55 protein-coding genes, 3 tRNA genes and 1 pseudogene (1 of these 59 only partly in view) are annotated in these 55,920 nt (G+C 64.9%); 25 read left to right on the top strand and 34 right to left on the bottom strand.

Translation table 11 applies throughout. The annotated features are described in order from the left end of the window. Positions 1-1,029 carry the end of an FAD-binding and (Fe-S)-binding domain-containing protein gene (locus tag ACZI8W_RS19395; protein WP_463370136.1) on the top strand. The gene continues 1,749 nt to the left of window position 1, outside the view, so only the last 1,029 of its 2,778 coding nucleotides appear in the window; its start codon lies off the left edge, out of view; it ends in the stop codon at positions 1,027-1,029. 20 nt (positions 1,030-1,049) lie between these two features. Here ACZI8W_RS19395 and ACZI8W_RS19390 read toward each other — a convergent pair whose 3' ends face one another. The 4 genes from ACZI8W_RS19390 to ACZI8W_RS19375 form a co-directional block, all read right to left on the bottom strand. Continuing rightward, positions 1,050-1,556 (bottom strand): UbiA prenyltransferase family protein, encoded by a 507-nt coding sequence (locus ACZI8W_RS19390; RefSeq protein WP_463370135.1) that lies wholly within the window; start codon positions 1,554-1,556, stop codon positions 1,050-1,052. A 161-nt stretch (positions 1,557-1,717) separates the two neighbouring features. Beyond that, positions 1,718-2,878: a hypothetical protein gene (locus ACZI8W_RS19385; RefSeq protein ID WP_463370134.1), complete on the bottom strand. Its 1,161-nt coding sequence runs from the start codon at positions 2,876-2,878 to the stop codon at positions 1,718-1,720. Then, positions 2,875-3,150, bottom strand: a complete 276-nt coding sequence (locus ACZI8W_RS19380) for a hypothetical protein (RefSeq protein ID WP_463370133.1) — start codon at positions 3,148-3,150, stop codon at positions 2,875-2,877. The genes ACZI8W_RS19385 and ACZI8W_RS19380 overlap by 4 nt, the downstream gene beginning before the upstream one ends. Beyond that, on the bottom strand, positions 3,147-3,467 hold the full coding sequence (locus ACZI8W_RS19375; RefSeq protein ID WP_463370132.1) for an SAV_915 family protein: 321 nt from the start codon (positions 3,465-3,467) through the stop codon (positions 3,147-3,149). The genes ACZI8W_RS19380 and ACZI8W_RS19375 overlap by 4 nt, the downstream gene beginning before the upstream one ends. 125 nt (positions 3,468-3,592) lie before the next feature. On the opposite strand from ACZI8W_RS19375, the gene ACZI8W_RS19370 reads away from it, so the two are divergent. Then, a complete protein-coding gene (locus ACZI8W_RS19370; RefSeq protein ID WP_463370131.1) occupies positions 3,593-4,015 on the top strand; it encodes a DoxX family protein in 423 nt (140 codons plus the stop codon). Here ACZI8W_RS19370 and ACZI8W_RS19365 read toward each other — a convergent pair. Genes ACZI8W_RS19365 through ACZI8W_RS19355 form a run of 3 tightly spaced genes read right to left on the bottom strand, consistent with a single transcriptional unit; the run spans position 3,993 to position 8,180 of the window. Beyond that, the gene (locus ACZI8W_RS19365; protein ID WP_463370130.1) at positions 3,993-5,945 is read right to left on the bottom strand and encodes a galactan 5-O-arabinofuranosyltransferase; all 1,953 of its coding nucleotides are present in this window, start codon (positions 5,943-5,945) and stop codon (positions 3,993-3,995) included. The genes ACZI8W_RS19370 and ACZI8W_RS19365 overlap by 23 nt on opposite strands. 49 nt (positions 5,946-5,994) lie before the next feature. Beyond that, positions 5,995-6,756, bottom strand: a complete 762-nt coding sequence (locus ACZI8W_RS19360) for a decaprenylphospho-beta-D-erythro-pentofuranosid-2-ulose 2-reductase (protein WP_463370129.1) — start codon at positions 6,754-6,756, stop codon at positions 5,995-5,997. Beyond that, entirely contained in the window at positions 6,756-8,180 is a 1,425-nt protein-coding gene (locus ACZI8W_RS19355) for a decaprenylphosphoryl-beta-D-ribose oxidase (RefSeq protein ID WP_463370128.1), read from the bottom strand. The genes ACZI8W_RS19360 and ACZI8W_RS19355 overlap by 1 nt, the downstream gene beginning before the upstream one ends. 128 nt (positions 8,181-8,308) lie before the next feature. Between ACZI8W_RS19355 and ACZI8W_RS19350 the strand changes: the two genes are divergently transcribed. After that, positions 8,309-8,788 (top strand): GtrA family protein, encoded by a 480-nt coding sequence (locus ACZI8W_RS19350; RefSeq protein ID WP_463370127.1) that lies wholly within the window; start codon positions 8,309-8,311, stop codon positions 8,786-8,788. A 120-nt stretch (positions 8,789-8,908) separates the two neighbouring features. Then, positions 8,909-9,751, top strand: a complete 843-nt coding sequence (locus ACZI8W_RS19345) for a DUF559 domain-containing protein (protein ID WP_463370126.1) — start codon at positions 8,909-8,911, stop codon at positions 9,749-9,751. Between the two features lie 52 nt (positions 9,752-9,803). Here the strand turns inward: ACZI8W_RS19345 and rfbC are convergent, their stop codons facing one another. Both rfbC and rfbA read right to left on the bottom strand, forming a co-directional pair. Then, positions 9,804-10,382, bottom strand: coding sequence for a dTDP-4-dehydrorhamnose 3,5-epimerase (rfbC, locus tag ACZI8W_RS19340; RefSeq protein WP_463370125.1), 579 nt, complete (start codon positions 10,380-10,382; stop codon positions 9,804-9,806). Between the two features lie 4 nt (positions 10,383-10,386). Beyond that, entirely contained in the window at positions 10,387-11,262 is an 876-nt protein-coding gene (gene rfbA, locus ACZI8W_RS19335) for a glucose-1-phosphate thymidylyltransferase RfbA (protein WP_463370124.1), read from the bottom strand. A gap of 33 nt (positions 11,263-11,295) precedes the next feature. On the opposite strand from rfbA, the gene rfbB reads away from it, so the two are divergent. The 3 genes from rfbB to ACZI8W_RS19320 all read left to right on the top strand — a co-directional run bounded on the left by rfbB (position 11,296) and on the right by ACZI8W_RS19320 (position 15,862). After that, positions 11,296-12,303, top strand: coding sequence for a dTDP-glucose 4,6-dehydratase (rfbB, locus tag ACZI8W_RS19330; protein ID WP_463370123.1), 1,008 nt, complete (start codon positions 11,296-11,298; stop codon positions 12,301-12,303). A gap of 145 nt (positions 12,304-12,448) precedes the next feature. Then, a complete protein-coding gene (locus ACZI8W_RS19325) occupies positions 12,449-14,353 on the top strand; it encodes a glycosyltransferase (protein WP_463370122.1) in 1,905 nt (634 codons plus the stop codon). 3 nt (positions 14,354-14,356) lie between these two features. Then, positions 14,357-15,862: a glycosyltransferase family 39 protein gene (locus tag ACZI8W_RS19320; RefSeq protein ID WP_463370121.1), complete on the top strand. Its 1,506-nt coding sequence runs from the start codon at positions 14,357-14,359 to the stop codon at positions 15,860-15,862. 5 nt (positions 15,863-15,867) lie between these two features. Here ACZI8W_RS19320 and wzm read toward each other — a convergent pair whose 3' ends face one another. From wzm to ACZI8W_RS19305, 3 genes are read right to left on the bottom strand one after another with little or no spacing between them, the layout of a single operon-like run. After that, the gene (gene wzm, locus ACZI8W_RS19315) at positions 15,868-16,716 is read right to left on the bottom strand and encodes a galactan export ABC transporter permease subunit Wzm/RfbD (protein WP_463370120.1); all 849 of its coding nucleotides are present in this window, start codon (positions 16,714-16,716) and stop codon (positions 15,868-15,870) included. A 59-nt stretch (positions 16,717-16,775) separates the two neighbouring features. Next, a complete protein-coding gene (locus ACZI8W_RS19310; protein WP_463370119.1) occupies positions 16,776-17,183 on the bottom strand; it encodes a DUF2628 domain-containing protein in 408 nt (135 codons plus the stop codon). Positions 17,184-17,230: 47 nt separating this feature from the next. After that, the gene (locus ACZI8W_RS19305; protein WP_463370118.1) at positions 17,231-18,337 is read right to left on the bottom strand and encodes an aminotransferase-like domain-containing protein; all 1,107 of its coding nucleotides are present in this window, start codon (positions 18,335-18,337) and stop codon (positions 17,231-17,233) included. 45 nt (positions 18,338-18,382) lie between these two features. On the opposite strand from ACZI8W_RS19305, the gene ACZI8W_RS19300 reads away from it, so the two are divergent. Further along, positions 18,383-18,850 carry a MarR family winged helix-turn-helix transcriptional regulator gene (locus tag ACZI8W_RS19300; RefSeq protein WP_463370117.1) on the top strand — a complete coding sequence of 156 codons (468 nt, stop codon included), beginning with the start codon at positions 18,383-18,385 and terminating at the stop codon, positions 18,848-18,850. A 135-nt stretch (positions 18,851-18,985) separates the two neighbouring features. Here ACZI8W_RS19300 and ACZI8W_RS19295 read toward each other — a convergent pair whose 3' ends face one another. The 4 genes from ACZI8W_RS19295 to ACZI8W_RS19280 all read right to left on the bottom strand — a co-directional run bounded on the left by ACZI8W_RS19295 (position 18,986) and on the right by ACZI8W_RS19280 (position 24,301). Next, positions 18,986-19,684: a universal stress protein gene (locus ACZI8W_RS19295; RefSeq protein WP_463370116.1), complete on the bottom strand. Its 699-nt coding sequence runs from the start codon at positions 19,682-19,684 to the stop codon at positions 18,986-18,988. A gap of 40 nt (positions 19,685-19,724) precedes the next feature. After that, positions 19,725-21,023: a Na+/H+ antiporter NhaA gene (gene nhaA / locus ACZI8W_RS19290; protein ID WP_463370115.1), complete on the bottom strand. Its 1,299-nt coding sequence runs from the start codon at positions 21,021-21,023 to the stop codon at positions 19,725-19,727. 189 nt (positions 21,024-21,212) lie between these two features. Beyond that, the gene (locus ACZI8W_RS19285) at positions 21,213-22,997 is read right to left on the bottom strand and encodes an AMP-dependent synthetase/ligase (RefSeq protein WP_463370114.1); all 1,785 of its coding nucleotides are present in this window, start codon (positions 22,995-22,997) and stop codon (positions 21,213-21,215) included. Between the two features lie 146 nt (positions 22,998-23,143). Then, positions 23,144-24,301 (bottom strand): hypothetical protein, encoded by a 1,158-nt coding sequence (locus tag ACZI8W_RS19280; RefSeq protein ID WP_463370113.1) that lies wholly within the window; start codon positions 24,299-24,301, stop codon positions 23,144-23,146. A gap of 79 nt (positions 24,302-24,380) precedes the next feature. On the opposite strand from ACZI8W_RS19280, the gene ACZI8W_RS19275 reads away from it, so the two are divergent. After that, a complete protein-coding gene (locus tag ACZI8W_RS19275; RefSeq protein WP_463370112.1) occupies positions 24,381-25,847 on the top strand; it encodes a hypothetical protein in 1,467 nt (488 codons plus the stop codon). Between the two features lie 180 nt (positions 25,848-26,027). Further along, a complete protein-coding gene (locus ACZI8W_RS19270) occupies positions 26,028-26,423 on the top strand; it encodes a hypothetical protein (protein WP_463370111.1) in 396 nt (131 codons plus the stop codon). A 16-nt stretch (positions 26,424-26,439) separates the two neighbouring features. Here the strand turns inward: ACZI8W_RS19270 and glfT1 are convergent, their stop codons facing one another. From glfT1 to ACZI8W_RS19255, 3 genes are read right to left on the bottom strand one after another with little or no spacing between them, the layout of a single operon-like run. After that, positions 26,440-27,330, bottom strand: coding sequence for a galactofuranosyltransferase GlfT1 (gene glfT1 / locus ACZI8W_RS19265; protein ID WP_463370110.1), 891 nt, complete (start codon positions 27,328-27,330; stop codon positions 26,440-26,442). 10 nt (positions 27,331-27,340) lie between these two features. Further along, positions 27,341-28,174 carry a galactan export ABC transporter ATP-binding subunit Wzt/RfbE gene (wzt, locus tag ACZI8W_RS19260; protein WP_463370234.1) on the bottom strand — a complete coding sequence of 278 codons (834 nt, stop codon included), beginning with the start codon at positions 28,172-28,174 and terminating at the stop codon, positions 27,341-27,343. A gap of 59 nt (positions 28,175-28,233) precedes the next feature. Then, positions 28,234-28,842 carry a bacterial proteasome activator family protein gene (locus ACZI8W_RS19255; protein WP_463370109.1) on the bottom strand — a complete coding sequence of 203 codons (609 nt, stop codon included), beginning with the start codon at positions 28,840-28,842 and terminating at the stop codon, positions 28,234-28,236. Positions 28,843-28,994: 152 nt separating this feature from the next. Here ACZI8W_RS19255 and ACZI8W_RS19250 point away from each other — a divergent pair, with 152 nt between their 5' ends. Further along, positions 28,995-30,194, top strand: a complete 1,200-nt coding sequence (locus ACZI8W_RS19250) for a cysteine desulfurase-like protein (protein ID WP_463370108.1) — start codon at positions 28,995-28,997, stop codon at positions 30,192-30,194. Positions 30,195-30,207: 13 nt separating this feature from the next. Here the strand turns inward: ACZI8W_RS19250 and ACZI8W_RS19245 are convergent, their stop codons facing one another. Then, complete coding sequence (locus ACZI8W_RS19245; RefSeq protein WP_463370107.1) at positions 30,208-31,194, bottom strand: NAD(P)H-quinone oxidoreductase; 987 nt, start codon at positions 31,192-31,194, stop codon at positions 30,208-30,210. A 124-nt stretch (positions 31,195-31,318) separates the two neighbouring features. Here ACZI8W_RS19245 and ACZI8W_RS19240 point away from each other — a divergent pair, with 124 nt between their 5' ends. Together ACZI8W_RS19240 and ACZI8W_RS19235 are read left to right on the top strand one after the other, a co-directional pair. Next, on the top strand, positions 31,319-31,789 hold the full coding sequence (locus ACZI8W_RS19240) for a MarR family winged helix-turn-helix transcriptional regulator (RefSeq protein ID WP_463370106.1): 471 nt from the start codon (positions 31,319-31,321) through the stop codon (positions 31,787-31,789). A 27-nt stretch (positions 31,790-31,816) separates the two neighbouring features. Continuing rightward, positions 31,817-31,904 (top strand) — tRNA-Ser (locus ACZI8W_RS19235). A gap of 120 nt (positions 31,905-32,024) precedes the next feature. Here ACZI8W_RS19235 and ACZI8W_RS19230 read toward each other — a convergent pair. Further along, positions 32,025-32,183, bottom strand: a pseudogene (locus ACZI8W_RS19230) (tyrosine-type recombinase/integrase); the annotation flags it as partial. Positions 32,184-32,278: 95 nt separating this feature from the next. On the opposite strand from ACZI8W_RS19230, the gene ACZI8W_RS19225 reads away from it, so the two are divergent. Continuing rightward, positions 32,279-32,437 (top strand): hypothetical protein, encoded by a 159-nt coding sequence (locus tag ACZI8W_RS19225; protein ID WP_463370105.1) that lies wholly within the window; start codon positions 32,279-32,281, stop codon positions 32,435-32,437. On the opposite strand, the gene ACZI8W_RS19220 is transcribed toward ACZI8W_RS19225, so the two are convergent. From ACZI8W_RS19220 to ACZI8W_RS19210, 3 genes are read right to left on the bottom strand one after another with little or no spacing between them, the layout of a single operon-like run. Next, positions 32,438-33,076 (bottom strand): hypothetical protein, encoded by a 639-nt coding sequence (locus ACZI8W_RS19220; RefSeq protein ID WP_463370104.1) that lies wholly within the window; start codon positions 33,074-33,076, stop codon positions 32,438-32,440. Beyond that, positions 33,063-34,610, bottom strand: coding sequence for a hypothetical protein (locus ACZI8W_RS19215; protein ID WP_463370103.1), 1,548 nt, complete (start codon positions 34,608-34,610; stop codon positions 33,063-33,065). The genes ACZI8W_RS19220 and ACZI8W_RS19215 overlap by 14 nt, the downstream gene beginning before the upstream one ends. Next, the gene (locus ACZI8W_RS19210; protein ID WP_463370102.1) at positions 34,607-35,494 is read right to left on the bottom strand and encodes an ABC transporter ATP-binding protein; all 888 of its coding nucleotides are present in this window, start codon (positions 35,492-35,494) and stop codon (positions 34,607-34,609) included. The genes ACZI8W_RS19215 and ACZI8W_RS19210 overlap by 4 nt, the downstream gene beginning before the upstream one ends. A gap of 133 nt (positions 35,495-35,627) precedes the next feature. Between ACZI8W_RS19210 and ACZI8W_RS19205 the strand changes: the two genes are divergently transcribed. The 3 genes from ACZI8W_RS19205 (at position 35,628) to ACZI8W_RS19195 (ending at position 38,733) form a co-directional block, all read left to right on the top strand. After that, entirely contained in the window at positions 35,628-36,962 is a 1,335-nt protein-coding gene (locus ACZI8W_RS19205) for a sensor histidine kinase (RefSeq protein ID WP_463370101.1), read from the top strand. Then, positions 36,947-37,618, top strand: a complete 672-nt coding sequence (locus ACZI8W_RS19200; protein WP_463370100.1) for a response regulator — start codon at positions 36,947-36,949, stop codon at positions 37,616-37,618. The genes ACZI8W_RS19205 and ACZI8W_RS19200 overlap by 16 nt, the downstream gene beginning before the upstream one ends. Positions 37,619-37,761: 143 nt before the next feature. Next, the gene (locus ACZI8W_RS19195) at positions 37,762-38,733 is read left to right on the top strand and encodes an alpha/beta hydrolase (protein ID WP_463370099.1); all 972 of its coding nucleotides are present in this window, start codon (positions 37,762-37,764) and stop codon (positions 38,731-38,733) included. Positions 38,734-38,765: 32 nt separating this feature from the next. Here ACZI8W_RS19195 and ACZI8W_RS19190 read toward each other — a convergent pair whose 3' ends face one another. Further along, entirely contained in the window at positions 38,766-40,454 is a 1,689-nt protein-coding gene (locus tag ACZI8W_RS19190; protein WP_463370098.1) for a bifunctional metallophosphatase/5'-nucleotidase, read from the bottom strand. A gap of 99 nt (positions 40,455-40,553) precedes the next feature. After that, positions 40,554-41,633: a histidinol-phosphate transaminase gene (gene hisC / locus ACZI8W_RS19185; protein ID WP_463370097.1), complete on the bottom strand. Its 1,080-nt coding sequence runs from the start codon at positions 41,631-41,633 to the stop codon at positions 40,554-40,556. A 62-nt stretch (positions 41,634-41,695) separates the two neighbouring features. On the opposite strand from hisC, the gene ACZI8W_RS19180 reads away from it, so the two are divergent. The 3 genes from ACZI8W_RS19180 (at position 41,696) to ACZI8W_RS19170 (ending at position 42,689) form a co-directional block, all read left to right on the top strand. Continuing rightward, the gene (locus ACZI8W_RS19180) at positions 41,696-42,406 is read left to right on the top strand and encodes a dienelactone hydrolase family protein (protein WP_463370096.1); all 711 of its coding nucleotides are present in this window, start codon (positions 41,696-41,698) and stop codon (positions 42,404-42,406) included. A gap of 76 nt (positions 42,407-42,482) precedes the next feature. Beyond that, positions 42,483-42,574: transfer RNA gene (locus tag ACZI8W_RS19175), tRNA-Ser, on the top strand. Positions 42,575-42,616: 42 nt separating this feature from the next. Then, a tRNA-Arg gene (locus tag ACZI8W_RS19170) sits at positions 42,617-42,689 on the top strand. Between the two features lie 163 nt (positions 42,690-42,852). On the opposite strand, the gene ACZI8W_RS19165 is transcribed toward ACZI8W_RS19170, so the two are convergent. The 5 genes from ACZI8W_RS19165 to ACZI8W_RS19145 all read right to left on the bottom strand — a co-directional run bounded on the left by ACZI8W_RS19165 (position 42,853) and on the right by ACZI8W_RS19145 (position 47,148). Continuing rightward, positions 42,853-43,134: a hypothetical protein gene (locus ACZI8W_RS19165; RefSeq protein WP_463370095.1), complete on the bottom strand. Its 282-nt coding sequence runs from the start codon at positions 43,132-43,134 to the stop codon at positions 42,853-42,855. A gap of 246 nt (positions 43,135-43,380) precedes the next feature. Then, on the bottom strand, positions 43,381-43,710 hold the full coding sequence (locus ACZI8W_RS19160; RefSeq protein ID WP_463370094.1) for a hypothetical protein: 330 nt from the start codon (positions 43,708-43,710) through the stop codon (positions 43,381-43,383). Positions 43,711-43,802: 92 nt separating this feature from the next. After that, positions 43,803-44,708, bottom strand: a complete 906-nt coding sequence (gene bphC / locus ACZI8W_RS19155) for a biphenyl-2,3-diol 1,2-dioxygenase (RefSeq protein WP_463370093.1) — start codon at positions 44,706-44,708, stop codon at positions 43,803-43,805. A gap of 44 nt (positions 44,709-44,752) precedes the next feature. After that, positions 44,753-45,934: an acyl-CoA dehydrogenase family protein gene (locus ACZI8W_RS19150; protein WP_463370092.1), complete on the bottom strand. Its 1,182-nt coding sequence runs from the start codon at positions 45,932-45,934 to the stop codon at positions 44,753-44,755. Positions 45,935-45,969: 35 nt separating this feature from the next. Beyond that, a complete protein-coding gene (locus tag ACZI8W_RS19145; RefSeq protein ID WP_463370091.1) occupies positions 45,970-47,148 on the bottom strand; it encodes a 3-ketosteroid-9-alpha-monooxygenase, oxygenase component in 1,179 nt (392 codons plus the stop codon). Between the two features lie 145 nt (positions 47,149-47,293). Here ACZI8W_RS19145 and ACZI8W_RS19140 point away from each other — a divergent pair, with 145 nt between their 5' ends. From ACZI8W_RS19140 to ACZI8W_RS19130, 3 genes are all read left to right on the top strand, one after another. Further along, positions 47,294-48,112, top strand: a complete 819-nt coding sequence (locus ACZI8W_RS19140; RefSeq protein ID WP_463370090.1) for a class I SAM-dependent methyltransferase — start codon at positions 47,294-47,296, stop codon at positions 48,110-48,112. Positions 48,113-48,351: 239 nt separating this feature from the next. Further along, positions 48,352-49,584, top strand: coding sequence for an acyl-CoA dehydrogenase family protein (locus tag ACZI8W_RS19135; protein ID WP_463370089.1), 1,233 nt, complete (start codon positions 48,352-48,354; stop codon positions 49,582-49,584). Then, complete coding sequence (locus tag ACZI8W_RS19130; RefSeq protein ID WP_463370088.1) at positions 49,584-50,732, top strand: acyl-CoA dehydrogenase family protein; 1,149 nt, start codon at positions 49,584-49,586, stop codon at positions 50,730-50,732. The genes ACZI8W_RS19135 and ACZI8W_RS19130 overlap by 1 nt, the downstream gene beginning before the upstream one ends. A 9-nt stretch (positions 50,733-50,741) precedes the next feature. Here ACZI8W_RS19130 and ACZI8W_RS19125 read toward each other — a convergent pair whose 3' ends face one another. After that, positions 50,742-51,536, bottom strand: a complete 795-nt coding sequence (locus tag ACZI8W_RS19125) for a TetR/AcrR family transcriptional regulator (protein ID WP_463370087.1) — start codon at positions 51,534-51,536, stop codon at positions 50,742-50,744. A gap of 94 nt (positions 51,537-51,630) precedes the next feature. On the opposite strand from ACZI8W_RS19125, the gene ACZI8W_RS19120 reads away from it, so the two are divergent. Together ACZI8W_RS19120 and ACZI8W_RS19115 are read left to right on the top strand one after the other, a co-directional pair. Next, complete coding sequence (locus ACZI8W_RS19120; protein ID WP_463370086.1) at positions 51,631-52,629, top strand: ATP-binding cassette domain-containing protein; 999 nt, start codon at positions 51,631-51,633, stop codon at positions 52,627-52,629. Next, entirely contained in the window at positions 52,626-53,468 is an 843-nt protein-coding gene (locus ACZI8W_RS19115; RefSeq protein WP_463370085.1) for an ABC transporter permease, read from the top strand. Before ACZI8W_RS19120 ends, ACZI8W_RS19115 begins: the two co-directional genes overlap by 4 nt. Before the next feature lie 159 nt (positions 53,469-53,627). Here the strand turns inward: ACZI8W_RS19115 and ACZI8W_RS19110 are convergent, their stop codons facing one another. Next, positions 53,628-54,041 (bottom strand): very short patch repair endonuclease, encoded by a 414-nt coding sequence (locus tag ACZI8W_RS19110; protein ID WP_463370084.1) that lies wholly within the window; start codon positions 54,039-54,041, stop codon positions 53,628-53,630. A gap of 23 nt (positions 54,042-54,064) precedes the next feature. Beyond that, positions 54,065-55,210 carry a DNA cytosine methyltransferase gene (locus tag ACZI8W_RS19105; protein ID WP_463370233.1) on the bottom strand — a complete coding sequence of 382 codons (1,146 nt, stop codon included), beginning with the start codon at positions 55,208-55,210 and terminating at the stop codon, positions 54,065-54,067. Between the last annotated feature and the right edge of the window lie 710 nt (positions 55,211-55,920).

Genomic DNA, 55,920 nt, shown 5'->3' with positions numbered 1-55,920 from the left:
CCGGAGGTGCACGAGACCCTCGATCTGTGCTTGTCGTGCAAGGGCTGCGCCTCGGATTGCCCTACCGGTGTCGACATGGCGACGTGGAAGTCGGAGGTACTGCACCAGACCTACCGTGGCAAGCGCCGTCCGATCAGTCACTACACCCTTGGTCGGCTCCCTCGATGGGCGGCGCTCGCATCACGAATGCCGAAGGCCGTCAATGCGATCACCAAGGTCCCGGGTGTCGCGTCGGCAGGTTTGCGGTTGGGGGGAATGGACAAGCGCAGGCACGTACCCGACTTCGCGCCGCGCACCTTCCGTCGATGGCTCGCCGACACCGCCGCGCAACGGGCCCGCACAGGCGATCCTGTGCTGCTGTTCGTCGACACCTTCACCGACTACTTCACGCCCGAGGTGGGGGTCGCGGCGGTGGAAGTGCTCGAGGCAGCAGGATATCGCGTCCACGTCACCGAAAAACAGCAGTGCTGCGGCCTCACCTGGATCACCACGGGTCAGCTCGACGAAGCGCGAAAGATACTGGGCCGCACAGTCACCGAACTCTTCCGTGCCGGGACGCCGATCGTCGGAATCGAGCCGTCGTGTACCGGGGTGTTGCGGTCCGACGCCGTCGAACTTCTCGGGTCCGAGCCGGCGCGTGTCGTCGCGGAATCCACCCGCACGCTCGCCGAACTGCTCGGCGACTGGGAGCCGCCGTCACTGTCGGGCACTACCGTCGTCGCCCAGCCGCACTGTCACCACCACGCGATCATGGGGTGGGATGCCGATGCGGCGCTCCTGAAACGTTCCGGCGCGGAAGTTACCCGGCTGGGCGGTTGTTGCGGTCTCGCGGGCAACTTCGGGGTCGAGCGCGGCCACTACGACGTGTCGGTCGCGGTCGCGAACAACCAGCTCGTCCCGGCAGTCGAATCCGCTGACGCCGGCACCGTGGTACTCGCCGACGGGTACTCGTGCCGCACCCAGCTCAGCGACCTCACCGATCGTCGCGGCACTCACCTGGCGGAGCTGCTCGCGTCGCGGTTGTCGTAGGCCTGGCAGGTCGACGGTGTTCACCATCCGCGACGTCGTCCCTTGGTGCGTTTGTCGTTGATCGGGCGTGGTCCGAGTTCGTAGGGGATTCTCAGGATGCGGCGAGTTTTGGCGTCGATGTCGCAGTTGCCTGATGCGACGGAGTGGAGGATTCCGTTGTAGACAAGGTCCCACAGAGCGGGGTTGCCTTGGATTTCGTGAATCTTGAACGAGTGGATGTTGTTGCCGTGGGTGTCTTGCAGTCGGAGGACGCGGGCGTAGCCGTCGGCGGAGAAGCGGATGCGGGTCAGGTGGTAGGTGTCGACCCAGGTGCTGCGCCACTGCACCCATGTGGCACCAGCAGCAGTCCAAGCGTTTCCGGTGGCCCGAAACATCATCCACGCGAAAGTCACCATGATTGCCCAGAGCCACCACCAGTGGACCCATTCGAAACCGGCCTGTACCGAAATAAGGGCGATGAGAGATCCGACCATGATCGCTGCGGCGAACCATTGGTCGCGGAGCGTCGGTTGGATCCATTCGAGCATCGGTCCGTAGTTGTCAGGTGGTGGTGCGGGGCGCTTCCGGGGGCGACGGTCCGTCGAGGTGTGCTTGGTTCCTCGGTGAATCCGGGGCGCGCGGGGTGGTCGGGGCTCACCGGTAGTCGGGTCGGGCATGGGTGGCAATACGGCCTCTTGCATCGTCGTCCTCAGAAAAGATTGCCGACCCAGCGGGCCGCTGATCCGGCAGCACCGGAGATGTCGTCCCAGTGCTCGATCACTTCACCGACACCGAACGCGACGCCAACGCCGGCGCCGACCGCGAGAAGGGTGACGGGGCCGCCAGCCGCACTCGCCAGTATCAGCTCGGTCGCGATGGTTCCCGCTACGAATCCACCGACGTCTTTTGCGACGGCTTTCACCGCGTCGCCGGTGGTCTCGGCGTTGTACACGTCGTATCCGGTTTGTGTGAGGGTCAGACCTAGACCGAACACTGGGACCTTGGATCCGAGCGACTTCAGCGCCGATCCGTCCGGAACAAAGTCACCGACGTTCTTCCCGAGCAACTGGACGAACTCGTTGTCACCGAGCCCCGCGAGCAGTCGCGCATTCTCCGCAGCGAATCGTGCCGCGTCGTCGGCTCCACCTTGGAAGACCCGAACAGCTCTGGCTGCCGTTGCTTCCGGGTACGGGTCGCCCAGCCGGGCCGCTTCCGCGGCGAGTTCGTGTAGCCGGGCCAGATTGGCGCTTCGGCTATCGGCGAGCGGTCCCCATTTTGCCAGTTCGGAAAATGCCGTCCCCACATATCCGGTGACTGCGAACGCCGCCAGCCAGCCCCACTGGGCCTCCGCATCCTTCAGGATTGTCGTCGGCCCGCGCAGCGCTTCCACGAGCGCGCTGTGCGCTGCGGCCTCGATCCCGCGACCCTCCGCGACGAGCCCCGCCGCAGTTTCGTAAGCCGCGACCTGCTTTGCTCGAAGGATCTGGGGCGCAACGTCGTACGAGTCCGGATCGATCTCGATCGGCTCGCCGATCCCGGTACCGAACTCCACGGGAATGCCGGCTTCCGACGCTGTCGCCTCGGCTTGCGACATTCGTGCTCGGGCGGTGACGAGCTCATCGGCGAATACACGCAGGGCGGCGGCAATCACGTCGATCTGGTCTGCGGCTTCGGTGGTTCCGGCGATGATGCGGTCGAGCGTCGACCGGAACTCGTCGCCTGCCGTGCTCCTGAACTCGTACTCGGACTCTGCGCGGCCATCGCGTGCCGACTTCAGCTGATCGTTCACACCGGTTGCGAGGGCGGCGAGCGTATCCGCGCACACGTAGCACGAGGCGGGGTCGCCGAAGACGCGGGTGTCGAGGCTCATGGTTCACTGACCTTCGCGATTTCCTGCGCGTTGTGGTCATCGGTGTCCTGGTAAGCGCGCAGGCCATCCTGGGTGAGGTCCGCTGCGTTGGCCAGCGACCGGACCGCCACGTCCAAGGCAGCTGCGATCGACCCGAGGGTGTCTACAAGCAGCACGGTGGAGGCACCGGCGTCAGGTATTTCGGCGGCTTCGGATCCGAGGTCGTTGATTCCGATCGCCCCGGTTGCGAGTCGGCGCGCGACCGAGTTGAGGTCGCCGATTTCGATGCTCACCGGGTTCGCGTCCGTCCGAGGGGATCCTGCAGCCAGCTTCCAGGAGGACGGCATTCGTCCTCGGCCGTAGCTGGTGGCGGCGGTGGTTGTCTGGCGTCGAGCAAGACCACGTCGTATTCGGTGATGCGGTGGATTTCCTGTAGTCCGGTGCTGTCGACACCCATCCACGCTTGCCGCGGACCGCAGCAGCGGACGAGTTCCTGCAGTGACGTGAAGGCAGGTAGTGCCAGCCGGCCGTCAGGAAGAGTGCGCATCTCCAGCCGAACCTGCCCCGACTTGTCGCGGCGCCTGGTCGGTACGTACAGAATCTCACTCATCGAATCCCCCCGATTCCGTCGTACCCCCGCACGACTCGCCGTGACCTTACCGCAACGGCGATGAGTTCCCGGGCGCCGCCCGGTCGGTATTCGCGACACCACCGTCGCGACCTCGGGAGACCACCATGATCACCACCTCTGCCACCCGCACCGACACCGCCACACCGTCGAAGGGCACTCGCATCGCCGGGCTGATCGTCAGCGGACTCGTAATCCTGTTCCTGCTGTTCGACTCCGTCATCCACCTCATGAACACCTCGCAGGTGCAGGAAGCGATGGCCGACCTCGGCTTCGACCCGAGCCTGAACAGGGTGTTCGGGGTCGTGCTGCTCATCTGCCTGGTGCTCTACGTCGTGCCGACGACGGCGATCCTCGGCGCCGTGCTGCTCACCGGCTACCTCGGCGGAGCGGTCGCAACCAACCTGCTCACCGAGCAGCCGATCATCAGCACCACGCTATTCCCGATCTACACCGGAATCTTCGTGTGGGGCGGATTGTGGCTGCGCGACAACGGAGTTCGAAACATCATGCCCCTTCGGCGCGCGTGACCACGGCGAACGGCCCTACCTTTGTGACCGTGAAACGCGGGTCGTCGAACAGGGTCTCGGGGAAGGTGACCGTGTATCGACGAACGTTCGGGTCGTTCGGGTAGACATCCTCTGCCAAGCGAAGCGTGTAGCCCTCGGCGCCCTGTCGGAAGACGACGGCATCGGGGGCTCGCCACTGCAGCGAATCCCACGCGGCGAGCAGGTCGTCGGTGGATTCGAACTCCAACCACTCCTCGATCGCTGCGGCGCGACCCGTGAAGTCTGCGAGCGGATTCGCGTAGTGCGATGTCAATGCCTGGAACCCGAAGTAGGGGTAGTACGCGAGGAACGTCGTGTCGGCGGTGAGGACCACGTGGTCGTCGCGCTCACCACCGAGTTGCGAACGCAGTGTCTCGTCGATTTCCGCGTAGTACGACGCGGCGCCCGGCGGCCGTTGGTCGGCGCGCTCACCGTTTCCGTCGGTGTCGGTATAGGCGACCGTGATCTCGCCCGCGAGCACCTGCGGAATATTCTGGGTGAACGAGAGCGCACCGATGGCACCCACCGCGACGAGCACGCGTCGCACATTCGGATTGTCGCTGGCGGCGAGGCTGATCCACCGCGAGAAGTCGACGAACGCGAACGCACCCGCCGTGCCCAGCAGCACCAGCAGGATCACCTCGAGGCGGAACGCGAGAAGCGTGCCGCCCAAGGCGGTGAACGCCATCGACCCCAGGAACCACAGATACACCGCGATGACGCCGAGTCCGAGTGCCTGCGCCCGCCGCGACGATGTCGCCCGCCCGATCAGCCACACGCTGCCGAGCAGACACAGCAACCCGATCCACGAGAAGTGAAGCATCGGCAACGGCAGGCTCGCACCTGCCTCGGGCAGATAGTGCGTCGCGGAACCTGATCCGGAGATCGAGCCGCCCCGGAGCACGTCGAGCAGGAACGGTGCCCAGACGATCAGGGCGACCAACCCCGCGATGGCCGCGATGGAGACGAACCGGACGAGCACCGGCACCGCACTGCGCCACGATCCGTCTGCCCGCTTCGCGAGCAGCATCGTGATCAACGCCATCACCGTCACCGCGAACGCAGCCAAGCCCAGGTACAGCGTGTAGAACGTTGCCGCGATCCCCAGGAACAGACCGGTGCCCACCACGGCGCCCCACCCCTGCCGTGCGTGTTTCTGGTAGTCACTGCCACCAGAAGCGCGCACGGGGTTGAGGGCACCCCAGGCCAGTACCAGAGCCGGTGCGATCAGCAGAGCGATCACCGCGCCGTACGGCTCCGGCGACCCATAGGCGAGCACGATCACCGTCGATGCTGTCGCCACCAGCACTGCGAGATCCGAGCGGACGAGTTCCGACCACAGCACCAGTGCCACGACCGCCGCGACTGCCAGTGAGGCGATGGCGTACGGTTTGAAGGCTTCCCAGCCGTCCATCCCCAGCAGGTTTGCGACGCGCCCGCCGACCCAGAACCAGCCGGCCGGATAGAACGGCGGCATGTCGGCGTAGTTCATGTCGCGCAGCGCTGCGCTGTCGGTCAGTCGCGTGAGGAACTGGGTGCGGAACTCCTGGTCGACGGAAATTCCGTGCAGATACAGCTTCGTCGCGGCGAGCGGCATGCCGAGTGTCGCCGTGACCAAGCCCGACAGTGCCGCCCACGACAGCACCCGCGCACCCGCCACCCACGTGCCGCGGCGCAGCAGGTAGATCGAGCAGCCGAGTGCGGCCAGCGCGACGAACTGCATGACCGTCGTCACGGCTCGCGTGACGTTCGACGAATTGAACGCCGGCCATTGCACCTGCGCGAACGCGAACAGACCCACCGCGGAAACAGCGACCGCGACGACCACGGCCACAACCAAGCGACCGGCGGTCGTCGCGACCTTCCGAAATGGAGCTACGGGAATGACGGTGGAACTCGCGGCGACTGTCACGGGACCCGAGCCTAGTGAAGCTCGGGCCGGGGACGGTGATCCGGTGTCGTCAGATCGGCAGCTTACGGAAGATGGCGCGCGGAATGTGCCGCAGCACGATCATCACGAACCTGAACGGGCCCGGCGCCCAGACGATTTCCTTGCCCTTGTCGGACGCGGCCACCGCGAGTGCGGCGACGTCCTCCTTGTTCACGGTCAGCGGCGCTTCGTCGACGTGCGCGCTGAACTTGGTGCGAACCTGGCCGGGTCGGACCACGGTCACGCGAGGCCCGAACGGTCGAAGCGCCTCGCCGAGACCCAGGTAGAAGCCGTCGAGGCCGGCCTTCGATGATCCGTACATGAAGTTGGCGCGTTTGACGCGCTCACCGGCGACAGAGGACATCGCGATGATCCGGCCGAAGCCCTGCGCCTTCATCTTCTCGCCGATGAGCACGCCGACAGACACCGACGCCGTGTAGTTCACGTTTGCCACCCGAACGGCCTTGGCCTGGTTCTGCCACAGTTCCTCGGAGTCGCCGTCGAGGCCGAACGCCACGATGGCGACGTCCACGTCGCTGCCCTGCCAGGCTTCGTCGATGACCTTCGGGTGGCTCGCGGTGTCGAGTGCGTCGAAGTCGATGACATCGACTTTCGTCGCTCCCGCGGCCGTCATCTGCGCGACCGACGCGTCGCGCAGCGGGTCGCCGGGCAGTGCCGCGAGGATCACGCGGGCGGGCGCTTTGCGCAGGTACTCCTCGACGATCGTCAGGCCGATCTCGGAGGTGCCACCGAGAAGCAGCAGGGTCTGGGGATTGCCGACGGCGTTGATCATCAGTTCAGTTCCAACCTTCTGGACATATCGGAGGCGAAGACGTTGGTGGGGTCGACGTTGCGGCGCACCTTGAGCCACTCGTCGATCCGCGGATACATCGAATGGAAGGTCTCGGCGCTGGTCCGCGAATCCTTCGCGGTGTAGAGGCGACCGCCGAATTCGAGGACACGCTTGTCGAGGTCGCGCACGAACTCGTTCAGGCCCGCCTTGATCGGGAAGTCGACGCAGATGTTCCAGCCCCTCATCGGGAAACTCAGGGGAGCCTTGTTTCCGTCGCCGAACAGTTTGAAGACGTTGAGGAACGAGTAGTGTCCAGACGCCTGGATGTCGATGATGATCTTTTTGAACTCGTCGACGGCCTCCGGCGGCACCACGAACTGGTACTGCAGGAAGCCGCCCGGGCCGTAGCCGCGGTTCCACTCCCCGAACATGTCGAGCGGGTGGTAGAACTGCGTCAAGTTCTGGATCTTGCCCGAGTAGTTGCCTGCCTTGCGGTACCAGAGTTCACCGATGGTGGAGAACGTGTACTTATTGGCCAGGCCGTTCGGGAAGATGTCCGGCAAGGTCAACAACTGTGGTGCGTCGAACTTGAGGGGGTTCTTCTGCAGCTTCTTCGGAAGCTGATCGACCGTCGCGAGGGAACCCCGGGAAATCGCGGCGCGGCCGAGTTTCGGTAGCGGCGCGACCGCGTCGAACCACGCGCTCGAGTAGTCGTACTTGTCCTCGGAGCCGTCGCTGTGCGCCGCGATCGTCTCGTCGAGGGTGGACGTGACGACGCCGTCGGCGATGAAGTACGCCGTCTCGGTAGCTGTCATCTCGATGGTCGCGCGCAGGATGATGCCCGTCAGCCCCATACCGCCCACGGTCGCCCAGAACAGCTTGGAGTTGCGCCCGGAGGGCGTGCACGTGCGGACCTGACCGTCGGCGGTGAGTAGGTCGATCGAGCGCACGTGGTTGCCGAAGCTGCCGGCGCTGTGGTGGTTCTTGCCGTGGATGTCGGATCCGATGGCACCGCCGATGGTGACCTGGCGTGTGCCCGGAAGCACCGGGACCCACAGGCCGAACGGCAGCGCGGCGCGCATCAGCTGATCGAGGTCGACGCCGCCGTCCACGACGACCTTGCGGGATGCGCGGTCGATGCTGTGGATCTTGTTCAGTGCCGTCATGTCGACGACGAGCCCACCCGCGTTCTGCGCGGGATCGCCGTACGAACGGCCGAGGCCGCGCGCGATGACACCGCGACGCAGGTGCGTCGGCTTCGACTCGTTCTGCTCTGCGACCTGCGCGACGGCCTTCGCGATGAGCTCGACATCGGGTGTGGAGAGCACCTCTGCGGTGGTCGGCGCGGTGCGCCCCCATCCGGTCAGGGTGCGTGTCTGGGTGGGGAGAGGCTCGCTCGCCTGCTCGTGCGCTGTCGTAGACATCGGGATAGAGGCTACCCGTGTCGGCTCACCACCCGGCAAGATGCCGTAGGTCACTCATTGCATCTCGGTGAGAATTTCGCTGTCGTGGAGGTGCGGATCGAGGTGCGACTGGCGCTACCCTCGACTCCGTGCCCGAACCCCACGACCACGTGCAGCCGCTGCCGGAACACCATGCTCCGCTCGCTCCCGAGCTGCCGCTGACCGACTCGACCGCCGACAAGGCGCTCGATCTCAAGACACAGTTGGTGCGGTTCGTGCTCACCGGCGGACTGTCGGCGATCGTCGACTACGGCCTGTATGTGCTGCTCATGGCGCTCGGCGTCACCCGTGATCTCGCGAAGGCCGTCTCGTTCGTTGCGGGTACCACCACCGCGTACCTCATCAACCGTCGCTGGACCTTTCAGGCTCCGCCGAGTCGTGTGCGGTTCGCCGCCGTCGTGATCCTCTATGCGGTGACGTTCGCTGCTCAGGTGGGGATCAACCGCGTGCTCAACGAGTCGATGGGCGACGACTGGTGGGTCACCCCGCTTGCCTTCGTCGTTGCGCAGGGTGTGGCGACGGTCATCAATTTCGTCGTGCAAAGGCTGGTGATCTTCCGTATCCGCTGAACTTTGGTGTTCTCAACGGCAGTATGTGCCGTCGAGAACACCAGATCTTCGGTGCGGTGGAACCGGCTGCAGCTGGGCTGCGTCGAAACGGGTATGCCACGTCAACAGGTACATGCGCTCATGGCACGGCAGGACGGCGTCATCATCCGCGACCAGGCGGTCGCGTGCGGCCTGACCATCGCGATGATCGACCACTACGTGCGGTCGGCGGAATGGCGATCGCTGGCACCGGGTGTGTATCTGCGCGCAGACCGGGAGCGGACACCGGCCGTGCGCCTGCGCGCAGCGGTGTACGGCGCCGGTGAGGGCGCAATGGCGTGGGGACCGAGTGCTGCGTGGTGGCACGGACTCCTCGATCGTGCGCCGACGCGGCAGTACGTCACTGTGCCGCACCGTCGTGCGATCAAGGCGCCTCCCGGCGTGAGACTGCGACGGCGCGACCTGCCGATCGAGGACGTGACATCGGTGCGTCGCCTCCAGGTCACAGGGTTGCCGCTGGCTGTGGTCGAGGCCGCGGTCGAACTGGACAACGGGTCGGTTTTCATGGACAGAGCGCTGCAACGGCATACCACGCTGGGATTGCTCGAGCGTGCCCACCGTCGTAACCCCGGACGACGTGGCTCGCGGGCAGCGGAACGGCTCCTCTGCGCTGCGCGTAGCGGCGGACATTCCGAGGCGGAGCGAATCCTCTACAGCCTCTTGAAAGCCGCGGGTCTCACAGGATGGCGCCCACACGTGAAGAGCTGCGGATTCGAGATCGACGTGGTGTTCGAGGCGCAGCGCGTGGCCATCGAGATCGACGGGTGGGCATGGCACCGAGACCCGGCGCGACACCGGCGTGATGCAGAGCGCCAGAACATACTGGTCAACGCAGGCTGGCACGTCCTCCGCTTCACCTGGCACACACTTGCCCACGATCCCGACGAGGTGATCCGCCAGATCCGTCGAGCACTCGCCCGCTGAACTTTGGTGGTCTCGACCGCCTATATCGCTGTTGAGAACACCAAATCTTGTGTCACGTCCGCGGCAACCGTCCCGCCGCACGCGCTTCTGCGAGGGTCGGCGCTGCGCGGTCCTTGGCGGAGAGTTCGTATTCGAACGGCCCGCCCGGCCCGACCGTCGGCCAGTCGATTCCGATCGCCGGGTCCAATGGGTGGACTTCGTGTTCACGCTCCGGGTTGTATCCCGTCGAGCACAGGTACATCACCGTCGAATGGTCTTCCAAAGCGAGGAAGCCGTGCCCCAACCCCTCGGCAAGGAAGATTGCCCGACGATCGACGGTGTCGAGCAGCACCGAATCCCACTGCCCGAACGTCGGTGAGTCCACCCGCAGATCGACGACGACGTCCAGCACCGACCCCGACGCGCACGTCACGTACTTCGCTTGCCCCGGCGGGACATCCGCATAGTGGATCCCGCGTAGCACACCCGCAGCAGACACCGAGCAATTGGCCTGGGCGAGATCGAGTTCCCGGCCCGTCGCCTCCGTGAAGGTGGCCTGTTTGAACCATTCGAGGAACATCCCCCGATCGTCCCCGAATTGCTTCGGCGTGATCTCCCATGCGCCCTCGATCGTCAGTTCTCGGTACTGCATGTCCTCAGGAGTCCTTTCCCCGTGCGATCAGGTCCAGCAGATAGGTGCCGTAACCCGACTTCATCAGCGGATGCGCCAAGGCGGCCAATTCGTCGTCGGTGATGAATCCGCGCCGCCACGCGACCTCTTCGGGCACCCCGATCTTCAAACCCTGACGCTGTTCGATGGTGCGCACGAAGTTCGATGCATCGAGCAGTGAATCGAACGTGCCGGTGTCGAGCCAGGCGGTACCACGGGGCAACACTTCGACCTGGAGCTTGCCTGCCTCCAGATAGGTGCGATTGACGTCGGTGATCTCGTATTCTCCTCGCTCCGACGGCGTCAAGGACTTCGCGATGCCGACGACATCGCTGTCGTAGAAGTACAACCCAGGCACCGCGTAGTGCGACTTCGGATCCGACGGCTTCTCCTCCATCGACAGTGCGCGACCGTCGGAATCGAACTCGACCACCCCGTACGCCGACGGATCCGAGACGCGGTAGGCGAAGACGGCGCCGCCGTCGAGATCGTCGAACCGTTTGAGTTGTGTGCCGAGTCGAGGACCGTAGAAGATGTTGTCGCCCAATACCAGAGCAACCGATTCGGTGCCGATGTGATCGGCGCCGAGAACGAACGCCTGCGCCAGCCCCTCGGGGTTCTCCTGGACGGCGTAGGTGATGTCGATGCCGAACCGCGAGCCATCCCCGAGCAGGTGACGGAACTGACCGGCGTCGTGCGGTGTGGTGATCAGGAGGATGTCGCGGATTCCCGCGAGTATCAGCGTCGACAGCGGGTAGTAGATCATCGGCTTGTCGTAGACGGGAGTGAGCTGCTTGCTGATCCCCAACGTGATGGGGTGCAGCCGCGAACCGGTCCCGCCGGCCAGGATGATTCCGCGCATGCGGGCCAGTGTCCCATGGGTAGGGTTGTCGCAATGAAGCTGCTCGTCACCGGCGGTGCCGGATTCATCGGGGCGAACTTCGTCCATCAAACCGTGGCCGAGCGCCCCGACCTCGAGGTCACCGTCCTCGACAAGCTCACCTACGCAGGCAACCGCGAGTCGCTCGCGCCGGTGAAAAACGAGATCACCTTCGTCCGCGGCGACGTCGCCGACACCGAACTCGTCGACCGGCTTGTCGCCGACACCGACCTCGTGGTGCACTTCGCCGCCGAATCCCACAACGACAACTCCCTGACGGATCCGTCGCCGTTCGTGCAGACCAACCTCGTGGGCACCTTCGCGCTGCTCGAGGCCGTCCGCAAGTACGACGTGCGGTACCACCATATCTCCACCGACGAGGTGTACGGCGATCTCGCGCTCGACGACCCGGCGAAGTTCACCGAGGCCACGGCCTACAACCCGTCGAGCCCGTACTCGTCGACGAAGGCCGGCTCCGACCTGCTCGTCCGCGCCTGGGTGCGTTCGTTCGGAGTTCGCGCCACCTTGTCGAACTGCTCGAACAACTACGGCCCGTACCAGCACGTGGAGAAGTTCATCCCGCGGCAGATCACGAACGTGCTCACCGGGGTGCGGCCCAGGCTGTACGGCACCGGAACCAACGTGCGCGACTGGATCCACGTCGACGACCACAACCGTGCGGTATGGACGATCATCGACAAAGGCGCCATCGGAGAGACCTACCTCATCGGCGCCGACGGGGAAACGAACAACCGTACGGTCGTCGAGGCGGTCCTCGAGTTGTGCGGCAAGGACAGCGCGGACTTCGATTTCGTCACTGATCGGCCGGGTCATGACCTGCGCTACGCGATCGACGCGACCCGGTTGAAGACCGAACTCGGCTGGGAACCGGTCTACCGGGATTTCCGGTCAGGTCTGCAGGCGACCATCGAGTGGTACCGCGCGAACGAGGCGTGGTGGCGGCCGCGCAAGGACGAAACCGAAGCCACTTACCGCCGCGCGGAGCGCACTCTCGACGGGTGAGTTGCGGGCCTGAAATGGGCTAAAGTCCCATACTCCGTGTTTCGTACCAATCGGTCGCAGGACTCACGTGATCGCCGGGTGGTGGTGTTCCCGCTGATAATGTCGCATCCGACCAACAGGATCGACGAGATCGGGGAGTTACTCGATGGAGCAGGCACCTGCCGGCGACACGACAACTGAGGACAGCAACGTCGACGCGCTGGAGGACGCCTTCGTCGAGCCCGTACGTCGCGATCGGCTCATCGTTCAGCGCGGGCTGTTCGGGTCCCTCTCGTCGCGCGTGCCCGGGAAGATGTACGTGGTTACCAAGGGTGACGCCGCTGCCGACCGGCACGGGTTGCAGCTCGCCGAGGGCGCGACCGCCCACACCAACACCTACTTCGGCCGGTTCGCAGCGACCTACTGGCAGCGCTGGACCGACGTGAAGTCGGTGAACCTGCAGCTCACCTACGCCTCTTCGGGCAGCGCGACCTTCACGGTGTCGGCGTCCGACGCCCGTGGTCGCGAGCGCATCGTCACCACCTCGAAGGTATCGGGTTCGGGCGACCTCGATCTCGAACTTCCCATCGAGCGGTTCGTCGACGGCGGCGCGATGTGGTTCTCCGTGGAGTCCGGCAACGGCTCGCTGTTCGTCTCCGACGCCCGGTGGACCGTTGCTGCTCCCGAGCACCTGCGACCTGCCGCCGTCGTCATCTGCACGTTCAACCGCGCCGACGACTGCACGGTCACTGTCGGCACTCTCGCCTCCGACGACGATGCGATGTCCGACATCGATGCGGTGTGCATTGTCGACCAGGGCACCGACCAGGTGCGTTCGCGTCCCGCGTTCGCGGAGGTCGAGGAGAAGCTCGGTAGGAAGCTGATCTACCTCACGCAGCCGAACCTCGGTGGCGCGGGCGGATTCTCCCGCGGCATGTACGAGATCACCGGCTCGCCGAACTCGGCGCACGCCAACGTGATCGTCATGGACGACGACATCTTGTGCGAGCCGGAATCCGTGCTGCGACTCAACGCGTTCGCGAACATGACGGTGCAGCCCACGATCGTCGGCGCCCAGATGCTGTCGCTGAGCAATCCGCAGATCCTGCACGTCAGTGCCGAGCGTGAAGTCCTCGACGAGATCACCGCGGGCGAACTCACCCCCGGCGCGAAGATGGGCATCGACCTCGTCAAGAAGAAGCAGGATGCCCGCTTCGATGCCGGCTGGAACGGCTGGTGGACGTGTCTGCTGCCCGCCGAGATCATCGCAGAGTGTGGACTGCCGATCCCGCTGTTCTTCCAGTGGGACGACATCGAATACGGGATCCGCGCCCGCTTTGCCGGGCACCCGACCGTCACGCTGCCCAACGCGGGTGTGTGGCACGCTGATTTCCATCTCAAGGACTACGACGACTGGGCCCGTTATTTCAGCATCCGCAACGGCTTGGTCGTGTCGGCGCTGTATGGGCGGTTCGACGGCAACGACATCTCGAAGTACCTGTTCCGCAAGATCAGCGAGCTGATCGTGTCGATGCAGTACGGCCTGGCAGCGACCTTCATCAAGGCGGCCGAGGACTTTCTCACTGGGCCCGATTTCCTCTACGACGGTGGTCAGACGGTGCTGAAGGAACTGCGCGAGTTGCGCGACCGCTACCCCGAGACGAAGCCGTTGCCCGCGTCGCAGGTGGGCAAAGAATCGGATCCGCACGCTCAGATGAAGGTGTGGGAGTTCGAACCTGACAAGAAGCGCGAGGCGCTCGTTCTCGTCAAGCGGGCTGTGCAGCAGTTCCGGGGCAAGGTCGACCGCCGCCAGGTGACCGTTCCAGCGCACTTCGCGAACTGGTGGCATGTGTCGTTGTTCGACACCGCCGTCGTCACCGATGCGTCGCAGAATGCGGTGCGGGTGCGCCGCCGTGACAAGGACACCGCCCTCGAACTCGCGAAGCACGCCGCGAAGGTGTGCTGGCGGCTCCGTAAGGAAGCCCCGCAGATGAAGAAGGTGTGGCACGACGCCATGCCCAAGCTGACCAGCCGCGAGAACTGGGCTCGTCTCTACGGTATCGACGAGTAGTCCATGAGGGTATGGCCGCTCCCGCTGTTGATCGGGGGAGCGGCCATGTTCATCGGTGCAGCATTCTCGTGGGTGCCGTCGTTCTGGTGGGACGAGGCCGCCACGATTTCCGCGGCGAATCGCTCTGTCGGGGCACTGTTCGACCTGCATGCTCTGCGCGACGCTGTGCACGGGCTCCACAATCTGCTCCTGCACTGGTGGTTCTCGCTCGTCGGCATCAGTGAGTTCACTGCCCGAATCCCGGGTGCGGTGGCATTGGGCGTCGGCGCAGCCGCCGTCACCGCGAGCGGGCAGAAGCTCGCCGGCCGGCGCGTCGCTGTCGCGGCGGGGGTGCTGTTCGCGATCACTCCACGGATCACGTGGGCGGCGACCGAGGCGCGCTCGTACGCGTTCGCGATCGCCGGAGTCGCGGTGCTCACCCTGCTACTGGTGACGGCGCTGACGACGGGCAAGGCGCGCTGGTGGGTGCCGTATGCGTTGCTGGCGACGGTGTCGGCGGTGATGTTCGTGTACACCGCGACCGTGGTGCTCGCGCACACGGTGACAGTCCTCGTGATGAAGCGCGACCGGGTGCGGTTCGTCGTGTCAGTGGTGGTGGGGCTGGCGCTGTCGGCGCCGTTCACGGTGCTCGCGGCGTCCCAGGTGAGGCAGGTGTCGTGGATCCCGCCGCTCGATGGCACGGTGATCCGCACGATCCTCGTCGATCAGTGGTTTCCGCAAGCGCCGTGGGCGGCGGCGCTGTGCGCGGTGATTGTCGTTGGGGGTGCGGTCGTCGCGGTGCGGACCGGCGTGACCCCGGGGGAGCGGATGCTGCTGTGGGTGGCGGTTCCCGGGTTCGCCGTGCCGATGACGGCGCTGCTCGTGTATTCGCTGGTGGCGCGCAATCTGTACCTCGACCGGTATCTGTCCTTCACCGTGCCGGCGATGGCGTTGCTCGTGGGCTGGGCGCTGGCCCGGCTCTCGACTCGGTGGTGGACGATGCTCGTTGTGTTCGTCGCGCTGGTTGTGGCTGTGTCACCGGCGTACGTTTCGCAGCGTCAGCCGTTCGGGAAGGCAGGTGGAATGGACTACAGCGCGGTTGCCGATCGGCTCGTCGAGGTGTCGGAGGCGGGGGATTGCGTCGCGTTCGAACCGACCGTGTCGTGGGCGCCGACCTCCCCGCGAGTGCTGATGGATGCGCGACCGGATGCGGTGGCGGGCCTCGACGATGTCGGACTCGCTCGCAGCGCGGTCGAGCGAACACGGCTGTGGTCGAGCGATGTGTCGCCGTCCGAACTGGCCCGACGCGCCTCCACCCGGTGCACGGTGTTGTGGGTGATCGCCGACCGCGACCGCGAGACCGCCTGGAAGCTGTGGCATCCCAACAACGTGTGGTGGCGGTTCGAGCCGTATCGATTCACCGACACGGACACATTCCGCGAACTGGCCGCAGTCGGATTCGAGATCACAGACCGCGAACCGGTTCACCGGTTGCAGCTGATCCGGCTCGAGCCGGTTGGCGTGCAGTAGACGATTCAGACCCAGTAGGCGACGCGCGCGCGATAGTTGCGCATCGCGAGCAGTGCGAGTCCCCAGCCGAGCACGGTGATCACCAGCACGATGACCCAGTGGTAGAGCTGCTGATCGCCGCCGAGCAGGGGGGTCCGGACGATGTCGAGGAAGTGGTACAGCGGGTTGATCTCGGCGATCTTGGCGCGGCCCTCGTTGCCCGTGCCGACGAGTGTCTGTTCGGTCCAGATGATCGGCGTCATGAAGAACAGCAGCTGCACGATGCTGCCGAGTAGCGGCGAAATGTCGCGGTAACGGGTGGAGAGGATGCCGAACACCAGCGACACCCACACCGCGTTGATCGCGATCAGGAACAGTGCCGGGATCGCCGCGATCGCGGTCCAGTGCAGCGGCTGCGGAAACACGATGAGGATGCCGACGTAGATCACGATATTGTGCGCGAACAAGATCATCTGGCGCCACACCAGACGATAGACGTGCACGCTCAGCGGTGTCGGGAGCTGTTTGATCAGGCCCTCGTTGGACATGAACACGTCAGCGCCCTCGAGGATCGAACCGCTGATCAGGTTCCAGATGATGAACCCGAGCGCCACGTACGGCAGGAACGTCGGGACGTCGAGATTGAACAGTGTTCCGTAGAGGATTCCCATCGCAATCGCCGAGACACCGGTCGCGATGGTGATCCAGAACGGGCCGAGCACCGAGCGACGGTAGCGCTGCTTGATGTCCTGCCACCCGAGGTGGAACCACAGTTCACGATGCGAGAAACCATCGCGGAGATCCTCGAATGCACGCTTGAACGTGCGGGAGGACGATTCGATCGGCTCGTCATCGACAGCGAGGGCATCAGGCACGAGTCCCGAGCCTACCCGCGGTGAAATCGGCCCGGTTCCGGTGTGGTCGTAGCGGTGGTTCACAACTCCCAGGTGTGACGTCCGAGCACGCGGCGCTCGTAGTTGTAGATGTTGACGCGGCTCGCGATGAAGAAGGCGAATCCGAAGGTCACGATTCGGTCGATGCTGGGCGGCAGGTCCAGGATCACGCTGACGACCCCGATGGCGATGCCGAGCCCCATCAACACCAGGGCTTTCCGCCACAAGCGCAGATACAGCAGGTAGAAGACACCGAAGACTGCTCCGAGCCAGTTGAAGTTCAGCTTCATCCGCTTACCGAACGGCAACTCGCGGAATGCGGCGGTGTAGGCCGGTGAAGTCTTGATCGCGCCCGGTGTGCCGTTCCTGTCGAAGAACTCGAACCGGAACCGCCACGTATCGCTCAGGCCCTCGTACTTCTCGACGCCGGGCGTGCTGATATCCGTCATGATCCCCCCCAGATGTTCCGGCCGTTCCCCCTGAACGGTTCAACGTATTATGCACGGTGGTTTCGCAGGAGCTGCGCGAGTGTCCGGAGTCCGCGTTCGGTGGCGTCCGCGTCGGCGTGGCTGAAGTTCAGACGCATGGTGCCTAGCTGCGGTCGGTCGGGGAAGAACTCCTCGCCCGGCATGAACGCGACACCACGATCGATTGCGGTGGCGAGAAGCGTTCGGGTATCGATCGGCTTCGTGAGGCGGAGCCAGAAGAACAGCCCGCCGGCGGGACTCTCCCACTCGGCGAGTCCGCTGAGGTGGCGACGCAAGGCTTCGTCGAAACTGTCGCGGCGTGTCCGGTAGAACGAGGCGAGTTCGTCGAGGCGACTCGCCCAGCTCGGGTCGGTGAGGGCGTTGCGCACGAGCTGCTGGGACAGGGTGGAACTGTGTAGGTCGACTGACTGCTTGAGCATCACCAATCGCGGGAACAGATCCTCGGAGGCCGCGAGGAACCCGAGGCGCAGTCCGGGCGCGAACGTCTTGGAGAACGAGCCCTGATACACCCAGGACCCGTCGCCCATGCGTGCGGTGACGGGAATTCGGTCGCGCAGTTCGTAGGCGAGTTCGCGGTACGGGTCGTCTTCGAACAGTGTCGTGCCGCTGTCGAGGCAGGCGCGGGCAAGGCTGTCGCGTTCGCCGTCGATCGCGCACCTTCCGGTGGGGTTGGCGAAGGTGGGCACGACGTACGCGAGCGGGGTGCCCGGGCTATCGGCCCAGTTCAGGTCGGTGAAGTCGGCGCCGTACAGACGGAACACCTGGAGCGCCGCAAGGTAGGTGGGGGATTCGACTGCGACCTGGGTCCCAGGATCGACGAACAACTTCGCGACGAGGTCGATGCCCTGTTGGCTGCCGGACAGAATCATCACGCGCTCCGTGGGCGCATCGAGGCCGAGCGTGCGTAGTTGCTCGGAAACGAGAGTGCGCAGCTCAGGATCGCCTTCGCTCGGCCCGTATTGCAGGGAAGTGGGGGCGATGGAGTGGGTGAGGTGTGGGAGCGTCTCCGGCGCGGGAAGGCCACCTGCGAACGACACCATGCCCGGCCGGTCGATGACGGAGAGAATCTCGCGGATCGGTGACGGCCGAAGCGAGGCGATTCGTTGGGAGAACATGGACAACCCGTCTGATAGGTCAATATTATTGACGTACTCTAAGGCGTGACTGAGAATAAGGTCAAGGTGTTTGACCAAAATCGTGAGAGGGAGCTGAGGGAGGCGATCGAAGACTTCTTCTTCGGATACCGCGCCTTCACCGCGCTACCCGATCGACTACTTGCGGAACGTGGACTCGGCCGGACGCACCACCGCATTCTGCATTTCGTCCGCCGCGACGACGGGCTGTCGATCGGCGCGCTCCTCGACATCCTCGACATCACCAAGCAGGCGCTGCACCGGCCCATCAAAGACCTCGAGTCACAGGGGCTGATCGTCATCACGCCCGACGCTGCCGACCGGCGGGTTCGTCGACTCACGATCACCGACGACGGACGGGCACTCGAAGCCGAACTGACCGACGCCCAGATACGTCTCCTCGACGACACGTTCCGTCAGGCAGGGGAGGGTGCGGAAGCGTCGTGGCGGGCGGTGATGGAAGTACTTCGTGCGAATCCGTCCGCCCCTCGTTGACGGAATCGGGTGTGCAGTTGTTGTCGGCTGCACTCGACGTTCACGACAACAACTGTGCACTCGACCGTCCGCGTCACCGACCGAACGATGTCGAGGGACCCATAAACCTTGATGCCTAGGCGACCTGTGGAAGGTTTACTGAGCCGACCCGTCGACGTCCTGCGCGGGAACACGCAGCGCCACCGGAGCCGTTGGCTTCTCGTCGGTCGATGCATGCTGTGTCGGATCCACGACGAGGACCGGTACAGGACAGTGCTCGGTGAGGTATGCCGCGACGCTGCCCATCATCTGTTTGGACAGACCGTGACCGCGTTTGCCGATCACCACCACGTCGGCGTGCTGTTCGGTCGCGAACCAACGCAGGCTCTGCCCCGCGGGGCCGGCGATGACGGCGTAGCCCACCGGAATGCCCTCGGCGTCGGCCGCTGCGGCCTCCAGGCGTTCTTTCGCCCCCGCGAGTACCTCCGAATCGACGTCGGCTCCGTCGTCGTACGACACCACCGCGACGAGCTCGAGCACCCCGCCGCCCGGGGCGAACAGTTTCCGCGCGGTGCGCAGTGCCTGCTCCGCGTGCTTCGAGCCGTCGAACCCCACCAGCACTCGCAGACCACTGGATGCCTCGCTACCGGCACCCCACATCGCGACCGGTTCCGACGCCACGGACCGAGGACTCCGTTCGATTCGTTCGAATGCGACAGGCACGAACAGTGGCCCGAGGATCACCGCGATGATCGTCCAGCGGGGGTCGTGCCCCTTGCGAGCCATCCACAATCCGGTGGCGAGCCCGGTGAGCACCCACACGCCCATGAAAACCCACAGTGCGGTCCAGTTCACGGTGTCCTCCTGATGTGTATGAGCGCGAAGGATGGGAGAGTCACGGTGCTCGTTGCTCCGGGTGGACGCCGGGGAGTCCGTCGCCGTCGTCGACCCGGTCGCGTTCGGCGACGCGGCGGTAGGCACGGTTGCGGATTGTGAGGACGATCGACGCCAGAACGGCACTGAGCACCGATCCGCACAGCACCGCGACCTTGGCGTGGTCTGCCTCGAGTGATCCGGCGCCGAACGCAAGGTCGCCGATCAGGAGGGAGACCGTGAATCCGATACCTCCGAGGAGTGAGACACCGAACACGTCGATCCAACGCACGTCGTCGTCGAGTCGAGCTTGCGTGAACTTTGCCATCATGAAGGTGGTGCCGAAGATCCCGACGACCTTGCCCACGACGAGCCCGGTTGTCACACCCACGGAGACCGGATCGGTGAGCGTGGAGGTGAGGCCGGAGAGGCCGCCCACCGTGACGCCCGCGGCGAAGAACGCGAAGACCGGCACGGCGATGCCGGCGGACAGGGGCCGGATCCGGTGTTCGACGCGTTCGGCGACGGCGATCTTCTTGCCGTTCACGTGCCGCGCCACGGGGACGAGGAAACCGAGCAGCACACCGGCGATGGTGGCGTGCACCCCGGACTGGTGGACGAGCCACCAGGTGATGATGCCCAAGGGCACCAGAACCCACCACGCGGTCACGCCGCGCTGCATGGCGACACCGAACGCGATCAGCGGGATCACGGCCGCGCCCAGATACAGCAGGTTCAGTTCGTCGGTGTAGAACACGGCGATCACCGTCACTGCGAGCAGGTCATCGACCACCGCGAGGGTGAGCAGGAACGTTCGCAACGCCGTCGGCAGATGCGACCCGATCACTGCGAGAACGGCCACCGCGAACGCGATGTCGGTGGCGGTCGGCACCGCCCACCCGTGCAGCGCTTCGGCGCCGCCGCTCAGGTTGATCGCGACGAAGATCAATGCCGGGGCCGCCATACCGCCGACCGCGGCGACGATGGGCATCGCCGCCCGTCGGAGATCGCGTAGATCGCCCTCGACGAATTCGCGTTTGAGTTCGACACCGACGATGAAGAAGAAAATCGCCAGCAATCCGTCGGCCGCCCAGGTGCCCAGCGACAGATGTAGATGCAACGACTCCGGGCCGAACGTGGTGTCGCGCAGCGCGTGATACGAGTCCGACCAGGGGGAATTCGCCCAGATCAGCGCCGCGAGCGCAGCAAGCAACAGCAGGGCCCCGCCGACGGTCTCCTTACGAAGGATGTCCGAGACACGGCGTGATTCTTCCCAGGAACCGCGTGACAGTAAGGGAAGCGAAGAGAAGATTCCGGGCATCACACGCCTCCGGATATGGAGAAGGAATCGCTGCGATGGCGCGACGGAATCATGAGACCTCCGGTTCGAGAGCAGAAAACCTCGCCGACCAGACTTCCCGGCACACCGCTCATCACCGTACCGCACCGGCCGCTGTCGGCCGGTGCGCCGGGAGAATTCAGGGGGCGCCGCGCACGATGCGGCGCGCGTCTATGGCACGTTCTCGTAGAGCATCGCAATCTGCTCCGCGTACTTCGCGTCGATCGGCTTGCGCTTGAGCTTCATCGTGGGAGTCAGTTCGTCGCCCGACGGTTCCCAGATGGTCGGCAGGACCGTGTACTTCTTGACCTGCTCGACGCGCGACAGTTTCGAATTCGCGACCTGCACCGCCTTCTCGACGGCATCGAGGACGACCGGATCTTCGGCAAGCTTCACGTGAGTGCCGGACAATCCGTGTTCCTGAGCGAATGTTGCGAGCGCGTCAGGGTCGAGTGCGAGCAACGCGACGTTGAACGGCCTGTCGTTGCCGATGACGACAGCTCCTCCCAGCATCGGACACGCAGCGCGAAGCACACCCTCGATGTTGGCGGGCGACATGTTCTTCCCCGCGGAGTTGACGATGAGTTCCTTCTTCCGGTCGATGAGCCGTACATAGCCGTCGGAGTCGATCTCGGCGATGTCGCCGGTGTGCAGCCACCCGTCGGGGTCGATCGCGTCGGCCGTCTTCTCCGGATCGTTGCGGTACCCGTTCATGATCAGAGGGCCTTTGACCAGGAGTTCGCCGTCATCCGCGGTCTTGATCTCCACCCCGGGGACCGCCTGGCCGACGGTGCCGATGCGGATCCCGCCGGGACGGTTCATGGTCACCACACAGGACGTCTCCGACATGCCCCACACCTCGGAGCAGGGGATGCCCAGCGCCAGAACGAATTCGAGCACCTCCGGCGAGATCGCAGCGGCACCGGTGACGGCGACACGTACCTGGTCGAGTCCGAGTTTCTGACGGATCTTCGACAGCACCAGCTTGTCGGCGAGACCATGCTGCAATTCGAGTGTCCTGGGGACGGGCTTGCCGTCGGAGTGCAGCCGCGCGCGTGTGCGACCGACGTCGATCGCCCACAATGCGAGCTTCTTCTTCACCGGGCTGGACTCCTCGGCGAGAGTCTTGTCGATTGCGGCCTTGAGCTTGTACCACACCTGCGGTACAGCGCCGAACAGCGTCGGACGGACACTCGGCAGCACCGCGATCGCCTGTTTGAGATCGTCGAGCGTTGTGATCTGCATGCCGCCGTAGATGCTCGAGTAGTGCGAGCCCCACCGGTTCGCGATGTGCGCATCGGGCAGATACGACACGATCCGGTCGTCGGCGTCGGTGGGCAGGAATGTCGTGGTCGCCTTCAATTCGGCGAGAATGTTCGCGTGGGTGAGCTCGACCCCCTTCGGCGGTCCGGTGGTGCCGGACGTGTAGATGAGGGTGAGCAGATCCGACGGCTGCACGGCCTTCCAGGTTGCCTCGAAATCGAACTCTGCCCTGGTGGAGGCTTCCAGATCATCGAGTGACAACGTGCCCTCTGGCTTTGCGTCGATGCACACGAGGTGCTCGACCTTTGTCGTGCCGATCGCTTCCTGCAGTACCGGGACGAACTGTTCTTCGCAGATCATCACGCGATTGCCCGCATTTCCGAGTACGTACGAGATCTGCTCGGCGGTGAGTGAGTTGTAGATCGAGAAAGGAGTTGCACCCAGGTGGAATGCCGCAGTGTCGACGAGATGGAACTCCGGGCGGTTGGTGAGCATCAGGCCGACGGTGTCGCCGTGCCGGACGCCGAGCCCGGCGAGTCCGGCGGCGAGTCTCTCGACACGGTCGGCGTATTGCCGCCAGGTGTACCGGACGGAGTCGTCCGGTGTGCGGAGCGCGACCCTGTCGGGATACGCCGAGGCGGTGGTGTGGAAGGCATCGCAGAGGGTGGACGGTGCATTGTCTCGAGGTGTCATGGATCGCTCCCGGAGAAGAATGGTGCGAAAAGTGTAAAGTGGACTGCGTACGTGCGTGGGCGGATCGGTGTGAATGCCTGGGGCACTGCGGATCCGCGAGAGCTACCGCACCAGAATTGCCCGCAGCATACTCGGTGTGAGTCGACTCAGTGTGTGTCAGTGCCTGGCCCGAGCGCCAGACGCACCTGCGCTTCGATCGCCACGACGACCGGCTGCGGTAGATGGACTCGCCCGCGCTCGTCGAGGTCGTGGACGATCTGCTGCACCTTGCGCAGATATGAGGCCTTCTCTTCGGCGTTGTCGGTGGACTGTGCGTGGTTGTAGAGCTTGGCGGCGGTGTCGAGGTCCGAACTGTCCTCACTGAGGAGGTATCCGGTTCCGGTGGCCTTGCCGTCGCGTTCGCACCGTGCCCACGTTCGACGCAGCGCATCGACAGCCGTCCGGTAGCGCCCCGCGAATGCCGCATCTCCCGGATACGTGTCGGTGGCCAACGCCTCCGCTTCCTCCAGCGCGCTGTGGAAGTCCATCACGGTCTCGCGGGTGATGTCCGTGACACCGGGATACCGCAGGTAAAGTGCTGGATCGAGCTCGTATGCGCCGTACTCCGACAGGACCCGGTTGTGGACGGCGCGGGCAGCCTCCCACAGACGGACATCGGCGGCCGGAGACGCGCTCGGCTCGGCCGGCTCGGGGATACGACCCACGCGGGGCTCATCGGTCTGGTACGTGCGCTCGGCGTCAGTGCGATGACCGGCCGGTTTCATCTGCTGGTAGACGCGGGGCTTCTCGGGTAGCGCGCGTCGCAGCCGTCGCATGATCTCGATCGCCACCGGATCGGTTTCCAGCAACGCCACCACGTAGACGGCGCCATCGCGAAAAGTGAGCTGCAACGACCGGATTCCCCGGATGCGGAAGTCCCGTTCGGCGGGCACGATGCGGGTCGTGGGTGACTGCTCCGCCGAGAGCGCGACGTCGGTGAGGTCGGCCAGTGAGCGCACGTCATCGGCCGTCTCCTCGGTGCCGATGAGTATCTGTTCGTCGACGATTCCGAGCCGGACTGCTGCGCGGTACCGAGCGAGCGACCCGAACGATTGCAGTGCGAGTGCGGAGGTCACCGATGCGCCGACGACCATCACGATGACCGTTGAGGGCACCCCGGCGAGCGCGAGAACGAGGAGAAGCGGTATCGGTGCGAGTAGGAACGTCGCGCCGAGGATCCTGCGGATCAGGGCGGCGCCGTCCGCGTACTCGGTGCGTGCGATCAGAGCGGGCGTCGTCTCGCGCCGCGCATCCGTAGCTGTCATGCCGGGAGAACCGTTCCACGCATGGCGGAAACGCTACCGTGCCGATGCCGTCGAGTCTTGCGCTGGTTAGAGTCGATCCGTGCCCGAGACGCGTAGAGGCGGTGCTGTGAATTCGACGGTTCGTGCGGCAGCGGGCGGCATGCTCATCGGCGGTGGCGTTTCAATCGGTGCGTACTCCGGTGGCTGGTTCCTGATCCTTGCAGTGTTGTTCGTCGTGCTCGGTACAGGCACGATCGTCACCGCTCTGTCCCGCTCGATCTTCCTTGTGGCCAGCGGTGATCCGGTGCCCGTCGACGTCGATCTCATCGACCGGTCCGCCCCGAACCTGACTTGTTCGTCCACTCTCATTGCGGGCCGGGCGCATCCCCCGGGAGACGCTCCGTTCTCATTCCAGACCCGTGCGGCCCTGTCGAGCTACCAGGTCGCGGAGATCGTCGCCGACGGGCGGGGCGCGCTGCCGTCAGAGGCGGTTGGTGTCCCCGGAGCAGCTCCCGTGATCGAGCACGGCAGTACGCGTGTGCGCACGCCCGCGGCGGTAGCGGCGGTAGCGGCGATGTGGGTGACGATGCTGGTGCCGCCGAGCGACTTCTGGGATTTCACGCCGGCTCTGGCGGCCGGGACATCCGAGTCGTCCCCGGAGGAGGCTCTCGGACCCGACGAACGTCTCTTGTGGCAGTGGTACGACGACGCGCTCGCCTACTTGCGCTCCGATGCGCCCGATGCGTTGGATTCGCTGCTGGAGATCGCGATCTACGACTCCTACGTCAGCGTGGACGTCTACCTCGGGGCTGATCGCATGCGCACATACGAAGGTCGGGCCGACGGGTGGGAGATCACGGAGGGCACCACCGATCGACGGAGCATGGACACGTTCACGGCTGATGAATTGCAGAACTTCTCGGCGCAGCAGTATCTGTCCGAGGCGTCCTCGATGGTGGCTCCGGCGGTGGCCACACCCGAACGGTTCGAGGTCTCTCGCTCCGACGACGACATATTCGGGGTTTCCCGACCGGTCCTCGCCGAATCCTGGTTCGACGGGTCTGCGATCAGGATCCATGCAACGGCCGACGGCGCCGTCGCGCCGTGGTGGCCCGCCGAGGATCTCGCCGCGGGGTTACAGCAGGTCGAGACGGCCCTCGCTGCACGGGGCATTTCCGCGGATGACCCATTGGTCAAGGAAATCGCGTTCGATTCCAGTAGCAGTCCCGGATTCATGCTCGACTACTATCGCGGCGACACGTACTACCGAACCTGGCTCCGTGCGGGGAGATTCAGCGATCCCGACGAGGCCATGAGCGACAGCGACCTTCCTCGGTTCCGGCTGTCGGACGTCACCTCGGGCACCCTGGAACGGGTTCGCGACGACGCCATGAGCCGATTCGGTATCGACCCCGTCGACCGGGGTGCTGCCAGGCTGGATATCGGATTCTGGGGCAGCGAGGGTGGTGAACGCAGCGACGAAATCGTGATCGCCGTCGACTACAGCAGCACGCGCGGCGGCGGAGAGGCTGTGTACACGCTGGCCGGCGATTTCATCACGGAGTGAGGGGATGGCGATTCGGACGGTCATGAGCGTATCTAGTATGACGGACGGTAGCGATGTAACGCCTCGGTCGAACCGGCCGATCTCGAGTTGATCGAACTGCCTGAGGTCGGCAGTCGAAAGTCGACCGGTGTATGGCGCGAGCGGTGAATGCTCGGCCCTGGGAGCGTGGAGGAACTACCGATGACCGAACCCCTACCGGGCTGGGAGCCGACCGCGAAGTATCAGCGGGATCTCGAACCGGGGGAACTCGAAGAACTCAACAGGCTGCGTGCGTGGAAGGAACAGCAGGAGCGCGAGGCGCAGTACCGGCAGATCCAGGAGCAGCAGCGTCAGGCACACCAGCAACGCCTTGCGTACGAGGAGCACCAGCGGCGTCTCGCCGAGCAGCAACACGCGTCGTATCAGGCGCCGTATGCGCAGCCGCATTACGTACCGATCCAGCAGGTCACGGTCCACAACGCGCCTGCCCGTGCAGAATGTCCGCACCTGCTTCACTTTGTGCTCACACTGATCACGTGTGGAATGTGGTTACCAGTGTGGATCATCCACGCGATCTACGTTGCATCGAAGAGCTGACGCGGTCACCTTCGCCTCAGGGACGCTCGAACTTCTCCTCGCGCCCCAACTTGCGCAGCCGCACCCATTCGCGGAGACCCGCTGGGTCACGACGGGTGACCAGGAAATACCAGCCGAACCGTACCCACTCCTGCGGTAGTAGCCGACGCAGACCCGGCTGCGACAGCAGGTAGCCGCGGTTGCGGTACGTGAAATACCGCTTGACGTCGTTGTCGGGAAACTGGGTGTGCATCCGCCCGCCGAGGATCGGCTTGAACTCGTCGGCACCGTCGGGATGGAGATACGCGGTCTGCAGGCACGTCCCGAAGGGAAGCCCTGAACGCACCAGCCGCCGGTGGACCTCCACTTCGTCGCCGCGCACGAACAGTCGCAGGTCGGGTACGCCCACTGCGTCGATCGCGTCCGCTGTGAACAGAGCGCCGTTGAACAGCGACGCGATGCCGGGCAGCAGGTCCTCGTCGCCGAGTTCGTGACGCCAGCGCCGCCACACCACACCGCGACGCAGCGGGAACGCCAACCGGTCGGGCTCGGTGATGTCGCACACCACCGGCGACACCTCGGCCAGGCCGTTGCGCCTCGCGCAGTCGAGCAACGTCGCGAGGACCTCGTCGCCGTCGGGGCGACCGTCGTCGTCTGCAAGCCACACCCGGTGGGCGCCCAGCGACAGCGCATACAGGATGCCGAGCGCGAAGCCGCCTGCCCCACCCAGGTTGTGCTTCGACCCGAGATAGGTCGTGGGCATCTCCACAGAGTCGACGAGTGCGCGTACCTCGTCTTCATCCGCGTTGTCCACCACGACGAGGTGATCGAGCGGTCGTGTCTGCGCAGCCAGCACCTTCAGCGATTCGGCCAGCAGTTCGCGTCGGCGATGGGTGACGACGACGCCGATGATCTTTTCGTCAGACACAGTTCGTTCGTCAGGCACCGTTACCGCCCGTCGAGGAATCGGCGGTACGTTCACGCTCGAGTTCTTCGAGGACGATGTGCACGTGGTCGCCTGCATCGTCGCCTTCGTAAGCGCGCACCACTTCCTCGATGCCGCCCTCCTGACGAATCTGACCGTGATCTATCCACATTGCCCTGTCACACAGCTGTGCGAGGAACTCGTTGGAGTGGCTGGCGAAGACAAGGATGCCCGAGCGCGACACCAGTTCCTGCAGCCGGATCCGCGCCTTCTTCATGAACTCGGCGTCGACCGCGCCGATGCCCTCATCGAGCAGCAGGATCTCCGGGTCGATACTGGTGACCACACCCAGCGCAACGCGTACGCGCATGCCCGTCGAATAGGTTCGCAGGGGCATCGACAGGTAGTCGCCGAGCTCGGTGAACTCGGCGATCTCGTCGACCTTCGCGAGCATCTGCTTGCGGGTCATACCAAGGAACATGCCGCGGATGAGGATGTTCTCGTAGCCGGAGATTTCGGGATCCATACCCACCCCGAGGTCGAACACCGGCGCGACGCGTCCACGTACCCGCGCCGCGCCGCGCGTCGGCTCATAGATACCCGACAGCAGACGCAGCAGTGTCGACTTGCCGGCACCGTTGTGCCCGACCAGTCCGACACGGTCGCCTTCCTTCAGCGACATGGTGATGTCGCGAAGCGCTTCGACGACGACGACGTCGGAGTCGTTACGGCCGATCGAGCCGCCGGCCTTACCCAGGAACGCCTTCTTCAGCGACCGGGTCTTGGCGTCGAAGATCGGAAAGTCGACGCACGCGTTTCGGGTTTCGATGCTGACTCGGCTCACGATGCTGCTCCAGACGCTGACACGAGTTTCGAGCCTACCGGTCCGCTTCCAGCAGCCGACGCCTACAGGTACTGGCCGGTGCCGGTGTGCCCGTGACCCTGCTGCTCATCCGGCCCGCTCTGGAAGTTCAGTCCGGGGGGCAGCGCGCCCTGCCGCATCTGTTCGAGCTGCGCGCGGGCCGCCATCTGCTGGGCGAACAGCGCGGTCTGGATCCCGTGGAACAAGCCCTCCAACCAGCCGACGAGCTGGGCTTGAGCGATACGGAGCTCAGCGTCGGAGGGCACGGACTCTTCGCCGAACGGCAACGCGAGCCGCTCGAGTTCGTCGCGCAGTTCGGGCGCGAGGCCCTGCTCGAGCTCCTGGATCGACGAGTGATGGATCTCTTTGAGGCGGGCACGGCTCGCATCGTCGAGGGGGGCGGCCTTCACCTCCTCGAGCAGCTGCTTGATCATCGTGCCGATCCGCATGACCTTTGCGGGCTGCTCGACCATGTCGGAAAGCGTCTCTCCGGTGCTTGCGCCGTCCTCGGATGTTTCCTCCGGACGCGGCGAATCGGACTGCGCCTCGTCACCATGCAGAACGTCACCACGAGGAACGTCACCACGAGGAACGCGGACGGGCCGGCCATCCGGGCCGATCACCACAACATCGTCATTCTCGGGATGCGTCATGAGTCAATTCTGGCCTTTCCCGGCGATCGCTGTGGCGCCGACCCCATCTACGAGCGGAGTATCCGCGATTTCCGGTCCGAGCGTACCCATCGGTAGGTGGTTGCCCGGGAGCGAGCGACCATTGATCGACTCCAAGATTTAGAGTGTCTGCCATGGCTTACGACGTTGCCCGGATTCGGGGGTTGATCCCCTCGCTCGGCGACGGTTGGATCCACCTCGATCCTCAGGCCGGCATGCAGATCCCCGACGCGGTGTCCCGCACCGTGTCGACAGCGTTTCGAAATGCTGCAGGATCTGCGGCGGGCCGACACATCTCGAACCGTCGGAGCGCAGGAATTCTCGACGCGGCACGCACCGCGATCGCCGACGTCGTGGGCGGCGACCCCGCCGGCGTCGTCCTCGGACCGAGTCGCGCGGTGTTGCTCGCGTGGCTCGCCGAATCGCTGAGCCCGCGGCTCGGGCTCGGCACCGGCATGGTGCTTTCGCGTCTCGACGACGAAGCGAACGTGGCGCCGTGGCTCCGGGTGGCGAGTCGTTACGGAGCGCAGGTGCGGTGGGCCGAGGTCGAGATCGAGACGTGCGACATGCCGGCCTGGCAGTACGAGGAGTTGATCACCCCGACGACGCGCCTGGTCGCATTGTCGGCGGCTTCGTCGGTGGTGGGATCGGCGCCCGACGTCCGTGCGGTGTCCGATCTCATCCACGATGCGGGCGGACTCATGGTCGTCGATGCCGCAGGGGCCGCACCGTACGCACATCTCGACATGGCCGATCTCGGCGCCGACATCGTCACCGTCGACGCAGCGGCCTGGGGTGGACCTCAGATCGGGGCGCTGGTCTTCGCCGACTCAGCGCACCTCGACCGGGTTCCGGCGATGTCGCTCGACCCGCACGCGCGCGGGCCGGAACGGCTCGAAGTGGGTGGCCACCAATACGCGCTGCTCGCAGGCGTCACCACCTCGATCGACTTCCTGGCCTCGCTCGACGACGAAGCCACCGGCACCCGACGGGAACGACTCGAGATTTCCATCAGCTCGATGCAGCACTACCAGGACAAGCTCTTCGAGCGGCTCCTGCGTCAACTCGACAGTCTCAGTGGTGTCATGGTGCTCGGGCGTGCGTCGAGCCGGGTGCCGACGATCAGCTTCACGATCGACGGTGTGCCCGCCGACAAGGTCACCACGCACCTGGCCGATCGCCGCATCGCGACTGTTGCAAGCACTCGCGGGACGAGCCGATTGCTCGACTCGCTGGGGGTGAGCGACGAGGGCGGCGCCGTCAGCGTCGGCCTCGCGCCCTACACCACTGCGTTCGAGATCGACCAGCTTGTGCGCGAACTCCGCAACTTCTGATTGCGGCCTGCGGCTATTTGCTGTCGATCTTCAGCACGACCTTTCCCACCGTCTCGGGGGAATCAAGCAGCTCGTGTGCTTTGGCGGCTTCCGTGATCGGAAGCTCGGCGTGCACAACCGGCTGAACCTTGCCTTCGTCGACGAGCGGCCAGAGATGTTCACGGACTGCTGAGACAATCGCACTCTTACCCGATTTGCCGGTGTCGGGCCTACCACGCAGGCCCGTTGCAGTGACATGGCCGCGCTTGGCGAGCAGCTTGCCGAGGTTCAGCTCGCCCTTGGTGCCACCCTGCATGCCGATCACCACCAGCGTGCCGTCGGGTGCGAGCACGTCGATGTTCCGCGACAGGTAGGCAGCGCCCATGTTGTCGAGCACGACGTTCGCGCCGCCGTATGCCTTCTTCACCTCGACGACGAAATCCTGGTTGCGGTAGTCGATCGCAAGGTCGGCGCCCAGCTCGCGGCAGCGATCGAGTTTGCCGGCCGACGCGGTGACCACCACCGTCGCACCCAGAGCCTTGCCGACCTGGATGGCATGTGTACCGATCCCGCCGCCCCCACCGTGCACGAGCAGGACATCTCCACGGGTCAGACCAGCGCCCATCACGACGTTCGACCACACCGTGCACGCGACCTCGGGCAGTGACGCTGCCGCAGCGAGATCCATGTCTTCGGGTACCGGAAACAGTTGCGAGGCGGGAACCACGACCTGCTCCGCGTATCCGCCGCCGGTGAGCAGCGCGCAGACCCGGTCGCCGATCTTCCACCCGGATACTCCCTCGCCGAGGTCGGCGATCACACCGGAACACTCGAGCCCGAGGATCTCGCTGGCTCCGGGCGGTGGCGGGTACAGACCTCGACGCTGCAGCAGGTCGGCTCGGTTGACCGCGGTGGCGGCAACATCGAGAAGAACCTGTCCGGGACCGAGCTCCGGGTCCGGTTGTTCGATCCACTGCAGAACTTCGGGCCCACCGGGTTCGGTGGCGACGATTGCGTGCATGTCGACGACGTTATCGTGACGGGCTCGGGATATGGCAATGACTCGCGCACATGCTCCCCTCGGAATACCTGCTCGGAGTACCTGACGGTAACTTCCTGGGCAGGTCGGTGATTACACTTCCCGCGTGACCGGCGAACATGACACACCGAACTGGCTGACTGCTGAGGAACAGGATGCCTGGCGACGGTATATGGACGGCAACAGCCGGCTGATGGAAGTACTCAACCGGAATCTGCAGGATCAGCATGGGTTGTCCCTCGCCGAATACCGGATCCTGGTCATGCTGACCGAGGCCGCCGAGGGTTCGCTGCGTATGAGTGAACTGGCCGACGGTGTGCTGTCGTCCCGCAGTCGCCTCACACACCAGATCCGGCGCATGGAGGCCGAGGGCATGGTCGTGCGGAGTTCGTGCCCCGACGACGGCCGTGGCGTGCTCGCCACCGTCACCGATGAAGGCAGTCGTCGTCTCGCGGAGGCTGCTCCCACCCATGTCGACGACGTGCGCACCAACCTCATAGATCTGCTGAGCAAGAGCGAGCTGAACACCCTCGGCCGAATCTTCGCGCGTGTGGACGGAGCCCTCGCTGACAAGTAGGTCGGCGATGCAGTTAAGCTTTGGCACGGAAGCGTGGCAGAGCGGCCGAATGCACTCGCCTTGAAAGCGAGCGTCGTGAGAGCGACCGGGGGTTCAAATCCCTCCGCTTCCGCCAATACCCCCCACCTGTTAGAGCAGGTGAGGGGCTTTCTTGTGCCTCCACGGGCCGATCGGCAGGCTCCGGTGGGCACACTTTGGGCACACCCGCACTCGAATAGGCCTGATCGAGCACGACCGCAACCGCCAACGACGCCGCCGTGTGCCGCAGATCGTGCGGCGTCACCCGTTCGATACCGGCCCGCTTCACTGCCAACTCGAACCATCCGCTGTGGCTGACCGGTCGGCGCAAGTGCTCGCCGTCGCGGCCGGGGAAGACGAGATCGCCGCGGCCGCGTCGGTGCCGGATGAGCCGTGGGATGAGTCGAGGATCTGAGTGTGTCGGTCGGTGGATGCGCCACGGTTGGCTCAACTCGCATCGCCATACGGTCATTGGCAACCAGCGTCCGGTCTGGACTCGGCGCCATTCCGTTTCCCGACCCGAAGCCGACGCCACCGCTGACCGGCGGCGAACGCGAGGTGGTCGACAATCTGCTGATCACCCAGTTCGTCGGGTCCCGAGCAGCCGCCGCGGAACGCCTCGAGACGTAGCTACTCGATCGGGGTCGTCGCAGCGACCGATCCGTCCCCGGACCGCAGCCGCACCGGGATTCCGGCGGGATCCTGCGGCACCTCGACCGTGCTCGCTCCCGTTGTGGACACGGCGTCGACCGCGTAACTGCCCGGGCCCACGACCAACGTGACATCACCGTAGCGGGATTCGAGGTCGACGGCTGAACGGGTGTCGGTCACCGTCAGGTCGCCGAACTTGGACTTCCCGTGGACGACGGTGCCGTAGGGGACGGCGATCTCGTAGCGGGCGACACAGGTGGGGCTGCCCACGGCGAACCTGTCGGGGCAACGCGCGCTGATCGTCAGATCGGATCCATTGGTGTCGATGCTCTCGTCGGGTTTGTCGCCGTCGGTGAACTCCATAGTGCGCCGGATCTCGATGTCGTCGCGGTCGGAGCCGATCACCTGTGCACTCAGCGACGCGGTGGTGACACCGAGTTGTTTCGCACCCGCATCATCGAGATCGAGTGTGACGGAGGCGAACGCGCCGCTGTAGGTGTCGCTCCGCTGTTCCTGACTCGTGGAACCGGCGGTGCATCCGGTGAGTGTCGAGAGTGTCAGTGCCGCAACACCGGCAGAGAGAAGGGATTTCCGAGGCAGGTTTTCAACGACGGGCATGACGAATCTCCAGTACGAGTAGGCAGGCGGCGATCAACACAGCGCTGATGCCTAGGGAGAACAGGGGAGACGGGCCACTGAGCGACCCGTCAGTGCGGAGCACGCCCATGACGTCGACGGCCGCGACGCCGTTGAGAACGGCGTACCAGATCACCAGGTAGACCGCCTGGAATACACGTGCGCCCCGTCCGATCGACCCGATCAGCAGCGCAAGTGCAGGGACCAACGCGGCACCCGCAACCCACGCGGCTACGCCGGTCAGGTCCAGCGCAAGGAGCAACTTCACCAGGGGGCCCACACCGGCGACGGCCGCAATGAGCACCCCCGCGCCCCACTCGGCGATGAGACGGATGCGCGGGGAGACGCCGCACTCCACAAAGGGATCGACGCCCTGTTCGTAGGTGAGCGTGCCGAGGCGCGACCACAGCAGCACCGGCAGCAACCACGCGAAGAGCAGTGCGGTGCCGACGCGGTCAGCGGGAACCGCGAGGGCCGCGACAGTCACGATTGCGAAGGTGAGCCACCACCACCGCGACACACTTCCGAGATGGATCCGCACCTCGCCGATCAACAGGCCCAGGAACGCGTGTCCACGCTCGGACGGGTACAGTCCTCGTACGGTTTGTGAGAATGACTGTGTAGCAGACGGTTCCGGTCTTGTCGGGCGCGGTTGGGTGGAAGCTCTCGATAGGGAAGTCTGCAGCCGTGACGGATCGAACCGAGTGAACCAGAACGACGGCATGACGGCGACGAGCGTCGATGCCGCGATCAAACCCACACCGGCTGCGACGAGGGTCGGGTCGAATTCCATGCCGGACCACGTGAACTGCCCGAGCGCACCGGGTTCCGCGGTGAGCCCGATCGAGATCTCGTCGTCCATGCCGGGGTGCTGTGCCGACAGGTCGGCCTGGAATCCCGCGGTGATCGTGCCGTAGACAAGCGGAATCCCAACGAGGAACATCGACGGATAGATGAAGAACCACAGGATGTTTCCCGCACCACCGCGCAAGGGCGGGATCGTCTCGAACACCACAGCGGCTGCTGCGGCCACGGTCAGTACCGGGAGACAGAACAGCACGATCGGAAACCAGAGCGCCGTCATGTCGAGGCCCGTGGATTCCCCGCGGAGAAGCTGCATCACGGGTGCGATGAAGGCGAGTGCGGCAGCCATCGCTGCCAGCACCATCAGGTTGCTGAGGTATTTTCCCAGCAGATACATCGGCGTACGCAGCGGGGAGGCGGCAAGCATTTCGCCCACGCCGGCGACGATGTCGCGCGTGATGCTGCTGCGGACGACGTAGAACCCGAACAGTGGCAGCCACAGACTGCCGATCATGGCGAGCATCATTCCGATGTACGCGCTGTCGTAAACACCCCGGAACGACCCGACTTTGACCATCGCGTAGGTGGCGGAGGCGGGCGGAACGGCAACATACCCCAGTGTGACGGCACCGAGCACCGTCACCAGGAATGCGGGACGCCGCGCACGATCCCGGAAATCTGCCATCGAGACGGCAGCAACTGCGCTGGTCATCCGGTCACCCCGGCAGGTGCAATCGGGGTATGGACCGCATTGACGTACGCGTCTTCGAGGTCGGGTTCGACGCGGCGCGCACCCGGAACCGGAGGCGTATGTGCGACCACACGAACACGCACGCCCAGTGATGTTCGGACGGTGCGGGTGACCGTCGCACGCTGCCGGATGTCGGCCACTGCATCGATGGGGACGATCGCTTCCCACGCCAGACCGTCTGCGGAACGGAGGAGTTCCTCGGGGGTGCCGCGCCGACGCAGTTCGCCGGCAGTGAGGATCGCGATGTCGTCGGCGATGGCTTCGATGTCCGACACGATGTGAGTGGACAGGATGACGATCCGGTCGGACGAGAGATCTCCCAGCAGGTTGCGGAACCGCATGCGTTCCTCAGGATCCAGCCCGACCGTCGGTTCGTCGACGACGAGAAGCTCCGGATCGCTCAGAAGCGCCTGAGCGATCCCAACGCGCTGGCGCATGCCACCGGAGAACTTGCCCACCGGACGCGATCCGGTGTCGGTGAGGTTGACGAGTTCGAGCAGTTCGTCGACCCGCTCCTTGGCAGACCGCGTGCTCAGTCCCTTGACTGCGGCGAGATACCGGAGGAACTCCCGGGCACTGAGATTCGGATAGACGCCGAAATCCTGTGGGAGGTAGCCGAGGACGCGTCGGAGCGGTTCCGGCCGAGCGACGATGTCGGTGCCGTTCCACGTGACCGTGCCGGAAGTCGGCCGGGTGATCGTGGAGAGAATCCGCATCAGCGACGACTTACCGGCTCCGTTGGGTCCGAGGAGTCCGAGAACTCCGGGCCCGATCCGCATGCTGATGTCGGTGACGGCCTGTTTATCTCGATAGGTCTTGGTGACCTTGTTCAGCTCCAGTTGCATGACTACAGCCGACCATTCCGCCGGTGGTGCAGTCACTGGGGCCACGCGGCCGATCGGAGGTGGTGCCAGCACCACCTTTCGACTGCACCTCACCTCATCCCGAAACAGCGACTGCGTCGATAGGCTCACTCGAGTGTCCTCTGCTGAACCGACCACGGTGCTCGCCGCGATCACACGACGACGCTTCCTGCTGACGGGGTGGCTGTGGCGCTCGCTCGGTTATCTGCTGACCACCGTCCCGGTGGTGTGCGCGGTGGCGCTGCCGTTCGCGGCGTTCTGCGTCCCGTGGTTGGTATTGATCGTGTGGGCGGGCGACGGCATGTATCCGCAACCGCTCGGCAGGGTGGTGTTCCTCGGTGTTCTCGGCGTGGTGCTGGTGTTCGGCCTCGGCCCGCTGGTGGCGATACCGCTGGCGACTCTGGAACGTATGCGGCTGCGTCTGGTGAGCAGCGATCGGGCACTCTCGGCGCACCGCGCTCCTCCCTCCGCGGGTCTATGGCCGTGGGTGCGCACCCGCTACACCGAGGCCGCGACATGGCGGGAGCTCGGCTACGCAGTCCTGCTGCTCACCTTGGTTCCCGCGTTGTTGCTCCTGGCCGCGGTGATCGTCGGTCTCATCGTCGTGATGGTGGTCAGCCCCCTGGTGGTGGGTGACGGTAACGAGGCGGTGGCGCTCGGCTTCAGCCAGATCACCTCGGTCGATCAGGCGGTCCCCTACGCGATCGCAGGTCTGCTTCTGCTGCCGACGATCCCGTATGTGATTGCTCTGATCGCGGGACTGCACGGTGCGCTCGCTCGGTCGTTGTTGTGCGGCGACGATCCGGACGCGCTTCGCGCTCGGCTTGTCGAGGTGTCTCGGTCCAGGGCCCGGCTGGTCGATGCTTTCGAGGCGGAACGTCGCAGGATCGAGCGGGACCTGCATGACGGCGCGCAGTCGTTGCTCGTCAACCTCACTCTGCAGTTGGGTATGGCCAAACTCGACCTCCCCCCGGATTCTGCGGCAGCGAAAAGTGTGTCGCAGGCGCATGATCAGGCCAAGGACCTGATGGTGGAACTGCGGCAACTCATCCGGGGAATTCATCCCAGGGTGCTCACGGACCGTGGTTTGCCCGACGCCCTACGTGAGCTGACCGAGGACTTCGCCGTCCCGGTCTCCGTCACCGCGGAGGTGTCGCTGCGCCCGGCACCGGACGTCGAGGTCGCAGCCTATTTCGTGGTGGTCGAAGCCCTCAACAACATCGCCAAACACGCGGATGCGACCGCAGTCGACGTGGCTGCCCGGCGCGTCGGGGATCTGCTGGTCGTCGAAGTCGTGGACGACGGCTGCGGCGGTGCGGATCCGGAACGGGGGAGCGGTCTGACGGGCCTGGCCGACCGGGTCGCTGCGGTCGACGGCAGAATGCTGCTGTCCAGCCCGCCCGGCGGGCCCACCGTCGTCCGAGTGGAGTTGCCGTGGATCGAGAACTGACCGCCGTGCGAGTGGTCCTCGCCGAGGACGGCGCGCTGCTGCGCGAAAGCCTCGCCGCAATGCTCGAGCGATTCGGGTTCGAGGTCGTGGCGTCGGTCCCGGATGCCGTGGCATTGGAATCAGCTGTCGCCGAGCACCGCCCGGACCTGGTCGTGACCGATGTGCGGATGCCGCCGGGATTCGCCGATGAGGGGTTGCGCGCGGCAGTGGAATTGCGGCGAGCATACCCAGGGCTTGCTGTGGTGGCGCTGAGCCAGTACGTCGAATTGAGTTACGCCGACGAACTTCTGGGGGCCGAGGGTGGGCGCGTCGGCTATCTGCTCAAGGATCGGGTGGTCGATGTCGAGGAGTTCGTCTCCACCCTGCATCAGGTGGTTGCCGGCGGCACGGTGATCGACCCCATCGTCGTGCAGCAGTTGTTCCGGCGGCGCCGGGACCCTCTGGCGCAGTTGTCGCCGCGTGAGCGCGAGGTGCTCGCCCTGATTGCAGAGGGTCATTCGAACGCGGCGATCGCTGCTCGGTTGTTCATCACGGACTCGGCTGTGGGCAAGCATGTCGGCAACATCTTCAACAAACTGGTCCTGCCGCCGACCGACGACACGAATCGCCGCGTACTGGCCGTGCTCGCGCATCTGCGTCGGAGTGAGTTCGATTGAGATGTTTCTGCCCGAATAGTCCGAGATGGGAAGAAATCGTACGGTATGCGGCGCCGACAACTAGGGTCGCTTCCAGTTGACTTGACCCGGACATGCCGGACAGGTTGAGATCGAACTCCGGTCGTCGGGGGACGAGGAGCTGTATGCACAAGAGGTTGATCGCCGCCTTTGCCGTGGCGCTGCTGTTACCACTGTCCGGTCCTGCGGTCGGGCATGCTCAGCCATCGCCACAGACGGCGGTGGTCGATCACAGCGAACGCATCACCGACAGTCGCACGGCGCTGTTCGTGTTTTCTCCTTCGATGGGGAGGGTCGTTCAGGTCCAAGTGCTGCACCCGGCATGGGACGGGCCGCGCCCGACGCTGTATCTCCTCGACGGCGTCGGCGCGGGTGAGGAAACCGAGTACCGCGAGAGCACCTGGACGAAGGAGACCGACATCGTCGACTTCGTCTCGGACAAGAACGTGAACGTGGTGCTTCCGGTGGGCGGCACGGGCAGTTACTACACCGATTGGCAGCAACCGGACCCGATTCTCGGGGTCAACCGGTGGGAAACATTCCTCACCGAGGAACTTCCCCCGATCATCGACGCGCGGTTCAACGGCAACGGAACCAACGCGGTCGCCGGGTTGTCGATGGGCGCGACTGCAGCAATGATGCTGATCACCCGCAAGCCGGATCTGTACGAGGGAGTCGCGGCACTGAGCGGCTGCCTCGACACGCAACAGGACTCGACCCGTAACTCGGTGCGCGCCACGGTCGTCTACAAGGGGGGAAATCCCAACAACATGTGGGGCCCGCCGGACGATCCGGACTGGGCTGCGCATGACCCCTACGTGCACGCCGATCAATTGCGCGGCAAGGAAGTGTTCATCAGCACCGGCAACGGCCTGCTGGGTCCTCACGACTTCGCGGTGGCCAACGAGCCGATGTCGACGGGCGTCCCTCTCGAGATGGGTGCGTTCATCTGCACCCTCACGTTCGATCGCAGACTCCGCGAGCTGCATATTCCTGCGACCGTCGTGTACCGGCCGTGGGGCACCCACTCGTGGGGGTACTGGGAAGACGACATCAAGACTGCATGGCCCACGCTGGAGGATGCGCTCGGGCTCTGACCGTCGAAGCGGCGGCGGATCCGCTGTGGATCTCAGTGCACGTGTATGCGGTCTCGGGCCGGAGGCCGACACGGCGTGGGGTTCGACAGGAACGTGGTCAGGGCTGTGAGTTCCTCACCTGCCCCGACACGCGACCGAGCCTCGGCGAACACGGAGAATCCGTCGCCGCCGCCGGCGAGGTAGTCGTTGACGGCAACGGAATAGATGGCGTCAGGATTCAGCGGTGCGCCCGAAACCGTGATGTCGCGGATTCGCTGCCCGGCAGGCGCAAGTCGGTCGAGGATGTAATGGAGGTTGTGCGACGGCGCCAGGATCCGTTCGTGGCCGGTTCCGGCGGCATCCGTCTGGAATTGCTGCTCGAACACCGCGGTGAGCTGTGCCCCGGTCAGTTCGACGATCTGGAGAAGATTCCCGAACGGCTGCACCCCATAGGCCTCGCCGTAGGTGACGGTACCGCCGTCGTCGAAATACAGGTCTCCGCGGAGCCCGCCCGGATTGGTCAGCGCGATCTGTGCTCCGAGCGGCGCGGTCGCGGCGAGCTGGGCGTCGGCGACCAGGTTTCCGAGTGACGATTCGCCGCTGGCAGACGGGTCGCGCGTGATATCCGCGGCGATACGCCCGACCTCCTGGGTGGCCGTGGCGGACGACTTGTCGGCGACTCGGGCGACGAATTCCTCGGTATGCGGATCGGGAGTGATGTCGTGAGTGATCACCTGGTTGAAGGCGACCGTCCGGTCTCGCACGACGTCGCGGGTCGCTCGGTCGATCGTGATATCGGCGACCGAGAGAACTCGTCCATGGGATGCGCCCTGTAGGACAGTGCGCTGTCTTCCGGCCGGGTCTGGGTAGCTGCAGTTGAACTGTCCCTCACCGTCGGAGGTGACGATGATATCCACGTGCGGCGAGACGGTGGCGGTGATTTCTTTGGCGCGACCGTCGTCGAGGTTGCACGGATCGGCACCGCTCCCCGCAGCGATATCGCCCTTGTACAGCAGGACGATGGAGCGGACCCCGAGCGCGTCGAGAGTATCGGCAGCGCGGTTCACTGCTTCGATCTCTTCGCCGAACTGGAGACCTTCGATCGCGTCGTGGCGAATGTACTCGGGAGTGTTGTGTGGCAGGACCCCGATCGCACCGACGGGGATCCCGTCGACGTAGCTGATGTCGAAGGGCAGTGCCGCGGGTGTGCCGTCGGAGGTGGTGACATTCGCCCCGAGGAACGGGAAGGTCGCACCCTCGAACGACTCGGTGAACCGACAACCGGAGGTGGCGTGACATCCGCCATCACGCAGTCGTTGCAGCTCGTCGAATCCGTTGTCGAACTCGTGGTTGCCGAGCGCTGCGGCCGTCACATCAAGGTCGTTGAGAAACTCGATGGTCGGTTCGTCGTGGAACATCGCCGATTCGATCGGCGAGGATCCCCAGGAGTCGCCCACGGCATACAGCACCGAATCGTCGGCCTGTCCGCGGAGCTGACGGACATACGCCGCGAGGTAGGCGGCGCCACCGGCAGGGACGGATTGGCCATCCGAGCGCACCACCTCGCTGCGCGGCCCCTGCGGTGGCAAGAGATTGCCGTGCAGATCACCGAAGGTGATCAGACGTAGCGGGACGGTGTCGGGAGGTAGCGCTCCCGCCTGCCCGGTGGCGGTCGCGGTGACCACAGCAGCGGCCGTCGCGACGATGGACAGGGCACGTCGCAGTGCAGCGCGTCCGTCCATCCGTACCTCCGTACTTGCCCGGTCAGTGCAACCGGTCGAGTCTGACAGCGGCGAATAACACGACCGATACCCAGCGATAACGGTTGGATCTCACCAAGATCAGGCGATGCCTGCACTGTCTCGGCCGGTACCTGATGCATAGGCCAGGAACAGGTTGTTCTCGTGCGGATCGCCGATCGAGACGCGGGTGCCTTCCCCTGTGAAGTTGCGCAGGATCACACCGGCATCGGCGGCTCCTGCCGTGAACGCTGCCGAGTTCTTGCCCAGCGGCAGCCACAGGAAGTTTGCTTCGCTCGGCGGAACTACGTAGCCGGCGTCGGACAGGGCATCACGCACGCGTGCACGCTCGGCGACCACACCGTCGGTGCGCGCGAGCAGTTCGCCCGCGGCCGCGAGCGAGGCGATTGCGGCTTTCTGCGCGAGCGAATTCACCGAGAAGGTTGTGTGCACCTTGCTCATCGCGACGATGACGTCCGGGTCGGCGACGGCGTAGCCGACCCGGAGGCCGGCGAGACCGTAGGCCTTCGAGAAGGTGCGGAGCGCCACGACGTTGCGCCGACCCGCAGCGAGCGCGATCCCGTCGGCGAGGTCTTCGCCGGGGGCGTTGCGGACGTACTCGAAGTACGCCTCGTCCAGGGCGACGACTATGTGGTCCGGGACCGCATCGAGGAACTGCTCGAGGTCGTTCTCCCCGAGGCATGAGCCCGTGGGGTTGTTGGGATTGCACACGAAGATCAGCCGCGTGCGATCGGTGATCGCCGCGAGCATGGCTTTCAGGTCGTGACCCTGGTCAGGGGCATTCGGTACCGGCACCGCAGTGGCGCCCGCAACGGCACAGACCACGGGATAGGCCTCGAACGACCGCCACGGGTAGATGACCTCATCGCCGGCATTGCAGGTGATCTGTACGAGTTCCTGACACAGACTCACCGATCCGCACCCCGCAGCGATACGGTCCGCCGGGACGTCGAGGCGTGCCGCCAGCGCAGCGATCAGCTCGGTCGAGCCGTTGTCGGGATACCGGTTGACGGTGGCCGCTGCGTCCAGGATCGCGTCGCGAACACTGGGCAGCGGACCCAGCGTCGTCTCGTTGCTGGCGAGCTTCACCGAGTTCGGAACGGTGCGTCCGGGAACGTAGGCGGGGATCGATGCAAGGTCGGGACGGGTACGTGGAGTCACCAACCGATTATGCTCCCGAGGTTTGCGTGCGCGACTCGGGCGGTCGTGCCATGGTGGAGACCATGCCGGAAATCAGCAAGGATGCTGCACCGCTGGCCGGGGCGTCGGGTGAGTTACCACTCACCGTGGTTCGTCCCGATGTGCGCCCTCGGGGTTGCATCGTGCTGTTGCATCGCGCACGCGTGTTCTCGCCGACACTCCTCGAATTCATGGAGGCGCTGGCCGACGAACGCTGGTTGATCGTGGCTCCCGATCTCCACAGCCGGGGTCCAGGGTCCGACGACGCGGCCTTGTTCGCAGAGGCCGCCCGAGTCAACGCCGATGCCACCTTCGCCTGGATCGCAGACACCGGCATCCGGATGGACATGGTCGGCCTCCTCGGTTTCGATGAGGCGGGGACCGCGGCGATGTGGGTCGGGACAACGAGTCCGGTCGGTGCGGTCGTCAGTGTCGCGGCGCCGGGCATCGTCCAGTCACTACGACCTGTTGTCCCGCCGCTTGTCGATCTGGTGCGGTCTCTGCGCGCGCCATGGCTCGGTCTGTACGGGATCGATGACCCGAACACCCCGCGGCGGGACGTCGAATTGCTGAGCGACTCCGCGGCCAAGGCAGACGCACCCACTCTCGTCGTGAGCTACGACGGCCTCGAGCATCGTCCTGACGAGCCGCCGGCGACGCACTCGGCAGTCGATCCGGATGACGACCCGCAAGAGGCCGCAATCATCGACGCACGGCACAGGATCTTCGATTGGTTCGACAGTAACCTGCGCTGACCAGTCGTTTTGCTTTTCTGCGGAGGGGTTGTGTAATGTTTTGCCCCGGCGGTTCGAGAGAATCGAAACCCCGCAAGGAGGCGTGCCAGAGCGGCCGAATGGGACTCACTGCTAATGAGTTGTCCCCCTTACAGGGGACCGGAGGTTCAAATCCTCTCGCCTCCGCCACGATGGTGTAGCGTCACCGTTGATCGAAAACTGAATACGCATGCGCCCGTAGCTCAACGGATAGAGCATCTGACTACGGATCAGAAGGTTAGGGGTTCGAATCCCTTCGGGCGCACACAGAAACCCCAGGTAGAACCTAGTTTTCTAGGAGCGGCCTGGGGTTTTTTCTTGTGGAGGGAACGAATTGGGCACGTTCTGGGTTGCCGAACTGGGGTGAAGGAGCAAAGGGGGATCAGTCACCTGAGGGTTGCGGAGCAGGTGCGGTCCCTGATTCACGTTCACAGCTTGTCGAGGTCTACCGGCTTGTAGTTGCCGTACAGCCCATGGTCGTGACCGCTCATGTAGCTGGCGTGCTGCGACCGCGCGGCCTCCCTCAGTCGGCGCGCCTCAGCCTCATTGTCGGCCCGATGCTTCTTGAAGCTGAACCAGGCTTTCTCGCCTAGCCACCACGCGGTAAGAAGCGCAACGATAGCTACTGCGCCTCCGACGATCCACTGCCAATAGTTGATGATGAAGGCGAGCACGAAGAATGCCGCAACGAAGCCGAGAATCTCTTTCATGGTGCGTCGTCCTTTTCGTCCGGTTGGCTCTACGGACGGTATCGGTCCGTAGAGCCAACTCGTTTCGAGCTGTGCCCGCAGGGCACGGGTAGGGCACCATGACACTGCTGGCCTCCGGTCGGGGTGCGCCTGCTGATTTCGAGTAGCAGCCCGGAAGGCGCACAACGGAAATCCCCCTCGCCGAATACGACGAGGGGGATTTCGTGGTGTCTACACTGTCGAGACTGTCGAGGTGAGCGGGTGCGGTCAGTGGGGTCCGGCGCGTCCGTCGCTGAAGTGGATCGGAGGCGGATCGTGGCGTAGCGACAGGCCGATACGACCGGATTCGCATGCCTCGTCGATTGCGCGCCGCAACGACGGACAGGTGGGGCTCCAGCCGCCGGGTGCCTGTTCGTGCACGAGTTGCGGGCAGACCGTGCGCGTCCGCCATTGGACGCTTGTGTGGGCCTCGCTGAACTTCTCGACGAACACGGTCGTGCCGCACCCGCACGACACAGGTTCCATGTGGTCCGCGGTGTGATCGTGGTCCGCAGCGTGATCGGAGCTTCGGCCGACCTGTTCGGTTCGTTCTGTCATACCTGCTGACGGTACGGGCGAAGTGAGCCCGCGTGGTCCCACGTTTCCCGCCCAGCGGACGTGTTTGCTGGGCGGGAAACGTGGCCGATCCGCTACATCGCGGCGAGAGGTTCGCTTCCCGACCAGTCGTGACCCCAATAGCTGTCGGCAGTGATCTCCTCCGAGCTGTAGTGCGTCTCGTCCACCTTCATGCCGTCTGTGCCGAACTCGATGTCCCAGCCACCAGGTGCACGAACGTAGAACGACACCATCTTGTCGTTGGTGTGACGGCCGAGAGTCGACGATACGGAGAACCCGTCCTTCATGACGCGGTCGAGTGCCTGACCGACGGCGTCGAGCGAATCCACCTCCACCATGATGTGGATCAAACCGGGCGCACCGCCATGCGACGCTGGGCACAGCGCAAGGCTGTGATGCCGTTCGTTGACACCGAGGAACCGGATGCGCATCGGCCCGATTTCCGGCGGCGTGGGAATGCGGAATGCGCCGCGTGGCAAGAAGCCGAGGACATCGGTGTAGAACTCGAACGATGCATGTGGATCGGTCACGGGAAGTACGACGTGGCCGAGTCCCTGCGCACCGGTCACGAACCGGCCACCGAACGGTGTGACCAGTGGTGAATGGTCGAGTACCGGTCCGTGGAAGACCTCGAGAACTGCTCCGCTCGGATCCTCGAAGGTGATCACTTCTTCCACCCGACGAGCGTCGGCCTCTTCGAGCGACAGTGGCTTGACGGCGACACCGGCCCGCTCGAGGGTCTCGCGGACTCGCCGCAGCGCGGCGTGGTCACGGACCTCCCAGCCTACGGTGACAACCTCGTCGGTATCGCCGGGAACGACGACGATGCGTGCGGCACGCTCGTCCATCCGCAGATACAGGGCGTCGGGGTCGGGGCCGGTGCCCTCGGCGAAGCCGAGGACGTCGAACGCGAACGTGCGCCACCGGTCCATGTCGTTGGTCTGGACCTTCACATAGCCCAGAGCCTTCAGATCGGTCATCGAACTGTGCCTTTCCGGTGAAGTAGATGTAGGTGAGGTCAACGTCAGATCATCGACCGCAGCGGGCCCTCGGGTTCGACGCCCAGGCGACTCAACTCGGAGGCGTGGAACACGGTGCCCGGTACGTGGATCGCGTGGTGCAGACCGGCGTGCGCGTCGCGCCAGAAGCGCTGCATCGGCTTGTCCATCCGCAACGCGTTGCCGCCGCACCGAGGGTAGATCTGGTCGATCGCGTTCACGGCGCGCCACGCCGCCTGCACCTGGGTGCGGCGCCCCTCGGCGCGCTGTTCGAACGTCGGGGTCTTCCCCGCGTCGACGAGATCCCACATGCGGTCCACCTGGGCGAGCAACGAGTCCCGAGCGGAACGCAGGTCGGCGACGGCCTCGCCGATCGCGAACAGTGTGTAGGGGTCGTCCTTGATGGCGGTGCCCTGCGGGTTGATCCGGTTGCTCTGATACACCTCCGCATGCTCGAGCATGCCCTCGGCGATGCCGATGGTGGCGGAGGTGATGCCGAGCGGGAACATCGTGGACCACGGCATGAGATAGAGCGTCTCGGTGCGCCCGTACCGGCGCACCGCGGTCCCGTCGATCACCTCGTCGCAGTCCATCACCCGGTAGTCCGGGACGAATGCGTCCTCGACCACGACGTCCTTCGACCCCGTACCGCGCAGTCCCATGGTGTCCCACGAGTCCTCGATGATCTGGTAGTCGGTCCGCGGAATGATCACGTGGAGCATGCGCGCAGGCTGTTCGGGCACCCCGTCGGGGGTGCAGGCCAGGGCGCCCAGGAACGCCCAGTCGCAATGATCGGTGCCCGATGAGAACTGCCAGCGTCCGGAGAACTTGTAGCCTCCGTCGACCGGTATGCACATGCCGCCCGGCATATAGGGCGACGCCATCCACGTGTTGTCATCGGTGCCCCACACCTCTTCCTGGGCGCGAGGATCGGCGAATGCCAGCTGCCACGGGTGGACGCCGACAATGCCGTGGATCCAGCCGGCCGATGGGTTCAATGACGCGGTGCGCATCACCGTCTCTGCGAACTCGCGGGGATGAACCTCTTGGCCGCCATACTGCTTCGGCTGAAGCATCTTCATCGAGCCGATTTCCTTCATGCGCTTTGCAGTCTCGTCGGCGAGTTTGCCGATGCGCTCGGCTTCCTCACCTTCGACGAACAGTTCGTTCGCCATCGCATCGACGCGGCTCAGTACTTCGTAGGTCATCGGGAGTTCCTGTTCTTGCGGTGGGGCGGGTGGAGTCAGGGAGCGGTGGAATTGATGACGCGACCAGCGGCGATGTTCTCGTCGACTTCCTTGCGCCAGTTGGAGACCGCCCGGGTGGTATCGATTTCGAACTCGAAGCGACTTGTCATGTCCTCGCTGACCTCGGCAGCGTCGACGTAGAACTGCTTGTACCAGCGGCGGAGCTGATAGACGGGACCATCTTCCTCGGACAGCAGTGGATTGTCGATCGGTGCCTTGTTCTTCCAGATTTCGACGTCCTGTTCGAATCCGAGCTCCACGCCTTCTGCGAACTGTGCGGCCATGCTCTCAGACTGCTCGTCGGACATTCCGGGCAGCTTCTTCACGATCGCGCCGTACTGCAGAACGAATTCGTTGTTGCTCACCGGATAGTGGCAGTTGATCAGGACCGTGTTGATGGTCATGCCGTTGGCCTGGCTCTCGAGCCAGTCGATCATGTACGACGGACCGAAGTATGTGGCTTCGGACTGCAGCTCGGCGTTGGGGTCGTCGTAGTTCGTGCCGACGATGACGTCTTCACGCCCGGTCGACCGCATGTACTGCGTGGCGGTGTGCCCCTCGAATACGTTCTTGAAGTAGCGCGGGAACGAGTAGTGCACGTAGAAGAAGTGTGCCATGTCGACCACGTTGTCGACGATCTCTCGGCAGTGGGAACCCTTGATGTGCAGGGTCTTCCACGACCAATCGGTCCATTCGTCGCTGCCGTACCCCTCGATGTGCGGAATCGTCACGTCCTCCGGCGGCGGGTTGCCCTCGGGGTCGTTCCACACGAACAGTTGACCGTTGCGCTCGAGGGTGGTCCAGGCTCGGGTGCGGGCCAGTGGAGGAACCCTGCGCGCGTAGGGGATGTCGCTGCACTTGCCCTTGCCGTTCCAGCGCCAGTCGTGGAACGGGCACGCGATCGAGTCGCCCTTGATGGTGCCCTGGGCCAGGTTGCCGCCCATGTGGCGGCAGTACGCGTCGAGCACGTTCAGTTTGCCTTGGCTGTCGGCAAACACGACGAGACTGGTGCCGAACACGTCGATCTGGTGAGGTTCGCCGTCGGCGAAGTCTCGGATCAGGCCGATGCAGTGCCATCCGCGTGCAAATCGTTCCGGGGCCGCGGCGGCCTCGATGACCCGAACTTCTTCTTCGTTCGAGGCGGTCGTGTCGGGTTGGTTGGAGAGCGCAGTCATGGCAAACCTCCGATTCGAGCTGTGAGTGTGATGCAATGCATGCTCGGGATCGGGAGGTCTAAGGGAAACCGGGTGTCCCGCTGGGCGGACGCATGCCTCAAATGAACGCTGCTATATTGAGGGTCGCCTAACCTATATTGGTGCGATGGGTGAATCCATCTCGCTCGGCGAAATCCAGGAAACACTGCTGATCCCGCTCTACGGGCGGGCGCTCGACGCGCGTAAGCGTCGCAGCGTGCTCGACGATCGCAAGGCCGGCGACCTCGTCGACACTATCGACTACGACTTCGCCAAGTTCCGCGGGCCGTCGCTGTTCGGATCGGTGCTGAGGGCATCGATCTTCGACGGGTATGTGCGCAGCTTTCTCGCCGAGCACCCAGACGGCACTGTCGTCGATCTCGGGTGCGGATTGTCGACGAGATTCGAACGGCTCGACAACGGTGCCGTGCGCTGGTTCGATCTGGATGTTCCCGACACGATGGAGCTGCGCGGGCGCTTCTTCTCCGACAGTGATCGCTACACGATGATCGCGGGTTCACTCTTCGGTACCGATTGGTTCGAGCAGGTCAAGGAGCGTGGCGGGCCGGTCTTCCTACTCAGTGAGGCCGTGCTCCTGTACTTTCCGGTGGATCAGGTTCACGCGACGCTCGAACGTATTGTGGCGGAGTTTCCCGGAACCTGTCTCGCGTTCGACACCGGTGGACGAGTGATGATGAACAGCCAGGACCGCAACCCGGTTTTCAAGGCGGTGCCCGCCCGGATGGTGTGGACGTGTGACGACCCGCGCACGCTCGAGCCGCTCGGTTTGTCTTTGCTCGAATCCCGCACCTTCGCGTCGCCCCAGCCGGACGTGGGGCGCATGTGGCCGCTGCGGTACCGGCTGGGCCTCGAGGTCCTCCGGTGTCTCGTTCCTGCGCCGGTGACCACGTACAAGCTCAACCGTTTCGAGACGGCTGGGCCGTAAACTCTCCCGCTTCAGGTGATGCCGATCTTCTCGTCCCGTGTCGGGCGCACTCACCTTGGGTGTTCGATTTGATTACGTGAACCACGGGTCGCACGCATTCGGATGTGTATCTCTTCTTCGGCGATCGAGGATGTCCTGTTGACGCCCGGGTATGTGCGCCAGTAGCCTCCGTTCAATCCTGAAAAGTTAACGCAGATTCGCGAAATTGGGTGCGGCGATCGACCCTGCTGGGAGACAACATGGAACTTGCGTGGTCAGCGGTCGAAGCCGCATTCAGAGACGAGGTCCGCTCGTTTCTCGACGAGAAGCTGACACCCGAATTACGTCGTGCCGGCACGCTTGCGACGAGCGTGTACTCCGATCACGAGGCGAGCATGGAGTGGCAGCGCATCCTGCACGAACGTGGTTGGGCCGCCCCCGGGTGGCCGGTCGAGCACGGCGGCTGCGATTGGACGCAGACCCAGCACTACATCTTCGGCCGCGAGTCGATCCTCGCCGGTGCCCCGACGCTGTCGCCCATGGGGATCAGGATGGTCGCGCACGCGATCATCGCCTACGGCACGCAGGAGCAGAAGGACTTCTTCCTCCCCGGAATCCTCACCGGTGAGGTGTTCTTCTGCCAGGGCTACTCCGAACCGGAGTCCGGGTCGGACCTGGCGTCGCTGACGATGGCAGCGGTCGAGGACGGCGACGATCTCGTCGTGACAGGCAGCAAGATCTGGACGACGCACGCCACCGAGGCGAACTGGATGTTCGCGCTCGTACGCACAACCAGGTCCGAGAAGAAACAGCACGGGATCACGTTCGTGCTGATCGACATGTCGACGCCGGGCATCGAGATCCGTCCGCTGGTGATGACCTCCGGCGAAGAGGTGCAGAACCAGGTCTTCTTCGACGAGGTGCGGGTACCCACGAGCAACGTCCTCGGCAAGATCGACGAGGGATGGTCCGTCGCCAAGTATCTGCTCGTCTTCGAACGCGGTGGTGCGGCCGCAGCACCGGCCTTGCAGGTCATGGCCGAGAGGATCGCGACCGCCGCAGCGGAGCAACCCGGGCCGGCCGGCGGGAAGCTCATCGACGATGCGGCGTTCTCCGCCGCGCTCGCGGAGGCGCGCATCCGCACCGAGGTGCTCGAGATCCTCGAATACCGCACGCTGGCAGCATTGTCGGCAGGCAAGGACCCGGGCCCGGCGTCGTCGATGCTCAAGGTGCTCGGCACCGAACTCAGCCAGACGCTCACACGGCTCGCGCTCGAAGCCGCCGGCCCCCGTGGCCGTGTCTACCAACCGCACGCGACCAAACCGGGTGGCTCGGTCGCGGGTTTCGTGCCCCCGAGCGGTGACTATGTCAGCGGCGACGATTGGCAGGCGGTCGCACCGTTGCGCTACTTCAACGATCGCGCCGGTTCGATCTACGCCGGTAGCAACGAGATTCAGCGAAACATTCTCGCCAAAGCAGCATTGGGGCTCTGATGGACTTCGGTTTGAGCAAGGAGCAGGAGCTCCTTCGTGATTCGGTCGCCAAATTCCTCGCGAGCCGGTACGACCTGGCCCGCAGCCGGAAGGCTGCAACCACGGGTGTGGGCTGGCAGCCCGACATGTGGCGCGCATTCGCCGACGAACTCGGGATCCTCGGCGCGACACTTCCCGAAGACGTCGGCGGCATGGGCGGCGGACCGGTCGATCTCATGGTGGTGGCCGAAGAACTCGGCTATGCGCTCGTCATCGAACCGTACGTCGACACGGTGGTTCTCGGAGGCGGACTTCTCGGCCGCGCAGGGGGAGTTCGTGCCAAGTCCGTTCTCGAGGCCATGGCGGAAGGCGACGCCGTCACCGCGTTCGCTGCAACCGAGCCGACGTCCGGTTACGTGCTGCACGACGTCACCACGACTGCGCGACGCGACGGCGAGGAATGGGTACTCGACGGCGCCAAGATCGTTGCGGGGAGCGCACCGCTGGCCACTCACCTGATCGTCACCGCCCGCACCGAGGGCAAGCGACTCGACACCGACGGCATCTCGCTGTTCCTGGTCGAGTTCGACGCAGTGAACCCGCCCGACGGAGTCGAGATGCACTCGTACCGGACAATCGACGACCGTCGTGCCGCCGACCTCGAGTTCACCGGGATGAGGGTGCCGGCCGATTCGCTGCTGGGCGAGCAGGGCCAGGCCTGGAGTTCGATCTCCCGGACGGTCGACGAGGCGATCACCGCCGTCGCTTCCGAATCGGTCGGGCTCATGCGCAAGGTGCTTGCCGACACCGTCGAGTACTGCAAGCAACGTCAGCAGTTCGGCCAGGCCATCGGTAGCTTCCAGGTCCTCCAGCACCGCATGGTCGACATGTACATGGAGCTCGAACAGGCCGTTTCCGCGGTGTACCTCGCGGTGCTGCACCTCGACTCCGATGATGCAGACCGGGCGCGTGCCGTCTCGGCCGCAAAGGCGACGACCAGCCGCGCAGCGCGGTTCATCGGCCAGAACGCAGTCCAGCTGCACGGTGGTATGGGAATGACCGAGGAGCTCGCAGTCGGTCACTACTTCAAACGCCTGACAGCGATCGAGTACGAGTTCGGCAGCGCCGAACAGCACATCGCTCGATATGCGGAGCTGACCAGGGTGTGAGATTGATTTTCAACTTTGGACGTGTGGGGTCTGCTGTGCGGCTGATGGTGTCGATGCTTGGATGAGGTTCTCGATGCCGTCGATGACGATCCTGACGCCGATGTCGAGGGCGTACCGAGGGTTGCGGGCAGCGTTGAATGTGGCGCCGAGGGTGCTACCGACGCGGCCGGAGACGGGATAGTCGTCGTCGTTCATCAGGTGGTCGAGCGCAGGGGCGATGACGGCCCACCATTCGGAATCGGCCAGACCGGAATCTCGCTGCGCCGCGTGGTCGCTGCGGTGGGCGCGGGCAGCGCTCTCGACCACAGCCAGGAGAGTGGTCAGGCTGGCTTCCATATCCAGGTCGGAGAGTCCGATCCCGTCGAGGACACGCAGTTCGGCCTCGTACTTGCGGGTGGCGTTCGGGCCGAGGAGCATCCGAGTCTCGTGGATGTCGAGCAGCCAGGGGTGCCGCATGCAGAGCGTCCAGTTGCGTTCTGCGACATACCGCAGCCCGGCCCGCCAGTCGCCCGCGCTCTGCGCGGTGTCGACGCTGGCGTAGAGGCCCGCGTAGACGGTGTCGGCCATCAGTGAGGTGAGGTCGTCCTTGCCGGGTACATGGTTGTACAAGGCCATCGCACTCACACCGAGCCTGTCGGCGACCTTCCGCATCGAGGTGGCGTTCAGCCCGTCCGTGTCGGCGAGGTCGATCCCCGCCTGCACGATCTGCGTCACGGTGATCCCGGACCTGCCGGGTTGCGGATGGCGTCCCCAGAGCAGGTAGAGGCTGCGCACGAGTTCGGGTGCGGACTTCTCGGCGGTCACGATTCCTTCTTCCCTCGCCATGTGCGAATGGGGCCCACGCTACGGTACGGTCTAAACGTACGCTGTACATAACGATGTATAGAGAGGCCTCACGATGCGAAGCGGAGAAGCGGTGATCGTCCTGGAGGGCGTCTGCAAGACCTACGGCGGAGCCAAGGGGAAGCCGGTGCTGGACGGGCTCGACCTCACAGTGGCGCGCGGCAGCGTGCACGGGTTACTTGGGCCTAACGGCGCGGGTAAGACGACCGCGGTGCGGATCATGACCACGCTCTTGGCCCCGGACGCGGGCCGGGTAACGGTGGCAGGGCTGGACGCGGTGCGCGACTCAGGGCGGGTACGCGCCCGGATCGGCCTGGTCGGTCAGTATGCCGCGGTCGACGAGGCGCTGACAGGGCGACAGAACCTGGTCATGTTCGCCCGCCTGAACCGCTACCGGCCGCAGTCCGCGAGACGCCGGGCCGAGGAGCTACTGGAGAGGTTCGGGCTCATCGATGCCGCCGACCGGCAGGTCAAGACGTACTCGGGCGGGATGCGGCGGCGGGTCGACCTCGCCGCCGGCCTGATCACGGCGCCCGACATCCTGTTCGTGGACGAGCCCACAACCGGCCTGGACCCCGGTGTCCGCCAGGATGTGTGGGCCGCGATCCGAGACTTGGTCCGCGGCGGCACCACCGTTTTGCTGACCACCCAATACCTGGAAGAGGCCGACCAGCTCGCCGATCAGATCTCCATGCTCGGACGCGGACGAGTCGTCGCGGAAGGCAGCCCCGCCGACCTCAAGGCGAAGGCGGGAGACGATTGGCTCGAGATCACCCCCGCCCGGGACTCCGATCTCGCCCGACTGCGCGGGGAGCTGTCCGCCTGGTCCTCCGGTGACATCACTGTGGATCACGGCCTCGTCCGCGTCCCGCTGGCCGACCGCGCGTCCTCCCTGATCGGGGCATCGGCAGCGCTGCGGGACGCCGGCCTCAGCGTGCGTGACCTCTCGTTGCGCACCCCGACTCTGGACGAGGTCTTCCTCCAGGTCACCGGACACACGGCCATCGACACAGACAACACCACCGCGGACACTGCTCAGGAGGCCACCCGATGAGTACCCTCACAACTCACCCCGCCACGGCCACCGCACCGGATGGACCGACCTCGCCCGTCGTCCGGGCGTTCGCCGACACCTGGACCATCACCCGCCGAGATCTCCAGCACTGGCGGCACATGATCGGCACCCGGGTCTTCAACTGGGTCTGGCCGATCATCCTGATGGCCCTGTTCCTCGGACTCATCGGCGGTGCGCTCGGCGGCGATCTCGGCGGAAGCTACATCGACTTCGTCATGCCCGGCGTCCTCGCGATGACCGTCTTCATCGGAATGGAAGGAACGATGGCAGCCGTCAGTAACGACTCCCTGCGCGGCATCACCGACAGATTCCGTTCCCTCCCCATCAGCGGCATCGCCGTCGTGGGGGGCCGCTGTGTCGCCGACCTGCTCGACTCTCTGATCACCATCGTCGTCGTCATCGCCGGCGGGCTGGCCTTCGGATGGCGTCCCGACACGACCGTGCCGGAAGCAATCGCAGCACTCGGCCTGCTGCTCCTGCTCCGGGTCGCGATGCTGTGGACCGGCATCTACTTGGGGCTCAAAGCCTCCAGCTCCGAGTCGCTCGGCCCGGTCAACATCATGGTCTGGCCCGTTCTGTTCTTTTCCAGCGTCTTCATCGACACCTCCACCATGCCCAATTGGCTCGGGGTGATCGCCGATGCCAACCCCATCTCCGCCACTGCCACCACCGTCCGCGAGCTCCTCGGCTCCCCGGTTGTTGGTGGGGAGAGCTGGTTCGCCGACAACGCCACGATCCTCGCCATCGTCTGGCCTGCACTGATCCTCGCGATCTTCCTGCCGCTGGCCGTCTCCACCTATCGACACCTCCGTCGCTGACCAACCAACGGCCAATCCCACCCGAACGAATCCAGATGACTTGTCCCTTGACGCGCGGTTGCTGACGGGCCGGAGGGGCCGCCGTCGAGGAGATAGGCGGAGGGTGTGCGACGTCGACGGAATACCGTTCGGGTGGGCTGTTATTCGAGGGAGCAGCGGTTATTCGAGGGCGCATTGGACACGGTCGGCCGCCGTCGTCGCGTCCTCGTGCTCCCACACCCGCACGACGGTCCACCCCGCGTCGGCGAGTCGTGCGTCCGTGTCGCGGTCGCGGCGCACGTTCGCCGCCAGCTTCGCGTCCCACCACTGCGCATTGCTCTTCGGTGCGGTCGCGTGCAGGGGGCACCGATGCCAGAAGCATCCGTCCACGTAGACAGCAACGTGTCGCCTGGGGAAGACCAGGTCGGCGCGTCGTCGCATGCGTGCGATCGGAGCGCGATCGACGAAGAACCGCAGCCCTCGTCGGTGCAACTCCCGCCGCAGCGCCAGTTCTGGCGCAGTGTCGCGCCGACGTTGCCGGCGCATTCGCGCGCGTGTGCGCGGATCGGTAGGTGGTCGGTCGGGCGACGCCATACAGACTCCCTACGATCGGCTGCCTACGCCGCGACGGTCGGGAACCCGCCCATGCGGTCGAGATGATTCTCCACGTCGTCGAGGAACCCGGGCGGGAAGCGCAGTTTGCCGGAGCGTGCGCGGCGCAGGAACCCGGCGGTGGCCCTGGCCGACAGCAACCGGGATTCTTCGAGGAATCCGCCGAGGTCCTCGTATGGGGCATGGACCGGCCACAGTGATTCATGGACGCGGAAGGTCTTACCCTGCACACCCCAGGCCGCGCTCGGCCAAGGAGCACCCGATGCTATGGGTGTCTCGTGATCGGCGGAGTACTCGATCTGATGTCCGAGCCGGTGACCCACCCACGACGCCATTCGCACGCTCACCGCATTGCCGACGAGCCGCCACCGATGTCCGGGCCGGACGCCGGCGGCCTCGACGGCAGGCGCTGTCCAGTCGGGGTCGAAGCCCTGGAGACGTTCGGCGTCGATCAGTCCTGGGGTGACGATCTCCCCCGATGGCAGCCGCACCGCCGGTGGGCTCGCGATGCCCAGCGTCGAACCGCCCTTCAGAGTGGGGACTGCGTTGACTGCCCACCCCAGGCCACGAACGCCCTCGGTCCAGTAGAAACCGCACGGATAGAGGTCGGGCTTACCTTCGATGGGCATGCCGGCGTCCTCGCCGAACAACACGGTTCGTGGGTCGTCGGTGCGGGAGGCGACCATCAGGACGCGCTGTCGGCGCTGCGGCAGACCGAAGGCGCGAGCATCGACGACGCGATAAGCCCACGCGTATCCGAGGTCGCCCAGCACGTCTGTGATGTGTCGCATCGCAGCGCCCCGCCCGAGTTGCAGCATGAAGGGCACATTCTCGATGACCAGCCAGCGGGGACCGTTCTTCCTCTTCACGAGCCGGAAGACCTCGTCGACGAGGCTCGACTTCGATCCGGTGATACCCGCTGTCCGCCCGGCCTGGGACAGGTCCTGGCAGGGGAAGCCGGCCGCAACCAGCTCTGTGTTCTGGGGGAGAGAGCGGAGGCGCGTCACGTCGGGGTGCAGAGGAATGTCCGGAAACCGAGTGCCGAGGACGGCTTGCGCTCCGGGATCCACCTCGCACAGAAGCTGGGTGTTCCACCCGTGTTCCGCCAGCCCCAGTTCGAGGCCGCCGATTCCGGCGAACAACCCGACCATGTTCCCCGTCGACGTCACGGCACCCTTCCTCGATCGGCTCAATCGAGAACGTTACTCGAGAGAGGTAGTGATCCGTGAGTCGACGCAGGAACACGGCGTCGTACAGCGATGAAGTTCCTCTCCGACTTGCGATCCTCCACGCAGCCGATTCGACGCCAGTGACGGTCGAGCTTCCGGATGAATGCCTCGTTGACCTGGCGATTTGGTGTTCCGGTTCCTCCTCGCGTAACTTATTCCAGGTCAGAGCGACACGGACACCGACCCCGACCACACGGTCAGGGACAACGAGGTTGGACGCAGGCGCCTGAATGTCACGGGTACGACACCTTCTGGTAAGGTTTCGCACCGCCCCTGGTTCGGAACGAGTACACGGATTTGCGTTCGTGTGTGCGACGAACTAGGCTGGAACAGTTGCCTCGGAACGATCCGGATGTGTCCGGTGAGTGATGATGTGTGCGTGTTCTTTGAGAACTCAACAGTGTGCCGATGAATGTCAGTGCCAAAATTGTTTTTTGGTGCGACCGTCGATGTTTTTCGATGGTTGTTGCTGGTCATCACATTCTTCCGTCTGTGGTGGTCAGTGTTTTTGCTAGTTTGAGTTTGTATGCTAGTGATTTGGCTCGATGTCTTTGACTGATCAGCCCTTCGGGGTGTTGATTATGAGTCTTTTACGGAGAGTTTGATCCTGGCTCAGGACGAACGCTGGCGGC

This window comes from Rhodococcus ruitaii, from assembly GCF_055230935.1.
Note: the sequence above shows the minus strand (reverse complement) of the source record. Positions and strands in the feature narration are given on the sequence as shown.

Bases quoted from the DNA above. Each gene is read 5' to 3' on its own strand.
- ACZI8W_RS19390 (WP_463370135.1), bottom strand. From the start codon at position 1,556: ATGCTCGAATGGATCCAACCGACGCTCCGCGACCAATGGTTCGCCGCA.
- ACZI8W_RS19385 (WP_463370134.1), bottom strand. From the start codon at position 2,878: ATGAGCCTCGACACCCGCGTCTTCGGCGACCCCGCCTCGTGCTACGTG.
- ACZI8W_RS19375 (WP_463370132.1), bottom strand. From the start codon at position 3,467: ATGAGTGAGATTCTGTACGTACCGACCAGGCGCCGCGACAAGTCGGGG.
- ACZI8W_RS19370 (WP_463370131.1), top strand. From the start codon at position 3,593: ATGATCACCACCTCTGCCACCCGCACCGACACCGCCACACCGTCGAAG.
- ACZI8W_RS19360 (WP_463370129.1), bottom strand. From the start codon at position 6,756: ATGATCAACGCCGTCGGCAATCCCCAGACCCTGCTGCTTCTCGGTGGC.
- ACZI8W_RS19355 (WP_463370128.1), bottom strand. From the start codon at position 8,180: ATGTCTACGACAGCGCACGAGCAGGCGAGCGAGCCTCTCCCCACCCAG.
- ACZI8W_RS19345 (WP_463370126.1), top strand. From the start codon at position 8,909: ATGGCACGGCAGGACGGCGTCATCATCCGCGACCAGGCGGTCGCGTGC.
- rfbC (WP_463370125.1), bottom strand. From the start codon at position 10,382: ATGCAGTACCGAGAACTGACGATCGAGGGCGCATGGGAGATCACGCCG.
- rfbA (WP_463370124.1), bottom strand. From the start codon at position 11,262: ATGCGCGGAATCATCCTGGCCGGCGGGACCGGTTCGCGGCTGCACCCC.
- rfbB (WP_463370123.1), top strand. From the start codon at position 11,296: ATGAAGCTGCTCGTCACCGGCGGTGCCGGATTCATCGGGGCGAACTTC.
- ACZI8W_RS19325 (WP_463370122.1), top strand. From the start codon at position 12,449: ATGGAGCAGGCACCTGCCGGCGACACGACAACTGAGGACAGCAACGTC.
- ACZI8W_RS19320 (WP_463370121.1), top strand. From the start codon at position 14,357: ATGAGGGTATGGCCGCTCCCGCTGTTGATCGGGGGAGCGGCCATGTTC.
- ACZI8W_RS19310 (WP_463370119.1), bottom strand. From the start codon at position 17,183: ATGACGGATATCAGCACGCCCGGCGTCGAGAAGTACGAGGGCCTGAGC.
- ACZI8W_RS19305 (WP_463370118.1), bottom strand. From the start codon at position 18,337: ATGTTCTCCCAACGAATCGCCTCGCTTCGGCCGTCACCGATCCGCGAG.
- nhaA (WP_463370115.1), bottom strand. From the start codon at position 21,023: ATGCCCGGAATCTTCTCTTCGCTTCCCTTACTGTCACGCGGTTCCTGG.
- ACZI8W_RS19285 (WP_463370114.1), bottom strand. From the start codon at position 22,997: ATGACACCTCGAGACAATGCACCGTCCACCCTCTGCGATGCCTTCCAC.
- ACZI8W_RS19280 (WP_463370113.1), bottom strand. From the start codon at position 24,301: ATGACAGCTACGGATGCGCGGCGCGAGACGACGCCCGCTCTGATCGCA.
- ACZI8W_RS19270 (WP_463370111.1), top strand. From the start codon at position 26,028: ATGACCGAACCCCTACCGGGCTGGGAGCCGACCGCGAAGTATCAGCGG.
- ACZI8W_RS19255 (WP_463370109.1), bottom strand. From the start codon at position 28,842: ATGACGCATCCCGAGAATGACGATGTTGTGGTGATCGGCCCGGATGGC.
- ACZI8W_RS19250 (WP_463370108.1), top strand. From the start codon at position 28,995: ATGGCTTACGACGTTGCCCGGATTCGGGGGTTGATCCCCTCGCTCGGC.
- ACZI8W_RS19245 (WP_463370107.1), bottom strand. From the start codon at position 31,194: ATGCACGCAATCGTCGCCACCGAACCCGGTGGGCCCGAAGTTCTGCAG.
- ACZI8W_RS19220 (WP_463370104.1), bottom strand. From the start codon at position 33,076: ATGCCCGTCGTTGAAAACCTGCCTCGGAAATCCCTTCTCTCTGCCGGT.
- ACZI8W_RS19215 (WP_463370103.1), bottom strand. From the start codon at position 34,610: ATGACCAGCGCAGTTGCTGCCGTCTCGATGGCAGATTTCCGGGATCGT.
- ACZI8W_RS19210 (WP_463370102.1), bottom strand. From the start codon at position 35,494: ATGCAACTGGAGCTGAACAAGGTCACCAAGACCTATCGAGATAAACAG.
- ACZI8W_RS19195 (WP_463370099.1), top strand. From the start codon at position 37,762: ATGCACAAGAGGTTGATCGCCGCCTTTGCCGTGGCGCTGCTGTTACCA.
- ACZI8W_RS19190 (WP_463370098.1), bottom strand. From the start codon at position 40,454: ATGGACGGACGCGCTGCACTGCGACGTGCCCTGTCCATCGTCGCGACG.
- ACZI8W_RS19180 (WP_463370096.1), top strand. From the start codon at position 41,696: ATGCCGGAAATCAGCAAGGATGCTGCACCGCTGGCCGGGGCGTCGGGT.
- ACZI8W_RS19165 (WP_463370095.1), bottom strand. From the start codon at position 43,134: ATGAAAGAGATTCTCGGCTTCGTTGCGGCATTCTTCGTGCTCGCCTTC.
- ACZI8W_RS19160 (WP_463370094.1), bottom strand. From the start codon at position 43,710: ATGACAGAACGAACCGAACAGGTCGGCCGAAGCTCCGATCACGCTGCG.
- bphC (WP_463370093.1), bottom strand. From the start codon at position 44,708: ATGACCGATCTGAAGGCTCTGGGCTATGTGAAGGTCCAGACCAACGAC.
- ACZI8W_RS19150 (WP_463370092.1), bottom strand. From the start codon at position 45,934: ATGACCTACGAAGTACTGAGCCGCGTCGATGCGATGGCGAACGAACTG.
- ACZI8W_RS19145 (WP_463370091.1), bottom strand. From the start codon at position 47,148: ATGACTGCGCTCTCCAACCAACCCGACACGACCGCCTCGAACGAAGAA.
- ACZI8W_RS19140 (WP_463370090.1), top strand. From the start codon at position 47,294: ATGGGTGAATCCATCTCGCTCGGCGAAATCCAGGAAACACTGCTGATC.
- ACZI8W_RS19135 (WP_463370089.1), top strand. From the start codon at position 48,352: ATGGAACTTGCGTGGTCAGCGGTCGAAGCCGCATTCAGAGACGAGGTC.
- ACZI8W_RS19130 (WP_463370088.1), top strand. From the start codon at position 49,584: ATGGACTTCGGTTTGAGCAAGGAGCAGGAGCTCCTTCGTGATTCGGTC.
- ACZI8W_RS19120 (WP_463370086.1), top strand. From the start codon at position 51,631: ATGCGAAGCGGAGAAGCGGTGATCGTCCTGGAGGGCGTCTGCAAGACC.
- ACZI8W_RS19115 (WP_463370085.1), top strand. From the start codon at position 52,626: ATGAGTACCCTCACAACTCACCCCGCCACGGCCACCGCACCGGATGGA.
- ACZI8W_RS19110 (WP_463370084.1), bottom strand. From the start codon at position 54,041: ATGGCGTCGCCCGACCGACCACCTACCGATCCGCGCACACGCGCGCGA.
- ACZI8W_RS19105 (WP_463370233.1), bottom strand. From the start codon at position 55,210: ATGGTCGGGTTGTTCGCCGGAATCGGCGGCCTCGAACTGGGGCTGGCG.